The sequence below is a fragment of the Pseudomonas fluorescens genome, from assembly GCF_019212185.1.
In the GTDB taxonomy this organism is placed as follows: Bacteria; Pseudomonadota; Gammaproteobacteria; order Pseudomonadales; family Pseudomonadaceae; genus Aquipseudomonas.
In genome coordinates, this window is record NZ_CP078138.1 from 5,776,823 (window position 1) to 5,833,809 (window position 56,987).

52 protein-coding genes and 1 pseudogene (1 of these 53 cut by a window edge) are annotated in these 56,987 nt (G+C 56.5%); 18 read left to right on the forward strand and 35 right to left on the reverse strand.

The features are described from left to right. The first annotated feature begins 43 nt into the window (after positions 1-43). Positions 44-916, forward strand: coding sequence for a thioredoxin (trxA, locus tag KW062_RS26045; protein WP_105754415.1), 873 nt, complete (start codon positions 44-46; stop codon positions 914-916). A gap of 5 nt (positions 917-921) precedes the next feature. On the opposite strand, the gene KW062_RS26050 is transcribed toward trxA, so the two are convergent. Then, entirely contained in the window at positions 922-1,281 is a 360-nt protein-coding gene (locus tag KW062_RS26050; RefSeq protein WP_027617712.1) for a hypothetical protein, read from the reverse strand. Between the two features lie 134 nt (positions 1,282-1,415). On the opposite strand from KW062_RS26050, the gene KW062_RS26055 reads away from it, so the two are divergent. The 5 genes from KW062_RS26055 to KW062_RS26075 all read left to right on the forward strand — a co-directional run bounded on the left by KW062_RS26055 (position 1,416) and on the right by KW062_RS26075 (position 5,360). Further along, entirely contained in the window at positions 1,416-2,012 is a 597-nt protein-coding gene (locus KW062_RS26055; RefSeq protein ID WP_027617711.1) for a DUF2796 domain-containing protein, read from the forward strand. Between the two features lie 29 nt (positions 2,013-2,041). Further along, positions 2,042-2,752 (forward strand): ABC transporter ATP-binding protein, encoded by a 711-nt coding sequence (locus KW062_RS26060; RefSeq protein ID WP_027617710.1) that lies wholly within the window; start codon positions 2,042-2,044, stop codon positions 2,750-2,752. Between the two features lies 1 nt (position 2,753). After that, the gene (locus KW062_RS26065; RefSeq protein ID WP_027617709.1) at positions 2,754-4,019 is read left to right on the forward strand and encodes an ABC transporter permease; all 1,266 of its coding nucleotides are present in this window, start codon (positions 2,754-2,756) and stop codon (positions 4,017-4,019) included. 11 nt (positions 4,020-4,030) lie between these two features. Next, the gene (locus tag KW062_RS26070) at positions 4,031-4,549 is read left to right on the forward strand and encodes a DUF3299 domain-containing protein (protein ID WP_027617708.1); all 519 of its coding nucleotides are present in this window, start codon (positions 4,031-4,033) and stop codon (positions 4,547-4,549) included. A 112-nt stretch (positions 4,550-4,661) separates the two neighbouring features. After that, a complete protein-coding gene (locus KW062_RS26075; RefSeq protein WP_027617707.1) occupies positions 4,662-5,360 on the forward strand; it encodes an OmpW/AlkL family protein in 699 nt (232 codons plus the stop codon). A 61-nt stretch (positions 5,361-5,421) separates the two neighbouring features. Here the strand turns inward: KW062_RS26075 and KW062_RS26080 are convergent, their stop codons facing one another. Then, entirely contained in the window at positions 5,422-6,351 is a 930-nt protein-coding gene (locus KW062_RS26080; protein WP_105754414.1) for an NAD-dependent epimerase/dehydratase family protein, read from the reverse strand. Further along, entirely contained in the window at positions 6,344-7,228 is an 885-nt protein-coding gene (locus tag KW062_RS26085; RefSeq protein WP_033866061.1) for a sugar nucleotide-binding protein, read from the reverse strand. Before KW062_RS26085 ends, KW062_RS26080 begins: the two co-directional genes overlap by 8 nt. A gap of 213 nt (positions 7,229-7,441) precedes the next feature. On the opposite strand from KW062_RS26085, the gene KW062_RS26090 reads away from it, so the two are divergent. Further along, a complete protein-coding gene (locus tag KW062_RS26090) occupies positions 7,442-11,782 on the forward strand; it encodes a DEAD/DEAH box helicase (RefSeq protein WP_105754413.1) in 4,341 nt (1,446 codons plus the stop codon). Positions 11,783-11,795: 13 nt separating this feature from the next. Here the strand turns inward: KW062_RS26090 and KW062_RS26095 are convergent, their stop codons facing one another. Then, entirely contained in the window at positions 11,796-13,937 is a 2,142-nt protein-coding gene (locus tag KW062_RS26095; RefSeq protein WP_105754412.1) for a mechanosensitive ion channel family protein, read from the reverse strand. Positions 13,938-14,125: 188 nt separating this feature from the next. Between KW062_RS26095 and KW062_RS26100 the strand changes: the two genes are divergently transcribed. The 3 genes from KW062_RS26100 to KW062_RS26110 are packed head-to-tail and all read left to right on the forward strand — an operon-like array spanning position 14,126 to position 17,200. Next, a complete protein-coding gene (locus tag KW062_RS26100; RefSeq protein ID WP_105754411.1) occupies positions 14,126-14,935 on the forward strand; it encodes an endonuclease/exonuclease/phosphatase family protein in 810 nt (269 codons plus the stop codon). Next, positions 14,932-16,239, forward strand: a complete 1,308-nt coding sequence (gene clsB, locus KW062_RS26105; RefSeq protein ID WP_105754410.1) for a cardiolipin synthase ClsB — start codon at positions 14,932-14,934, stop codon at positions 16,237-16,239. The genes KW062_RS26100 and clsB overlap by 4 nt, the downstream gene beginning before the upstream one ends. Continuing rightward, the gene (locus KW062_RS26110; protein ID WP_027617701.1) at positions 16,226-17,200 is read left to right on the forward strand and encodes a lysylphosphatidylglycerol synthase domain-containing protein; all 975 of its coding nucleotides are present in this window, start codon (positions 16,226-16,228) and stop codon (positions 17,198-17,200) included. Before clsB ends, KW062_RS26110 begins: the two co-directional genes overlap by 14 nt. Before the next feature lies 1 nt (position 17,201). Here the strand turns inward: KW062_RS26110 and KW062_RS26115 are convergent, their stop codons facing one another. The 3 genes from KW062_RS26115 to KW062_RS26125 form a co-directional block, all read right to left on the reverse strand. Next, the gene (locus tag KW062_RS26115) at positions 17,202-17,951 is read right to left on the reverse strand and encodes an alpha/beta hydrolase family protein (RefSeq protein ID WP_105754409.1); all 750 of its coding nucleotides are present in this window, start codon (positions 17,949-17,951) and stop codon (positions 17,202-17,204) included. Next, entirely contained in the window at positions 17,941-19,050 is a 1,110-nt protein-coding gene (locus tag KW062_RS26120; protein ID WP_105754408.1) for a DUF3182 family protein, read from the reverse strand. The genes KW062_RS26115 and KW062_RS26120 overlap by 11 nt, the downstream gene beginning before the upstream one ends. Positions 19,051-19,226: 176 nt before the next feature. Beyond that, the gene (locus tag KW062_RS26125) at positions 19,227-20,219 is read right to left on the reverse strand and encodes a GlxA family transcriptional regulator (protein WP_105754407.1); all 993 of its coding nucleotides are present in this window, start codon (positions 20,217-20,219) and stop codon (positions 19,227-19,229) included. Positions 20,220-20,314: 95 nt separating this feature from the next. Between KW062_RS26125 and KW062_RS26130 the strand changes: the two genes are divergently transcribed. Further along, on the forward strand, positions 20,315-20,863 hold the full coding sequence (locus tag KW062_RS26130) for a cysteine hydrolase family protein (RefSeq protein ID WP_105754406.1): 549 nt from the start codon (positions 20,315-20,317) through the stop codon (positions 20,861-20,863). A gap of 480 nt (positions 20,864-21,343) precedes the next feature. Here the strand turns inward: KW062_RS26130 and KW062_RS26135 are convergent, their stop codons facing one another. Beyond that, positions 21,344-21,817 carry an antitoxin Xre/MbcA/ParS toxin-binding domain-containing protein gene (locus tag KW062_RS26135; protein ID WP_105754405.1) on the reverse strand — a complete coding sequence of 158 codons (474 nt, stop codon included), beginning with the start codon at positions 21,815-21,817 and terminating at the stop codon, positions 21,344-21,346. Between the two features lie 501 nt (positions 21,818-22,318). Between KW062_RS26135 and KW062_RS26140 the strand changes: the two genes are divergently transcribed. Further along, complete coding sequence (locus tag KW062_RS26140) at positions 22,319-23,146, forward strand: hypothetical protein (protein WP_105754404.1); 828 nt, start codon at positions 22,319-22,321, stop codon at positions 23,144-23,146. 281 nt (positions 23,147-23,427) lie between these two features. Here KW062_RS26140 and KW062_RS26145 read toward each other — a convergent pair whose 3' ends face one another. Both KW062_RS26145 and KW062_RS26150 read right to left on the reverse strand, forming a co-directional pair. Beyond that, the gene (locus tag KW062_RS26145) at positions 23,428-24,048 is read right to left on the reverse strand and encodes a tyrosine-type recombinase/integrase (RefSeq protein WP_105754403.1); all 621 of its coding nucleotides are present in this window, start codon (positions 24,046-24,048) and stop codon (positions 23,428-23,430) included. Positions 24,049-24,206: 158 nt separating this feature from the next. Continuing rightward, positions 24,207-24,605, reverse strand: coding sequence for a hypothetical protein (locus tag KW062_RS26150; RefSeq protein ID WP_105754402.1), 399 nt, complete (start codon positions 24,603-24,605; stop codon positions 24,207-24,209). A 436-nt stretch (positions 24,606-25,041) separates the two neighbouring features. On the opposite strand from KW062_RS26150, the gene drt3a reads away from it, so the two are divergent. Both drt3a and drt3b read left to right on the forward strand, forming a co-directional pair. After that, positions 25,042-26,388 carry an antiviral reverse transcriptase Drt3a gene (drt3a, locus tag KW062_RS26155; protein ID WP_105754401.1) on the forward strand — a complete coding sequence of 449 codons (1,347 nt, stop codon included), beginning with the start codon at positions 25,042-25,044 and terminating at the stop codon, positions 26,386-26,388. Beyond that, positions 26,381-28,429, forward strand: a complete 2,049-nt coding sequence (gene drt3b / locus KW062_RS26160; protein WP_105754400.1) for an antiviral reverse transcriptase Drt3b — start codon at positions 26,381-26,383, stop codon at positions 28,427-28,429. Before drt3a ends, drt3b begins: the two co-directional genes overlap by 8 nt. A 415-nt stretch (positions 28,430-28,844) precedes the next feature. Here drt3b and KW062_RS26165 read toward each other — a convergent pair whose 3' ends face one another. Beyond that, positions 28,845-30,311, reverse strand: coding sequence for a DUF1254 domain-containing protein (locus KW062_RS26165; RefSeq protein ID WP_177433253.1), 1,467 nt, complete (start codon positions 30,309-30,311; stop codon positions 28,845-28,847). Between the two features lie 358 nt (positions 30,312-30,669). On the opposite strand from KW062_RS26165, the gene KW062_RS26170 reads away from it, so the two are divergent. Further along, positions 30,670-31,674 (forward strand): DUF1214 domain-containing protein, encoded by a 1,005-nt coding sequence (locus KW062_RS26170; RefSeq protein WP_105754465.1) that lies wholly within the window; start codon positions 30,670-30,672, stop codon positions 31,672-31,674. 84 nt (positions 31,675-31,758) lie between these two features. Here KW062_RS26170 and KW062_RS26175 read toward each other — a convergent pair whose 3' ends face one another. From KW062_RS26175 to KW062_RS26185, 3 genes are all read right to left on the reverse strand, one after another. Beyond that, a complete protein-coding gene (locus KW062_RS26175) occupies positions 31,759-32,553 on the reverse strand; it encodes a transporter (RefSeq protein ID WP_256351152.1) in 795 nt (264 codons plus the stop codon). A 50-nt stretch (positions 32,554-32,603) separates the two neighbouring features. Continuing rightward, positions 32,604-33,710 (reverse strand): DUF1254 domain-containing protein, encoded by a 1,107-nt coding sequence (locus KW062_RS26180; RefSeq protein ID WP_105754397.1) that lies wholly within the window; start codon positions 33,708-33,710, stop codon positions 32,604-32,606. 143 nt (positions 33,711-33,853) lie between these two features. Then, positions 33,854-35,359: a DUF1254 domain-containing protein gene (locus KW062_RS26185; protein WP_177433251.1), complete on the reverse strand. Its 1,506-nt coding sequence runs from the start codon at positions 35,357-35,359 to the stop codon at positions 33,854-33,856. 260 nt (positions 35,360-35,619) lie between these two features. Between KW062_RS26185 and KW062_RS26190 the strand changes: the two are divergent. Beyond that, a pseudogene (locus KW062_RS26190) lies at positions 35,620-36,237 on the forward strand (tyrosine-type recombinase/integrase); the annotation flags it as partial. A gap of 513 nt (positions 36,238-36,750) precedes the next feature. Here the strand turns inward: KW062_RS26190 and KW062_RS26195 are convergent. After that, positions 36,751-37,041: a helix-turn-helix domain-containing protein gene (locus KW062_RS26195; RefSeq protein ID WP_105754395.1), complete on the reverse strand. Its 291-nt coding sequence runs from the start codon at positions 37,039-37,041 to the stop codon at positions 36,751-36,753. A gap of 84 nt (positions 37,042-37,125) precedes the next feature. Here KW062_RS26195 and KW062_RS26200 point away from each other — a divergent pair, with 84 nt between their 5' ends. Further along, positions 37,126-37,602 (forward strand): hypothetical protein, encoded by a 477-nt coding sequence (locus KW062_RS26200; RefSeq protein ID WP_105754394.1) that lies wholly within the window; start codon positions 37,126-37,128, stop codon positions 37,600-37,602. A gap of 234 nt (positions 37,603-37,836) precedes the next feature. On the opposite strand, the gene KW062_RS26205 is transcribed toward KW062_RS26200, so the two are convergent. From KW062_RS26205 to KW062_RS26230, 6 genes are all read right to left on the reverse strand, one after another. Continuing rightward, positions 37,837-38,241, reverse strand: coding sequence for a hypothetical protein (locus KW062_RS26205; RefSeq protein WP_105754393.1), 405 nt, complete (start codon positions 38,239-38,241; stop codon positions 37,837-37,839). Continuing rightward, positions 38,241-40,274 carry an integrase gene (locus KW062_RS26210; protein ID WP_105754392.1) on the reverse strand — a complete coding sequence of 678 codons (2,034 nt, stop codon included), beginning with the start codon at positions 40,272-40,274 and terminating at the stop codon, positions 38,241-38,243. Before KW062_RS26210 ends, KW062_RS26205 begins: the two co-directional genes overlap by 1 nt. Continuing rightward, entirely contained in the window at positions 40,267-41,793 is a 1,527-nt protein-coding gene (locus KW062_RS26215; RefSeq protein ID WP_105754391.1) for a site-specific integrase, read from the reverse strand. The genes KW062_RS26210 and KW062_RS26215 overlap by 8 nt, the downstream gene beginning before the upstream one ends. 10 nt (positions 41,794-41,803) lie before the next feature. Next, complete coding sequence (locus KW062_RS26220; RefSeq protein WP_105754390.1) at positions 41,804-43,048, reverse strand: tyrosine-type recombinase/integrase; 1,245 nt, start codon at positions 43,046-43,048, stop codon at positions 41,804-41,806. Positions 43,049-43,207: 159 nt separating this feature from the next. Further along, complete coding sequence (locus KW062_RS26225; protein ID WP_027617696.1) at positions 43,208-43,717, reverse strand: single-stranded DNA-binding protein; 510 nt, start codon at positions 43,715-43,717, stop codon at positions 43,208-43,210. 9 nt (positions 43,718-43,726) lie between these two features. Next, on the reverse strand, positions 43,727-45,124 hold the full coding sequence (locus KW062_RS26230) for an MFS transporter (protein WP_027617695.1): 1,398 nt from the start codon (positions 45,122-45,124) through the stop codon (positions 43,727-43,729). 188 nt (positions 45,125-45,312) lie between these two features. On the opposite strand from KW062_RS26230, the gene uvrA reads away from it, so the two are divergent. Beyond that, positions 45,313-48,147, forward strand: coding sequence for an excinuclease ABC subunit UvrA (uvrA, locus tag KW062_RS26235; protein ID WP_027617694.1), 2,835 nt, complete (start codon positions 45,313-45,315; stop codon positions 48,145-48,147). Positions 48,148-48,212: 65 nt separating this feature from the next. Here the strand turns inward: uvrA and bfr are convergent, their stop codons facing one another. The 14 genes from bfr to rplF all read right to left on the reverse strand — a co-directional run. After that, positions 48,213-48,677, reverse strand: a complete 465-nt coding sequence (bfr, locus tag KW062_RS26240; RefSeq protein WP_027617693.1) for a bacterioferritin — start codon at positions 48,675-48,677, stop codon at positions 48,213-48,215. Between the two features lie 149 nt (positions 48,678-48,826). Then, a complete protein-coding gene (locus KW062_RS26245; protein ID WP_105754389.1) occupies positions 48,827-50,281 on the reverse strand; it encodes a catalase in 1,455 nt (484 codons plus the stop codon). Between the two features lie 222 nt (positions 50,282-50,503). Beyond that, positions 50,504-50,890: a 50S ribosomal protein L17 gene (rplQ, locus tag KW062_RS26250; protein WP_003176402.1), complete on the reverse strand. Its 387-nt coding sequence runs from the start codon at positions 50,888-50,890 to the stop codon at positions 50,504-50,506. 42 nt (positions 50,891-50,932) lie between these two features. After that, complete coding sequence (locus KW062_RS26255; RefSeq protein ID WP_007924176.1) at positions 50,933-51,934, reverse strand: DNA-directed RNA polymerase subunit alpha; 1,002 nt, start codon at positions 51,932-51,934, stop codon at positions 50,933-50,935. Between the two features lie 26 nt (positions 51,935-51,960). Beyond that, positions 51,961-52,581 (reverse strand): 30S ribosomal protein S4, encoded by a 621-nt coding sequence (rpsD, locus tag KW062_RS26260; RefSeq protein WP_027617691.1) that lies wholly within the window; start codon positions 52,579-52,581, stop codon positions 51,961-51,963. An 18-nt stretch (positions 52,582-52,599) separates the two neighbouring features. Next, positions 52,600-52,989 (reverse strand): 30S ribosomal protein S11, encoded by a 390-nt coding sequence (gene rpsK / locus KW062_RS26265; RefSeq protein WP_002555466.1) that lies wholly within the window; start codon positions 52,987-52,989, stop codon positions 52,600-52,602. A gap of 30 nt (positions 52,990-53,019) precedes the next feature. Continuing rightward, positions 53,020-53,376, reverse strand: a complete 357-nt coding sequence (gene rpsM / locus KW062_RS26270) for a 30S ribosomal protein S13 (RefSeq protein ID WP_009045849.1) — start codon at positions 53,374-53,376, stop codon at positions 53,020-53,022. Positions 53,377-53,506: 130 nt separating this feature from the next. Beyond that, positions 53,507-53,623, reverse strand: a complete 117-nt coding sequence (gene rpmJ / locus KW062_RS26275; RefSeq protein WP_002555468.1) for a 50S ribosomal protein L36 — start codon at positions 53,621-53,623, stop codon at positions 53,507-53,509. A 24-nt stretch (positions 53,624-53,647) separates the two neighbouring features. Further along, positions 53,648-54,976, reverse strand: coding sequence for a preprotein translocase subunit SecY (gene secY / locus KW062_RS26280; protein WP_027617690.1), 1,329 nt, complete (start codon positions 54,974-54,976; stop codon positions 53,648-53,650). Continuing rightward, on the reverse strand, positions 54,977-55,414 hold the full coding sequence (gene rplO, locus KW062_RS26285; RefSeq protein WP_003228720.1) for a 50S ribosomal protein L15: 438 nt from the start codon (positions 55,412-55,414) through the stop codon (positions 54,977-54,979). Positions 55,415-55,417: 3 nt separating this feature from the next. After that, positions 55,418-55,594 (reverse strand): 50S ribosomal protein L30, encoded by a 177-nt coding sequence (rpmD, locus tag KW062_RS26290; protein ID WP_003186033.1) that lies wholly within the window; start codon positions 55,592-55,594, stop codon positions 55,418-55,420. A 2-nt stretch (positions 55,595-55,596) separates the two neighbouring features. Further along, the gene (rpsE, locus tag KW062_RS26295) at positions 55,597-56,097 is read right to left on the reverse strand and encodes a 30S ribosomal protein S5 (RefSeq protein ID WP_010566852.1); all 501 of its coding nucleotides are present in this window, start codon (positions 56,095-56,097) and stop codon (positions 55,597-55,599) included. Positions 56,098-56,100: 3 nt separating this feature from the next. Then, a complete protein-coding gene (rplR, locus tag KW062_RS26300) occupies positions 56,101-56,451 on the reverse strand; it encodes a 50S ribosomal protein L18 (protein ID WP_003186037.1) in 351 nt (116 codons plus the stop codon). Positions 56,452-56,461: 10 nt separating this feature from the next. Next, positions 56,462-56,987: the 3' portion of a 50S ribosomal protein L6 gene (gene rplF, locus KW062_RS26305; RefSeq protein WP_025129400.1), read on the reverse strand. Its footprint extends 8 nt past the window's final position; 526 of the gene's 534 nt are visible here — the last part of the coding sequence; its start codon lies beyond the right edge, outside the window — the gene reads right to left on this strand; it ends in the stop codon at positions 56,462-56,464.

Here is a 56,987-nt window from a genome sequence, read left to right on the forward strand (position 1 = left end):
CACGCCGTATAGTTGTTCCATTCACGTTTTTTCGAGATGCCCCATGAGTCAGGACACGCCGTATATCTTCGATGCCACTACTGCTGATTTCGACCAGTCGGTGATCGAGAGTTCATTTCACAAGCCGGTGCTGGTGGATTTCTGGGCCGAGTGGTGTGCGCCATGCAAGGCGCTGATGCCGATGCTGCAAGGCATCGCCGAGAGCTACCAGGGCGAACTGCTGCTGGCCAAGGTCAATTGCGATATCGAGCAGGACATTGTCGCCCGCTTCGGCATTCGCAGCCTGCCGACCGTGGTGCTGTTTAAGGACGGGCAACCGGTGGACGGCTTCGCCGGCGCCCAGCCCGAGTCCGCCGTGCGCGCGCTGCTTGAGCCCCATGTGCAGATGCCACCACCGCCAACCGCCGATCCCTTCACACAAGCCCAGTTGCTGTTTGACGAGAGCCGTTTTGCCGAGGCCGAGGCTGCGCTCAAGGTACTGTTGGGCGAAGACAACACCCATGCTGGCGCGCTGATTCTGTACGCCCGTTGCCTGATCGAGCGCGGTGAGCTGAGCGAAGCCCAGGCCGTGCTGGATGCGGTCAAGAGTGATGAACACAAGGCGGCGCTGGCCGCTGCCAAGGCGCAGATCCAGTTCCTCGGCCAGGCCGCCAATCTGCCGGATGTCGCCGAACTGAAATCGCGTCTGGCGCAGAATCCGCAGGACGACGAAGCGGTCTATCAACTGGCGATCCAGCAGTTGGCCCGCCAGCAATACGACCCGGCGCTGGACTCGCTGCTCAAGCTGTTCATCCGCAACCGCAGCTACAGCGAAGGCCTGCCGCACAAGACCTTGCTGCAGGTGTTCGAACTGCTGGGTAACGATCACCCGCTGGTCACCACTTACCGCCGCAAGCTGTTCGCCGCGTTGTACTAAGACGCCTACTCGGGCGTGATCCAGCGATAGAGCGGCGTATCGGCGCCGCTCAGCACCTTGACGTCGGCACAGTGGCGCAAGCGCACCAGCAAGCGCTTGCCGGCCGACGGGCTGCCGGTCACGCCCTCCAGTTGCTCCAGCAAGTCCGGCCCGCTCAGTTCGCCGGCCTTGCGCAACAACTCCCGGGCAAGCTGCCATTGCCGATCATCCTGACTCGCCGGTTTGACGACCGTGGCTGCGGCAGGCGCTTCGCCATCGACGCGGCTGACCTGTAGCTGCGCGCCCAGTTTTGCCCAATCACCATCATCGAGTTCCAGGGTCAAATCCACCGGCCAGTCGCCGATGCTTCCACGTATGCGCAACATTGGGGTTCCCCTCAGGTTTGTACTGAACATGCTCCCATGCGTCTTGCGCAACGCCAAGCTTGAGTTCAAACTGCCGGACCAAGTGTTATAAGATTACATAACATAATTGTTAATTGACGACTCGGAGTGTTGCCATGCGCCGCCTGCTTCTCGCTTTGCCGTTTGCCCTGCTGCCACTGGCTATCGCCCAGGCCGCTGAAACCCACGATCACGAACACGGCAGCCTCGGTGCTCACGAGCATGGGGTCGGGCGCCTGAACGCCGCACTCGACGGCCAGACCCTGGAACTGGAACTGGAAAGCCCGGCGATGAATCTGGTGGGCTTCGAACATGCCGCCAGCACCCCGGCCGACAAGGCCAAGGTCGCCGCGGTCCGCGCGCAACTGGAACAACCCCTGACGCTGTTCGGCTTGCCCAAGGCGGCCAATTGCGTACTCAGCGAGCAGGAGTTGGAGAGCCCGTTGTTCGGTGACAAACCCGAGGACCATGTGGCCCACGATCACGCAGACGAAGCCAAGGACGCCGACGCCCACGAGCATCACCACGACCACAGCGAGATCCACGCCCACTACCAGTTCACCTGCACCCAACCGGATGCGCTGAAGACCCTGGACCTGGCGCCGCTGTTCAAGACCTTCCCCGCCACGCAAAAAATTCAGCTACAACTGATTGGCCCGAACGGCCAGAAAGGCCTTGAGGTCACGCCCCAGTCAGGCACTCTGAGCTTCTGAATCATCCTTCCCCAGCCGACCGGTTTCCCATGACCCAAGCACTTATCGAACTGACTGACCTGGGCTTCAACTGGCCCGGTCATCCGACGCTGCTGGATATCCCGGCGTTTCGCCTGGAGCCCGGCGAAACCTTGTTCCTGAAAGGCCCCAGTGGCAGTGGCAAGACCACTCTGCTGGGCCTGCTCGGCGGGGTGCAGAAAGCCAATCGTGGCAGCATCCGCTTGCTCGGCCAGGAGCTGAGTGACCTTTCAGCAGGCGCCCGCGATCGCTTTCGGGTCGATCACACCGGCTACATTTTCCAGCAGTTCAATCTGCTGCCGTTTCTTTCCGTCCGCGAGAACGTCGAACTGCCCTGCCATTTCTCGGCGCTGCGTACTCGCCGGGCGATCCAGCGTCACGGCAGTGTCGATGCCGCCGCCGCGACCCTGCTCGCGCACCTCGGGCTCAAGGATCCCGGCATCCTCGCCCGACGCGCCGACTCACTGTCGATTGGCCAACAACAACGGGTCGCCGCCGCCCGCGCCCTGATCGGGCAACCGGAACTGGTGATCGCCGACGAGCCGACCTCGGCTCTCGATTACGACGCCCGCGAAGCGTTTATTCGCCTGCTGTTCGCCGAATGCCGCGAGGCCGGTTCCAGCCTGTTGTTTGTCAGTCATGACCAGAGCCTGGCGCCGCTGTTCGATCGTCACCTGTCGCTGGCCGAACTCAATCGCGCCGCCACGCCCGCAGAGGTCTAAGATGTATTTGCTCCGTCTAGCCATGGCCAGCCTGGCTAATCGCCGTTTTACCGCCCTGCTCACCGCCCTCGCCATCGCCCTGTCAGTGTGCCTGTTGCTGGCTGTGGAACGGGTACGCACCGAAGCCCGCGCCAGTTTCGCCAGCACCATCAGTGGCACCGACCTGATCGTCGGCGCGCGCTCGGGTTCGGTGAATCTGCTGCTGTACTCGGTGTTTCGTATCGGCAATGCCACCAACAACATTCGCTGGGACAGCTTCGAGCACTTTGCCAACAATCCGAAAGTGAAATGGGCGATCCCGATTTCCCTCGGCGACTCCCATCGCGGCTACCGGGTGATGGGCACCACCGACGCTTATTTCCAGCACTACCAGTACGGTCGTCAGCAACACCTGCAACTGGAAAGCGGTCGAGCCTTCGCCAGCGATCCGTTCGAGGTGGTGCTGGGTGCCGAAGTGGCTGACGCCCTGCATTACAAGCTCGGCGACAAACTGGTGCTAGCCCACGGCGTGGCGGTGATCAGCCTGGTCAAGCACGACGACAAACCCTTCACTGTGGTCGGCATCCTCAAACGCACCGGGACCCCGGTCGACCGCACGTTGCATATCAGCCTCGGCGGCATGGAGGCGATCCATATCGACTGGCACAACGGTGCTCCTGCCCGGGGTGACGGCCGGGTCAGTGCCGACCAGGCGCGCAACATGGACCTCACGCCGCAAGCCATTACTGCATTCATGCTCGGTCTCAACAGCAAGATCGCGACCTTTTCGCTGCAGCGCGAGATCAACGAATTCCGTGGCGAACCGATGCTGGCGATTCTCCCGGGGGTGGCCCTGCAGGAGCTCTGGAGCCTGATGGGCACCGCCGAAAAAGCCCTGTTTGTGGTCTCGCTGTTCGTGGTGCTAACCGGCCTGATCGGCATGCTCACGGCGATCCTCACCAGTCTCAACGAACGGCGGCGGGAAATGGCGATCCTGCGTTCGGTCGGTGCCAGGCCCTGGCATATCGCCACGCTGCTGGTGCTGGAAGCCTTTGCCCTGGCGTTGTCCGGAGTGATCGCCGGTCTCGCCCTGCTCTACCTGGGTATTGCCCTGGCGCAAGGTTACGTGCAGTCCAACTACGGATTATTTCTGCCGCTGTCGTGGCCCAGCGAGTATGAATGGACGCTGCTCGGTGGCATCCTGCTGGCCGCGCTGCTGATGGGCAGCGTGCCCGCCTGGCGCGCCTACCGGCAGTCGCTGGCCGATGGTCTGTCGATCCGTTTATGAGGATGTTGAAAATGCCCCGCGCCCTCCTGGCGTTGTTGATGCTGGTCGCTCTGCCACTGTGGGCGGCCGAACCCCGGGACCTGACCTGGTCGGAAATGATCCCGCCGGATGCTCCCACCGAAGTGCCGAACATGAAGCCGCTGCACGACCTGTCGCAGATGAGTGACGCGCTGGCGGCCGAGTCGGCACCGGCGGCCAAGCAGGACTTGCCCAATGCGCCGGTGGTGCAGAGCCTCGACGGCCAGGCCATCCGCCTGCCCGGCTACATCGTGCCGCTGGAGGTCAACGAAGAGGGCCGCACCACCGAGTTTTTGCTGGTGCCGTATTTCGGCGCCTGCATCCACGTGCCGCCACCACCGTCGAACCAGATCGTCCATGTACGCAGTGAACTCGGAGTCAAGCTCGAGGAGTTGTATCAGCCGTACTGGATCGAGGGCGCACTGCAGGTCAAGGCCTCCACCAGCGAACTGGCAGATGCTGGCTACCAGATGGATGCGCAAAAGATCTACGTGTATGAGTTGCCGCAATAGCGCAATAGACGATCTTGATAGCCATCAAGGTTTTCTTTGAGCTGTGTCAATTCGCCATCGGCGGGGCTTCATAAAATGGGACATAAATTTTGAATTGTTCCCTGGAGCCCCCATGCACAAGTCTTTGCTCAGCGCTTCCCTCATTGCACTCGCGCTTGCAGTCCCGTCCGTCCAGGCCCACGAAGCCGGCGACATTATCGTTCGGGCCGGTGCCATCACCGTCAATCCGGATGCTGACAGCTCCAGCGTAAAGGTCGATCGCGGCCCGCTGGCAGGTGCCGACCTGGGCGGCAAGGCGACCATGAGCAGTGACACTCAGTTGGGTCTGAACTTTGCGTACATGATCACCAACAATCTTGCGGTCGAGTTGCTCGCAGCGACCCCGTTCGAGCACGACGTGAAACTCAAGAACACCGCACTGGCTCCGGCCAACGGCAAGCTCGGTACCCTCAAGCACCTGCCGCCGACCCTGAGCCTGGTGTACTACCCACTGGATCACAAATCGGTGTTCCAACCCTATGTCGGTGCAGGCATCAACTACACCTACATCTACGACGAACACGTCGGCAGCCAGGCCAGCGCCGCTGGTTTCGACAACTTCAGCGCGAAGAACTCCTGGGGGATGGCTTGGCAGGTCGGCGCCGACTACATGCTGACCGACAACATCATGATCAACGGCCAGATCCGCTACATCGACATCGACACCACCGCCTATGTCGACAACAACAGCGTCGCACCCGGCACTCGGGCCAAGGTTGACGTCGACGTTGATCCGTTTGTCTACATGATCGGCCTGGGCTACAAGTTCTAAGTCGCATCCGCAAAAAACAAAGGCGCCTCGAAAGGCGCCTTTTTTCATGCTCGGGAAATGCTCAACGCCCCAGTAACCGGGCGAGACCGGCGCGCAGCGGAGTTTGCTCGGGCAGTGTGAAGCGCTGCAGCAGGCGCTGATTGTTGGCCCGTGAATGACGGATATCGCCAGAACGTGCCGGACCGTAGGTAATCGGTGGCAACTCACCGACCACTTCCTTCAAGGCCTCAAGCATTTGTTTCAGGCTGGTGGCCTGGTTCCAGCCGACGTTGACCGCGCCCACTTCCAGCGTCGGCGCTTCGATGGCTTGCACCAGCAGGTCGACCAGATCTTCGACGTAGAGAAAATCCCGGGTCTGCTCGCCATCGCCGAATACGGTGATCGGCAGGCCCTTGACCGCGCGCTCGCTGAAAATGCTGATCACCCCGGAATACGGCGATGACGGATCCTGGCGTGGGCCGAAGATGTTGAAGAAGCGGAAAATCGCCGGCTCCAGACCATGCTGGCGGCGGTAGAAATCCAGGTAATACTCGCCCGCCAGTTTGTCCGAGGCGTAGGGTGTCAGCGGCGCCTTGGCGGTCTCTTCATCAATCGACTCGCCTTCGCCATTGTTGCCATAGATCGCCGCGCTCGAGGCGAACAGCACGCGCTTGACCCCAGCCTGGCGCATCGCTTCGCAGACATTCAGGGTACCGATGAAGTTGCTCTGGTGGGTGCGCACCGGGTCTTCCACCGACGCTTGCACCGAGGCCACGGCCGCCAGGTGCGCCACCGCGCTGCAGCCTTGCATCACCCGCGCCACCAGCGCGGCATCGGCGACGTCGCCTTCGATCAGTTCGATCAGCGGGTTATCCAGAGGCAGGTTGCCCGGCTTGCCGGTCGACAGGTCGTCGAGGATGCGAACCGAATGCCCTTTGGCCAGCAGGCCATCAGCGAGGTGCGAGCCGATGAAACCAGCACCGCCGGTGATTAATACAGGGCCTTTAGCCATGACGATAAAACCTATCCAGTAAGCCCGGGAGCGCGGCACGCCAGGCGCGCGGCTTGATCCCGAAAGTGTGCAGAATTTTCTTGCAGGCCAGCACCGCATGTTGCGGCTCTTCGGCGGCATCCGGACGCGCGGCATGGGCCTGGGCGGTCGGCGCCTCAATGGCCAGCGGGTGCAGGTTGCGGGCCTCGGTGAGAATCGCCTGGCCCAGCGCCAGCGCCGTGGTCGCCTCATGCCCGGCGTAGTGGTAAGTGCCCCACAGCGGCGCGGCGCAATCGAGTTGTTTGAGCACCGAAATGATCACTCGCGCAGCGTCATCCACCGGGGTCGGGTTGCCTCGACGGTCATCGGCCAGCAGCAGCTCTCCGGGCTCTTCGGCACGCGCCAGGAAGCGTCCCAGGGAGCCCTCGGCACTGTCGTCGAGCAACCAACCAAAACGCAGCATCACGTGTTGTGGACAGGTCGCACGCACGCTTTGCTCGATGCGCCACAACGCTTGGCCGCGCAGGCCCAGAGGCACCGGTTCATCTTTTTCGCTGTACGCGGTTGCCCGCGAGCCATCGAACACGCGATAGCTGGAAGGCTGGATCAGCACAATGTTGTGGTGCTGGCATAGTTCGGCCAGGCGTTCCACCGCGCGTTCTTGCCCGGCCAGGCGTGCCTCGGGCACTTGCTCGGCCTGGAACCAGTCGAAGTAGTAGGCGAGATTGATCAACGCGTCCGGACGCGTGTCGTCGAGCAGTTGCGTGAGGCTCGCGGCGTCCCAGCCGTCTTGCGGGGGACGGGGGGCGAGGAAACCGATGTCTTCCTCCGCACCGAGGCGAATCAGCGCCTGCCCAAGGGCATTTCCGCCACCCAGTAACATAAGGCGCATTCGCATAGAGTCAGCAGGCCCAGTCTGTTGGAAACGATGAGTGTAGCGACAGCGCCCACAGGCTATGCCGCTGAGAGATGCCAGAATCGTGACATTTTGCGGGTTTAATACGCAACCGTCACCCGCAAAGTATAGAACGCGCGGGTAACGGCCCAAGTCACGGCAGTTATAAGGCCCTGCCACTTGCAACTTGGCGCGGGCGGTCGCATAACTTGACCCATGAATCTCCCCGCAGCCACGCCGCCCGTGCTCGACGGTTTTCATCCTGCCGTCAGCGCTTGGTTCACCCGCACGTTCCCTTCGGTCACCGCCGCCCAGGCGCGCGCCTGGCCGTTGATTCGCCAGCGCCGCTCGACGCTGATCGCCGCGCCCACCGGCTCCGGAAAAACCCTCACCGCGTTTCTCGCGGTGATCGACGATCTGGTCCGCCAAGGCCTGGCGCTGGGCGGCGAGCTGCCCGACGCCACGCTAGTGGTCTACGTCTCGCCCCTCAAGGCGCTGTCCAACGACATCCAGATCAACCTGCAAAATCCGCTGGCCGGCATCAGTGAACAGTTGCTCTCCCAGGGCTATCCCGAGTTGCGCATCAGCACGGCGGTGCGCACTGGCGATACGCCGCAGAAAGACCGTTCGGCGATGCGCAAAAGCGCGCCGCACATTCTGGTGACCACCCCGGAATCGTTGTACGTGCTGCTCGGCTCCGACTCCGGCCGGCGCATGCTCGCCAGTACGCGGACGGTGATCGTCGACGAAATCCACGCCATCGCCGCGAGCAAGCGCGGCAGCCATCTAGCCCTGAGCCTGGAGCGCTTGCAGGCGCTGTGCGACGAGCCGTTGATGCGCATCGGCCTGTCTGCCACGCAAAAGCCCATTGAAGCGGTATCGCGGTTTCTGGTGGGCGCCGGCCGTCCCTGCGAGATTGTCGACATAGGCCACGCTCGCCCCCGGGACCTCGCCATCGAAGTGCCTCCGGTGCCGTTGTCGGCGGTGATGGCCAATGACGTCTGGGGACTGGTCTACGATCGCATCGCCGTACTCGCCCGCGAACACCGCACCACGCTGATTTTCGTCAACACCCGACGCCTGGCCGAGCGCTTGAGCCGGCACCTCAGCGAGCGTTTGGGCAAGGATGCCGTTGCGGCGCACCATGGCAGCCTGGCCAAGGAGTTTCGCCTGGACGCCGAACAGCGGCTCAAGCGCGGCGAGTTGCAGGTGTTGATCGCCACCGCATCGCTGGAACTGGGAATCGACATTGGTGATGTCGACCTGGTCTGCCAGATTGCCTCACCGCGCTCGATTGCCGGCTTCCTGCAGCGGGTCGGGCGCTCCGGGCACCAGGTTGGCGGCACGCCCAAGGGTCGATTGTTCGCCACCACCCGTGACGACCTGATCGAGTGCGCCGCGCTGCTTGATTGCGTACGTCGCGGCGAACTCGACAACCTGCTGATTCCCGTGGCGCCGCTGGATGTCCTCGCCCAACAAATCATCGCCGAGGTCAGTTGTCAGGAATGGCAAGAGCAGGCGCTGCTCGCCGTCCTGCGGCGCGCTTCACCCTATGCCGCACTGGATGAGGACCACTATCAGGCCCTGCTGAAGATGCTTGCCGAGGGCTACAACGGCCGTCAGGGTATTCGCAGCGCCTACCTGCATCGCGATGCCGTCAGCGGCAATCTGCGTGGCCGGCGCGGTGCCAGGCTGACGGCGGTGACCAGTGGCGGGACCATCCCCGACAATGCCGACTACGCCGTGCTGCTGGAACCTCAAGGGCTGAACATTGGCAGCGTCAACGAAGATTTCGCCGTGGAAAGCATCGCCGGCGACGTGTTTCAGTTGGGCAATACGTCTTACCGAATCCTGCGGGTCGAAACCGGCAAGGTCCGAGTCGAAGACGCCCAGGGCCAGCCGCCGACCATTCCCTTCTGGCTCGGAGAAGCGCCGGGGCGCAGCGCCGAGTTGTCGTTCGCCGTGGCACGCCTGCATGGACAGCTCGACGAACTGCTGGGCGCCAGCCCTGGTGATTGGCAACCGAGCCTGGACTGGCTGACCGACACCCTCGGCCTGGACCTGGCGAGCGCTGAGCAGATCGTTGAATACCTGGCCCCGGCGCGCCTGACGTTGGGTGCCCTGCCGTCTCAGGACACGCTGCTGATGGAACGCTTTTTCGACGAGTCCGGCGGCACCCAATTGATCATCCACACGCCTTTCGGCAGTCGTATCAACCGCGCCTGGGGCCTGGCACTGCGCAAGCGTTTCTGCCGCACCTTTAACTTCGAGTTACAGGCCGCCGCCAGCGAAGACGCGATCGTGTTGTCGTTGTCCACCAGCCACAGCTTCGAGCTCGACGAGATCTGGCGTTACCTGCACAGCAACAGCGCCGAGCAGGTGTTGATCCAGGCGTTGCTGGATGCGCCGCTGTTCGGTGTGCGCTGGCGCTGGAATGCCGGTGTAGCCTTGGCGCTGCCGCGCTACAGCGGCGGGCGCAAGGTGCCGCCGCAAATCCAGCGGATGAAAAGTGAAGACCTGATCGCCAGCGTGTTCCCCGACCAGATCGCCTGCCTGGAAAACCTCGCCGGCGAACGGGAAATTCCCGAGCACCCACTGGTCGAGCAAACCCTCGACGACTGCTTGCACGAAGCAATGGATTGCGAGGGCTGGCTCAAACTTCTAAGACGTATGGAACAGGGTGAGCTGCGCCTGATCAGTCGCGACTTGCCGGCGCCTTCGCCGCTGGCGGCGGAGATCCTCAGCGCCCGCCCCTACACCTTCCTTGACGACGCGCCGCTGGAAGAACGGCGCACCCAGGCGGTGCTTAACCGCCGCTGGAGCGACCCACAATCCACCGATGACCTCGGTGCCCTCGACCCGCAAGCCATCGAGGTGGTCCGCGAAGAAGCCTGGCCGCAACCGACCCGCGTCGATGAAATGCACGAGGCGCTGATGAGCCTCGGCGCCATCTGCGATGCCGAGGCGGCGCTGGACGAGCGCTGGTCAGGATGGCTGCAACAACTCGCCGAATCGGGCCGCGCCAGCCGCGTGCAGATCGCTGCGGACCACGGTCTGTGGCTGGCGCTGGAACGGCTTACCTGCCTGCAGGCAATCTATCCCCAGGCGCCCCTGCAACCACCTCTTATCGCTCTGCCGGGGTTTGACGAAAACTGGGACAGCGACGAGGCCTGTGTCGAGTTGATCCGCGCCCGCCTCAGCGGCTTTGGCCCGCTGGAGGTCAGTGCGATCGGCGACCCGCTTGGCCTGCCCACCACGCGGGTCGAACACACCTTGGCGCAATTGGAGCGTGAGGGCTACGTGCTGCGCGGACGCTTCAGCCCAGGCGCCACCACGGATCAATGGTGCGAGCGGCATTTGCTGGCACGCATTCACCGTTACACCGTGAAGCGCCTGCGCCGGGAAATCGAGCCGGTGGCCTTGCAGGACTTCATGCGTTTTCTCTTCGACTGGCAGCACCTGACCCCGACCACCCAAGGTCAGGGCAGCGCCATATTGCCGGTGATCGTCGCGCAATTCGAAGGCTACCCGGCGGCGGCCTCGGCCTGGGACAGCGACCTGCTGCCCGCGCGACTCAAGGGTTATTCATCCGCCTGGCTGGATGACCTGTGCCGCAGCGGCAAACTGGTCTGGACTCGCTTGAGTGCCCGCCACAAAGCCGCCAGCGTGGCCCTGCGCAGCACGCCGATCCTGCTGTTGCCGCGCGCCCAGGTGCCGCTCTGGAGCAGCCTGACTGAGCAAGCGCAAGTCAGCGAGCTGTCGCCGAAGACGCAAAAGGTTCATCAGGCCCTGAGCCAGCACGGCGCACTGTTTTTTGATGAACTGCTGCATGAGGCCCATCTGCTGCGCAGCGAGCTGGAGATCGCCTTGCAGGAGTTGGTCGGCGCCGGGTTGGTCAATGCCGACAGCTTCGCCGGCCTGCGCGCGCTGATCACCCCGGCGAGCAAACGCCAGACGCGTAGTGCCCGTCGCGGGCGCGGGGCGCTGATTGGCGGGATGGACGATGCCGGGCGTTGGGCGTTGTTGCGCCGCAACAGAACACCGGCACCTGATGCTTCGCCAACGCGTCAACCCAGCGTACCCGCCGACACCCTCGAACACATCGCCATGACCCTGTTGCGGCGCTACGGCGTGGTGTTCTGGCGCTTGCTGGAACGCGAGGCGGAATGGCTGCCGAGCTGGCGTGAATTGCTGCGCACCTTTCATCGCCTGGAGGCCCGTGGCGAGATTCGTGGCGGGCGTTTTGTCAGCGGCCTGGCCGGCGAGCAATTCGCCCTGCCGGAAGCGATTCCCTTGCTGCGCGAAGTGCGACGTCGGCCCCACGATGGTAGCCTGGTGAGTGTCTGTGGCGTCGATCCGCTGAACCTGGTCGGCACCGTGCTTCCGGGCCAGAAAGTCCCTGCCCTGGCAAGCAATCGCCTGGTGTACCGCGATGGCTTGCCGGCCGCGGCGGAGATTGCCGGAGTGCAGCATGTCTGGCTGCAACTGGAACAGCCGCAGAGCCTCGAACTACAGCGCACATTGACCCAATACCGCGTCATCCACGCGGCCGACTAAGCCGTCGGGCAGCTTAGGTGTGCAGCGGCGATTTCGGCATCACCAGCACTGAATCGTCCTTACTGCCGTCGTCCTGCTGCGCAACGTCCTCGGGTTTGTCCGCATGCCGCTCATGCATCAGCACCTGCTGTGGATAAGTCTGCGCGAAATGCACCCACGGGCTGTTATCCACAAGCTTCTTCAGGCACAGGTTGAAGGCGCGATTGACTGCGTACTGACCACCGGACACGGTGCGGAACTGCGCCGTCAGCACCACGCCGTTGAGGTCCATTTTGTCGACCCCGAACACCTCCAGCGGACCTTGCAGGTTGTACTTGAGGAACGGGTCGTCGCTGATCGAGCGCCCCGCTTCGCGGATCAACGCGATGGCTTTGTCGACGTCGGTGTCGTAGGTGAATTGCACCGAGAAGAACGCAAAGGCGAACTGCCGGGACTGGTTGGTGACCGCCTTGATCTGGCCGAACGGCACCGAATGCACAAAACCCTTGCCGTCACGCAGGCGCAGGGTGCGGATGGTCAGCCCCTCGACCGTGCCGGCATGTCCCGAATCGAGCACCACCCAGTCGCCAATCGACAGAGTGTCTTCGATGATGATGAACAGTCCGGTGATCACGTCCTGAACCAACTGCTGCGAACCGAAGCCGATTGCCAGGCCGACCACCCCGGCACCGGCAAGGAACGGCGCGACGTTGATCCCCAGGTTGGCCATGGTGGTAATCGCACAGATCACCACCAGAATGATTTTGATCGCGTTACGCAGCAGCGGCAGGATGGTCTTGATCCGGGTGCTGGGCTGGCGCGCATTGCGCTTGCTGATCTGCGGTTTGAGGGCTTCGCGGATGGCGGTATCGAGCACCACCCAGACCATCCAGGTCACCAGGAAAATCAGGCCGATGCGGCTCAGCGAATCGCTGATGGCACGACCAATGGCGTTGCTGACCGCGAATTCGAACAGCGAAACGCCCCAGATCCGCCCGAGGACATCGATAAACACCACCGCCATGACGATCCGCAACAAGGCATGGGACAGGCTCAGGAAGCGCTCCTTGTAGGCTCCGCCGCGCTGCACCGCCAGCGCCCCTGGGGACTTGAACAGGTGCTGGAGCATGGTGCTGATAAACACCGTGGCAATCAGCAGGATGGTGGTGAACAACGCACAGCGCAGGACTTTCTGATTGTCATCGCCGATACCGATCAGGTTAATCAGCGACACCAGCACCATCAACAGAATCGGCCAGTACCAGACCCCGGAAAATATCCGCAGGGTTTCGCGCAACGCCGGCTGACTGCGTCGTTGGGCCAATGGCAGGATACGGATCAACTGTCCGACCGGGCGACGCAAGCGAATCACCAGCAGACCAAAGATGATCGACGCCGACATGCCGGTGAACACCGCAATACTGTCGGTGAGGTTGTCGCCCAAGCGGTTGGCGATCTGCGGGCTGGTCAACGCATCGCTCAGGGCCACCAGGAAGCCCATCGCGAACAACGGGCGTGGACAATTCTGGCGGATGATCTGCACTGCGCGGCGCTTGTGCCCGACGTTGAACAGCACCACCAGCGACAGCAATAACGAGGCCGCGAAAATCCCGGCGCTGGTGGCGTAAGCCAGGCTCAGTGCCAGCGCCCGACCGGCGGACGGTTGCAGGAAATGGCTGCAATACAGGGTCACCGGTAAGCTGATAAACGCCGGCAAACTGTAGGGCAGCACGTAGCCCAACAGGCCCTGGGCACGCTCACGATTGCGCAACCATCGCGACTGAGCGCAACGCCGCGCAAACAGGCCACCGAGCACCCAGAGTGCGGCGAACACCGCACACCAAGCCGCACTCAGCAGGGCAAAGTCACGGGCCACGCTCCAGCTGGAACGCGGCGATGGCTGATTGACCAGTTGGTCTACCTCATCCGCCGCGCGATCCGCACGCTCGCGCCAGGCCTCGACCAGGTGCTCGTTGATGTCGAGTTTTTCCTGGACGTCATCGATGCTCGAACTGATCGCCCCGAGCAGCCCGCCCTGCACCAGAGGCTCGGCTTTTTCCGCAGCGGCGGGATCCTTGCCGGTCACGGCGGCCACCCCGGGCAAGGCGGCGAGCGATTGAGTGCTGCCGATACCCAGGAGTATCGCCAGGCCTATCGAGGCTTTGAACTGAGACAAGGCGCGTCGCTCCTGTTTCAACGATGACAATGGCTAAAGAAGATCGCAGCCTTTACCCACAAGTTCCAGCGTGAATTTCTCACACCCCCCTAAGCCTGCCGCCGGTAATGCCAGCGAAACTTTCCGCCTTGCCTGACAGTCATCCACTCACAGAGGGGTAGCCCGAGACTAGCAGGCGGGGAGGATCCATGGCGGTGTTTGACAGCAACGGCGAGCAAGCCGGCGCGCCCGAAACGGCGCACGAATGCAGCGCCGCGATTCGTCGTTTTACCGTGCTGACGGTCAATACCCACAAGGGGTTTGCCGCGCTGAACCGACGTTTCATTCTTCCGGAATTGCGCGAAGCGGTGCGCAGCGTGTCCGCCGACCTGGTGTTTTTGCAAGAGGTCCACGGCACCCACGAACACCATCCCCAGCGCTATAGCAATTGGCCGAGCATCCCGCAATACGAGTTCCTCGCCGACAGCCTCTGGCCGCAGTTCGCCTATGGCCGCAACGCGGTGTATCCCGCCGGCGATCACGGCAATGCGCTGCTGTCGAAATTCCAGATCATTCGCCACGACAATCAGGATGTCAGTATTGACGGCCACGAGAGTCGTGGCTTGTTGCACTGCGTGTTGCGCCTGCCGGGCAGCGAGCAACCGCTGCATGCGATTTGCGTGCACCTGGGTCTGCGCCAGGCCCATCGCGACCAACAACTGGCATTGCTGCTGCAGCGCCTCGACGAGCTGCCGGAAGACGCCAGGGTGATTGTCGCCGGCGACTTCAATGACTGGCGCCAACGCGCCGATGGCGTGCTCAAGCCCTGGGGCTTGCGCGAGGTATTTGGCGAGCATCACGGCCAGCCCGCGCGCAGTTTTCCGGCTCGCCTGCCGTTGCTGCGCCTGGACCGCATCTACGTGCGCAATCTCACCGCCCAACGCCCTAAAGTGCTGGCCTCGCGTCCGTGGTCGCACCTTTCCGACCATGTCCCGCTGTCCGTGGAGATCGAACTATGAGCAGCGCACCGCTGGAAAAAAACCGCTTCGAGCCAGCGGCCCCCAGCGCCGAGACACCGGCCATCGAGCGCGCCCTGAGCGACCTCGACTATGGCTGGCACGGCAACAATCGCGTCGAGTTGCTGGAGAACGGCGAAGCCTACTTCCCCAGGGTGTTCGAGGCCATGCGCCAGGCCAGAAGCGAAATCCTGCTGGAGACCTTCATTCTGTTCGACGACAAGGTCGGCAATGAGCTGCAGCAGATTTTGATCGAGGCGGCGCAGCGCGGGGTGCGTGTCACGGTGAGTCTCGATGGATTTGGCTGTGGTGAGCTGCCCCAGGCATTTCTCCTGGCGATGTGCGATGCCGACGTGCACCTGCAAATGTTCGATCCGGCGCCGCGACGCCTGGGTATCCGCACCAACTGGTTCCGCCGCCTGCATCGCAAGATCGTGGTCGTAGACGGTGCCACTGCGTTTATCGGCGGTATCAACTTCAGCGCCGACCACCTGGCCGATTTCGGACCGGAAGCCAAACAGGATTATGCCGTTCAGGTCGAGGGCCCGGCGGTGGTCGACATTCATCATTTCGCCTTGCTGCAAAGTGGCCGTCACTCCCGGGCGCGATATGGCTGGCTGCGCCGCAAGCGCCGACGCACGGAGCTGGCGCTCAACGATCACGATGGCCAGGTGCGGCTGGTTTATCGCGATAACAACGAGCATCCGCGCGACATCGAAGACGTTTATCTGCAGGTGCTGCGCAGCGCTCAACGCCGAGTGATCATTGCCAATGCCTATTTCTTCCCCGGCTACCGCCTGCTGCGCGAAATCCGCAATGCAGCGCGGCGTGGCGTCGACGTGCGGCTGATTCTCCAGGGCCAACCGGACATGCTGGTGGCCAAGCTCGCGGCCCGCCTGACCTACGACTACCTGCAGCAATCCGGGGTGAAGATCTACGAGTACTGCGACCGCCCGCTGCACGGCAAGGTCGCGCTGGTGGATGAGGACTGGAGCACAGTCGGCTCAAGTAATCTCGACCCGCTGAGCCTGTCGCTGAATCTTGAAGCCAACGTGTTGATCCGCGACCGGGCCTTCAATCGCGAGTTGTTCGAGCGCCTCGATGAGCTGAGCAATCACCACTGCAAAGTCATGCCCGCCCCCGAATCGCCCCGTGGTTTGCTGTGGCGCATGACCATCGGCTTCCTGGCGTTCCACTGCCTGCGCCATTTCCCTGCCTGGGCTGGCGGTTTGCCCGCGCACAAACCCCGCCTGCAACCCTTAAAGCCCATGCCGCAGGTGCCTGATGACATCCATGAATCGCTCTGAATCGCAGGCTGCAGCCCATCCACCGTCACGTTGGGCACGCCTGAAAAAACCGCTGACAGCGCTGTTCTTCCTGGTGCTGATCGTGCTCTTCACGATGCTCGCCCGGCGCATCGACTGGAACGAAGTCTTCGACACCCTCGGCGACTTCAAGGTGCGCACGCTGATCATCGCCTCGGCCATTACGCTGCTGAGTTTTCTGACTTACGCCTGCTTCGATCTGATTGGCCGCACCTACATCCGTCAGGACCTGACCTGGCGGCAGATCCTTCCAGTCGGGGTCATCAGCTATGCCTTCAACCTGAATCTCAGCGCCTGGGTTGGCGGCATCGCCATGCGCTACCGCTTGTATTCCCGGCTCGGTGTCAGCAAGGGCAACATTGCCAAGATCCTTGGCCTGAGTCTGGCCACCAATTGGTTTGGCTACATGCTAGTGGCCGGGGCAATTTTCAGCAGCGGCCTGGTGCATATGCCACCGGGCTGGAAACTCAGCAGCACCGCGCTGCAAAGCGTGGGCGTGCTGTTGCTGCTGCTCAGTGCCGGGTATCTGACGGCCTGCCGCTTTTCTAGTCGACGCGAATGGGCCATCCGTGGCGTGGAAATCAACCTGCCATCGCTGCGCATGGCTATATTGCAACTGGCCCTGGGCGCGCTGAACTGGTCGTTGATGGCGGCAGTGATTTTTACCCTGCTTCCCAGCAAACTCGATTACCCATTGGTGCTCGGGGTGTTGCTGATCAGCGCCATCGCCGGCGTCATTACCCATATTCCGGCGGGTCTCGGTGTGCTCGAGGCGGTGTTCGTCGCGCTGCTACAGCACCAGGCATCACGCGGTAGCCTGATCGCGGGGTTGCTGGCGTATCGGGCGATCTACTTTCTGTTGCCGCTGTTGATCACCGTGGTCATGTATCTGGTGGTGGAAGCCAAGGCCAAGGCGCTGCGGATCGAAAAGAAACCGTCCTGACTCACAGAATCCGCAGCCGCTCGCCGACCACCATTTCGGTCACCCAGTCGACCAGGATCGAGGTGTAGGCCTGTTGCGCCACCGGATCGCTCAAGGCGTGATCGGCGCCGTCGATGATGCGGTGAGTCAGCGAGTGCGTCTGCTGGCACGCCGCGCGGTAGCTCATGATGGTGGCGTGGGGTACAAAGCTGTCGGTCTCCGACTCCACCAGCAAGACATCACCGGTGAACTGTGAACAGGCATGCAGCGCCCGATTGCTGTCGGCACGCACCAGCGTACTGCGGTAATCCAGCAGGTCCTGTTTGTCGAGGTCGCGCTTGGGGGTGTGCCATTGCTCGTCGCGATACAGGGCCGGCACGCGCATCGCCAGCCAGCGTACTGGGCGCAACGTGGTGAGGATGGCCGCCAGGTAACCGCCATAGCTGGTCCCCACTACGGCAACCGCAGACGTATCGATCGCCGGGTGCGCGAGCAAGCGGTCGTAGGCCGCCAGCAAGTCCTTGAGATTGTCTTCGCGGGTGACCCGCGCCAGCGGAATCCCGATGTCGCCGGTGTGCCCGCGCAAGTCGAAGGTCAGGCACACGCAGCCCAGCCCGGCGATACCCTTGGCGCGCTCCAGGTCCCGTTCCTGACTCCCGCCCCAACCGTGCACGAACAACACGCCCGGCACCTTGGACTTTGGGCTGAGGAAGGTCGCGCTCATCTGTTCATCGTCGATGTCGATTTGAATGCTTTCGCTTCTAGCCGTCATAAGAGTTGACCGTTACGTATTTGAGAAGAAATTCACTGTTTTCCGCCGGGCCGCGATACACCTCTATCGCACCGGCCGGCAACGGTGAATCGAGATAGGTTTCCACCGAGGACACGCGAATCACCTTCAGCCGGGGGTCGTTGACGAAACATTGCAACGCGGCCACTTCAGCGCTGCTGGCGCCACCCATGCGCCAGGACTGTTCAAGCACTCCACTGCAGCGTTGGCCCTGGGCATCCAGGCCCTGAGCGATGTCGTAATTGCGCCGCGAGGCGTAGAAACCGGGGTATGCCTCGTCCGCGGCGGCGTCAAACACTTGCGCCTGCTCGATGGCCAGGCGCAAGTCTTCAGGCAGATCCAGGCCGAGCAAGTCGTCGTAGTAGCCCCGCACCACCAACAGATCCGAACCGCCGTAGACCTGCTCGCCCTGCCCGTCTTCGGTCAGGTATTGCTGCCCGCAGTAACTGAGCACGGTGTCGCCGAAAAAGCTCTGGCCGACGCTGTGGGTGATGACCTTCTTCAGGTCCTGTTCCAGCACCACGCCGCTGGTGAACTGTTCGGCAATCTCGGGGCGCATGAGCAGTTGCCGGAAGGCATCGAGGTTACGAATCACCTCCTGGCCACGCCCGGCACAGGCGTGAATCGGTTTGAGACGAATCGGCCCCCGCTCCAGTAATTGCTCGGCAGCAGGCAGGGCATCGTCCAGAGAGAACACACTGATCCCCTCCAAAACCACTTTGCGCACCCGTTCGGCGAACAGCGGCGCCCAGCCCTGGGGGGCGATCGCATCGCGGTTCAGCAAACCATGGGTGATCGCTTTGGTGCAGATAAAGTCATGATCGACGTAGCCGCCCCATATGTCCTCCGGGCCGCTGACGCCTAGCTGCCGCGCCGCGGTGCCACCTACCAGAGTCTGAGTCGGTAGCAGATACAGATCGCTGCCGCCGTGCAGTGCCGGGTCGTAACTGCCCGCAAAGGGCAAGTCGAGGATCTGCGCCAGCCAATGGGCCAGCTTCCGGTTAGTCTCTACCTCATGGAGAGGCGCCTGGGGTCGGATCGAATGGGCAACTACGCGTTTGTTGCGGTTTTTCGGGGTCATGCGTCCCCCTTCGCCTGCGCTCGATGGATATAGCTTTGGGAATTGCAGGGATCGGGCCAACACCTCAATGCGTCTGGGGCTAGTACCAGGTAGGCACTACGGCGTTCGGTGCTGGCTCAACGCCTGCCTTATTCTGCACGACTCTCCTCGACTTTCCTGCGTTTTGCACGATGGCACTAACGCGCCACTGCCGCAGGCGACACGCCGAATCGGTTGCGGTAATCGCTGGGGGCCAACCCGGTGATCTTCTTGAAGGTGGCACGGAACGCCCCCGGATCGGCATAGCCGACATTCCAGGCGATGTGATCGATGGTGCTGTTGGTGAACTCGAGCATTTCCCGGGCTTTGCCAACCCGCAGGTGCTGACAGTACTGGGTCGGTTTCAGTCCGGTGGCGGCACGAAAACGCCGCAGGAAGGTGCGCTCCTCCAAACCCGCCTGTTCGGCCATGGCCGTCAATGAAACCTCCACCGCGCCATTGGCTTGCAGCCAGTGCTGGACCCTGAGAATCGCCCCGTCGCCATGACCGAGAATGGGCGCAAAGTTGCTGCCGCACTGGCTCGCACTGTCGCTGTGCTCGACCACCAGGAAGCGCGCGGTGCCAGTCGCGACGGTAGGGCCCAGGAGCCGGTCGACCAAGCGCAAGCCCAGCTCCGACCAGGCCATCAGGCCGGCAGTGGTAATCAGGTCGCCATCATCGACGATAGGCTTCTCGGCATTTAGCCGAACCCTGGGATAACGCTGGGCGAATTGTTTGGCCGAGGTCCAGTGGGTGGTGGCACTGCGTCCGTCAAGCAGACCGCTTTCCGCCAGCAGGATCGAACCCACGCACACCCCGCCCAAGGTCGCGCCGCTGGCGTGTTGCTGGCGTAACCAGTGGATCAGCGCCGGAGATGCCTGGCCCTCGGAAAAACCAGCGATCGACGGCGGAATCAACAGCGCCATCAACCCGCCATCTGGCCCGGGAGCACTGTCGAAGACACGTTGGGGGGCGTGGGCAGCGTCCGCCTGCCAATGACTGACGCGCAGCACCGGCAATTGCGCGCTCAGGTATTCGGCGGCAATGCGATTGGCCACGCCGAACAAGTCAGTCAAGCCATGGACCGCGGCCATTTGCGCGCCGGGATAGATCAGCACGCACATCTCGACGACTGCGCGTTCTGCGCCCATTGTCAGTTTTCCCCTTGTTATTGTCGGTGCGGCCAATTCTCGTTGCGCATGGCAGCCTCGATACTGAGCCCACACACACTGCAGAGGAAACACCCATGGCCAAGCAAGCGCTCATCGTAGTCGATATCCAGAACGACTACTTCCCCCAAGGCAAATGGCCACTGGTGGGTGCCGACGCCGCCGCTGACAACGCCGCCCGCCTGATCCAGGCGTTCCGCGAAGCAGGGGATTCAGTGGTGCATATCCGCCACGAATTCACCTCCGAGGAGGCGCCGTTTTTTACCCCGAACTCCGACGGCGCCAAGCTGCACCCGAAAGTGCTCAACCGTGACAACGAACCGGTGGTGCTCAAACATTTCGTCAACTCGTTCCGCGAAACCGAGCTGAAATCGATCCTCGACGAACAGGACATCAAGGAACTGGTGGTCGTGGGCAGCATGAGCCACATGTGCGTCGACGGCATCACCCGCGCAGCCGCGGATTTCGGCTACAGCGTCACCGTGATCCACGACGCCTGCGCCACCCGTGACCTGGAGTTCAATGGCGTCGCGGTGCCGGCGGCGCAAGTGCATGCAGCGTTCATGGCGTCCTTGGCGTTTGCTTATGCCAGCGTGGTGTCGGCTGATGAGTTTCTCGCTGTCTGAGTCCGCAAATCCATTTTCCCAGGCATAAAAAAACCCGCACTTCATACCGAAGTGCGGGTTTTGCTTTATCAGCTTGCCGCTTGCAGCTCGAAACTTACCGCTGCTTCATATGCGTTATTAATACCATGCATATGAAAAATGGCCATTTGAGCCAATAAAATCTAGCGAATCTAAGAAAAATGTAAAAAAAATCGTAAACTTAATCGCATATTGATTCGTTGAACTTTACGAAAAAGGCGGCGTGATGAGTCATCGAGTCAGCAGATGGGGTTGCTCAGTCAAAAAAATAGAGAGAACTTTTACAAAGGCAAAGCTAAAAATCTTATGCATTATCCAACTTCACCGTAAGCATTGAGGAGGTGCATGTCGATGTTCTGGCATGGGAGGAAGAGCGACCCAACGCGGTCAAAGGCGCATGAGATCTGGATTCGATGCCGCAAGAAGTACAGATCGCCATAACGGTTCCCCCAAGAAACGGATTTATTGATAAAGACCAAGGGCAATCCGATCTAGGTAGTCCTCGACTATCTGAAAGCCTACAGGGTTATCGATAACATCCAGGGGCAGGTCACCTTCCAAATACTTGCAAGGGCGCCCCAGCCATTCATCGGCGAGCTTCTGAGTGCCAAATACCATAATGGCGTGTTCAAGAACCTTGGCGTACTGGAATGCTAAAGCGCTTTGCTGAGAATTGAGCTGAGCGGGTTGATTGGTACTGCCTTGGCGTCGGATAGTTCTTACAGACTTGCCGACAATACGGCTCATGATCGTCTGCTTCGAGTACAAACCCAAGATCGAGAGCATATCCTGCACGTCTTTTAAGGCGAACCCTTTAATAGTGAGCCTGTAGATCATGATATCGCTGAGCTGGTCGGCATCGGCACGGAACAGGTATTCGGTTGGCTTACGTCTGACGGGTGCAGTTTTGACGGTACGGGCTTCGGTGGTAACCATGGTCGTTCCTCCTTGCGCGATGTTTGACGTTAGTATACCGACAAATGTCGCGCTGGAAGGCCTGTGTTCATAGACGTCTGCTCGAATGCTCGGTCCTGGGAAGCGCTATATCTGCTTAATGCGAATTGACTTAGAAGTCTCGCGCCTCGCAAATCACGGTCAATAGAATCAAGCGGCGCTCACTGATACTTCTGCCACTAGAGGCGCGATCAGCCTTCCGACACCGCCAGAAATCGGCCCTAAGCTGCCGGTGGCGACAGGCAGAAATCGGCCATTTCCGGTCAGTCGTGAAGGCTAACCATCGATCCATGCTGCCCATCTTTACGCTGGCCAGCGTCCGCTTTTGCGTAAGCCAAAAAAAGCCTTGAGAGGGGCGGCTTTCTTTGCAAGCGGTGGTTGAGAGACCTTGGCTTGCGCTTCCAGCTGGATACAGTCACTGGAGATAATCATACTCGCGCCAGACAAAAATGATGACATCGGCTCGTAGAGCAAAGGGAAAGCATGAGCAAAGTAACCAAGAAATCAGTCATTGGTGTTTCTATCGCCATGGCCGTCTCCATCTCAGCCATCGTTGCTGGACTTCATTTTCAGAAACAAAACCGATACGCCTACAACGCCGCTGTGGTCGAGAAGCTTACGACCTTGCCGTTTGAGACCAAAGCACTCACTGAAGAGCAAAAGTCCAAGGCGCTAGATGTCAACCAGGTCAAAAACCGCGCTTTGGTAACTGCCGGCCTCGCTCAGAACTATGACTTACCCGAATTCACACGGGAATATGTGCTTCTGCACAATGAAAACAAGGACAGTCCAAAAGATGAGTTCGAAGCACGTCGACGCTCATCAGAAGGCAGGTCTGCTGGCGAAGAGGCCTTCAGGAAATACCGGGCTGAGTTTGGAAAAACCGCGCCTCGATTCCTCACTGCGAGCGCAGTCATCACACTAGGCCGCTATGACTTCAAGGCCCAGGCTTTCAATGTGAGAACACCGCAAGGTCGTGGAGGGCCCTTCCCGGCTGCATTTTTCCGGAATATCAGCGATCCAGGCCTGGTGCGTGGGGCTGGCTCCAGCAGTTTTGAGCGAACAGTCTCCGCAACAAGAGCCTATCAAGTCTCCCTACGCATGTGGGCTGTTCGTGAAAGCGTGGCAAAGGACATCGACACCGAACGCTTCGCAGTCTATGCAAAAAGCTATTTTGATACGTTGTTCTCTACGTCAACGGGAAAGGGGTTGATGCTTTACTGCGTCCAGGTCGATTTGTTTGCAGATCCTGAAATGACAATCCCCCTCGGTTCCCAAGGCTGCAACAGCTTCAACGTCACAAGGCTCTAATTTTCCAACGTATCCAAATCTCAATCATATTGGTCAAAATAGCAGGAGGGTGCAATGAACCCCCTTGCCGGCTGCATGAGCAACTTATGGCGGAGAGAGCACAATTACGCAGTCTCGTTCGCTGACCTTGACTCGGCGTCTCAGTCGGACAGCATCGGCTGCGGGATCGAATCAATGTGGCATAAATTCCTTAACTGTTCGCTGCGTGAATATCTGCCGGTTACGACCGGCCGGTATGGGTCGGACAGCGACGGTCTGGCATCGACCGTCGCAGTGGGTGGTCAGACTTCGGTCTGTTCCGCCAATTCCAGGGCGTCATCGACCTCGATTCCCAGGTATCTGACGGTGCTTTCAAGCTTCGTATGACCGAGCAGGAGTTGGATAGCTCTCAGGTTCTTCGTCCTGCGATAGATCAGTGATGCCTTGGTTCGCCGTAGCGTGTGGGTACCGTACATAGTTGGGTCAAGGCCAATGGCTGTCACCCAGGCTTTGACTATTCGAGCGTATTGCCTGGTGGAGAGATGATCTGAGTCGTGCAACCGGGTCGGAAACAAGAAGTCCTCACTGCGGAGTTGGGCCTGATGCATCCAAGCCTCCAGAACCGTTCGGGTTTGCTCAGTGATTTCAAATTGCACTGAGTGCTGAGTTTTCTGCTGCATCACCATGGCCCGTGACGACACATGTTCCCCATGGGCTATGTCTCGTACTCGCAGCTTGGTTAAGTCGCAGGCACGCAGTTTGCTGTCGATGGCTAGGTTGAAGAGAGCCAGATCCCGTGTCTTCTCCGCAAGCTGGAGCCTGACCCGGATGGCCCAAATATCTCTGACTCGGAGCGGGGTTTTCTGCCCGACAAGCTTTCCCTTGTTCCAAGGCTGATGGCTGCATGTAGCAATAGTGTTCATGGTTTGTCCTCCACGTTGAGGGAGGACAAGGATGGATCAGTCACACAGCGTGGGGGGCGCTATCCGACCCGAAGCCGCCCTTCGTGAAGGGCGGAGATCGGCCAAAAGCAAACCTGTAGGAATCATCCAATACGGCGTCAAGAAGTTTCAGTGAAGGATCAGCCGCAGACTTCGCGCAAAGGAATTCTTCCCTTTAGTTCAAGCCAATAAGCCCCCTTAAAAAGTACGATATCTCCACTCGTGAAGACTTCATTTCTATTAAAAGTCTGAACGGCGCGTGGTGCCGCACCGCTGTCAACCGCTTGGCACATGATCAGATAACAAGCAGCGCCCGCTTGAACCAACTTCACATGACGCAAGCGCTCATCAGCCCCTAGGTCATGAGAAGGTGGGGTTTCTTCAGAAATCCAGATGAATCGTTTCTCTTCAATTTTCTGCGTTCCATCCTGCCAGACACGCATAAAAACAGTTCCGTCTGACGCCCTGACACTTCCCCACGACCAGCGCACGTTGTTAAGTGGAGCACCAAGTTTTTCGAACATTTCGGCTTGACTCATTTTCAGCATCCTTAGAATTCACGATCAGAGTGCACAACAGCCGTTCGCGCGTCCTAACATTTTAAAAACTCAAAAAATTTCCGAATTGGATTGCATCATCTTGTTCGCTAGTACCTTGAATAGCTGAGAGGAGTCGGCTTCTGCCGTCCCGAATTTTAGCTTTCGGCGCAGAACCCCCCCCAAATATGACGGTGGCGACGGGCAGAGATCGGCCCAAAGCGCCCCCATCGGATGACTTGAAAGTCAGAAGACTCTTCAACCAATTGCGGATTCGTTGGAGATTTTGCATTGGGAGGGTGTGCAGCTGAAACGAGCATTGCCCAGCCAAATCTGTCTTTAGACCGGTACCGCGACTCGCAAATCGGGTACAGTCCCATAGTGAGCATATCGAAATAGCTACTTAACAAGAATAAATTATGGAAGGGTCATATTGTCTATGGATCAGTCTTTCTCAATAAAGAATCTTAATGATCTGCTCAAAGGTGATAGAGAGAAGGGTGGAGATCTTGAAGAACGGTATATTCCTGCTGCCTTCGATATAAGAGTAAAACTCTACGAATTGAACAAACTTAGATCATTTTCGAAGTACCGATTCCGCACTGGGAAAATTACGCCAGCGCTCTATGAGAAGCGTATATCACGCCTGGCGCTGGTTATAGACAAGCGCAAAATGCAGCACGGCCGCTTAATTGATCTTGAGCTTGAGAGAGTCTCTAAGATAATTAGTGGAAAAGAATTCAGAATAAATGTAGCTCTACTACCAGCTCTCGTTGGCGGGAAAAAAGTTTACGGAGTCGGGAATAGTTTAGATCAAGTTCTCGCGATTAGATTTGTTCAGAGAACACTGAAGGTTCTTTATGAGATCCGCATGCCGTCACGCGATATACTAGTTAGTCAAATAAAGTCATTGGCTTTAGATGGCGTACCGAAATACATAATAAGGTCGGACGTCGAGTCGTTTTATGAGTCTGTCAGACACAAGGAATTGCTTGATGGAATTCACCAGGCCCCGGAGCTATCGGTACTGATTAAAAGAATTTTAACGAGACTAATGAAAGATTATGTCGTCGTTTCTGGGGACGAAAACGGATTGCCCCGCGGCATAGGAATAAGTGCATACCTATCTGAGATATATCTGTCGAGTATTGACGCTGAAATTAGACGGCAAGATGATTTATTTTATTACGCCAGATATGTTGATGACATGGTTCTTATGTACGCCCCTCAGCGAAAGGAACTCGCAGCGAAATATTTAGAGACTCTCAGTGAAATACTTCGTGGAAAGGGGCTAAAATTTAACGATAAAACGAAAACCATTGATTTGCTCGATGAGTTCAAAGGTAAATTTGATTACCTTGGATATACATTTGACGTATCTAGTAGCTCTTCCGGTGTGCAACTGAGTCAAAGAAAAATTAATAAATATAGATCGCGCATCGATAAGGCTTTCTCAGATTACAACTCAAAGTTCACATTCATTCCGGAGAAGTCTGAAGAGGAATTGATACTCAGGTGTCTTTTTTTAACCGGTAATATGCGCTTGTTTAATAGGAAAAGCAACGCCTTCATCGGTGTCTACTTTAGTAACAAATATATAACTGATGCCAGCCAGCTTTCCGGGCTAGATCACTATTTTCGCAACAAACTAAAAAGCGTAGCTAGTCCATCATTGGTTAGAAAGCTCTCGAAACTATCTTTTGAAAAAGGTTTCAAGGAAAAATTATTTAGAAACTTTGATTCCAAGGAGCTTTCAGAGCTTTCGCGAGGTTGGAAGCATGTCTAGAAAAAAAGCATTATCTATAAATTTTCCTGTAGAGCGGGTGGTGTTGTCTGATGTGCTTCCATATGAAGTTCCGATAGTCTTTTCGAATAGGTACTTTTATAGATTCCTATGTGAGCACGATGTTAAATTTAACGGAAATAGAATTTCATGGAGGTATCGCGATGACGTGCTGGACCATCTTGTAAAAATGGCTTTAGGTGTTCAGTCAACTAAGGTTGTTAAACATATTGCCGACAATGACAGATCTGTATCCTTAATTGACCTAGACAAATCAGACCTTGTTCATACCGTTCCTTTCGTCTTCTCGACTACGCATAAACAGGATCAGTTGCGCCAGTTGTCGCTAATGCATCCTAAGGGTCAGTTACTGGTGGTAGACTTCTACGACCAATTTAAAGATCTGATGATATATTACACTGGTCGAAGTGAATTCAGTCTGCGATCACCAAGACGAGTTGCTGGGTGCACTTATATTGACTTTCGCTCGCAAATTGAGCGACAGGATAAATCTGATACTTTGGTAGAAGTAGATGGCGAAAACTATGAGAACTTGAAGTCTTTTTTCGTATATGAGCGCTTCAGTAATGTTTTCAAGTTTTACGAGTCGAGAGAACATCTCCTAAGCGAACGTGATTTCCGAAATCTTACGAAATTCGACGTTTCAGGATGTTTTGATAGCATATATACTCACTCGTTAGCATGGGCGATATACGGAAAAGATTTTGCCAAGCAGAATCTTAAAACTATATTAGGGTCATTTGCGGGCAAATTTGACTCATTGATGCAAAGGTTGAACCATAACGAAACTAACGGAATACTAATCGGCCCTGAGGTTTCAAGAATTTTTGCTGAAATAATCCTCCAGGCAGTTGATATTGATATTGCAGGTAAATTGCTTGAAAAGGGATATGTACATAACACGGATTTCAAAATTTATCGCTACGTAGATGATTACTTTGTCTTCTATAATAGTGACGAAGTTTGCCATCAAATAAAAATGACACTTCAGGAAAGCTTAAAGCTATATAAGCTATCATTGAACAAGGGAAAGGAGGAAACTCTAGGTCGCCCTATAATCACGCCGATATCTATCGCAAAAAAGCGTATCTCAGATCTTTTTGATCGTGCACTAGTCTATGAAATCGCTTCAGAAGTGAAGGATGGAGAAACCTTGCCACGGGGGCAAATTTATATTGGCAGATCTTCGCTTATAACGGACTTTAAGTCCATTCTTGCAACCTCTGGCGTTAACTACGGCGAAATTCTCAATTACTCCCTTTCAGTCGTCGAACGCAAAATAGGCTCTTTGATTGATTCTTATAAAAAAATAGAGAAAGTCAGCGGTACCGATAAGAGTTTTTCAAAGTCAATGGAAGCTCTTCTAGGTTTTGTGTTTTTTATCTATGCGGTATCGCCAAAAGTCAACACAACCATTAAGCTTTGTCGAATATGTCAGCGCGTTCTTTCTTTCTATAAGGTAGAGCCCATAGGGTTAAGCTATGAGGCATTGATCTCGCAAGTGATATACGAAAGATGCCGAAGTGTTATGGATCATAATTCAGATGGCAAAAGTGCGAAAATTGAGGTTATGTATCTTCTGGTTTTAATGCGCCAACTTGGTAAAAACTACCGTATAGATGAAAAAGTGCTTGGCTATAGCTTCGGCTTTGAACTTTTAGATGGTCATTATCAAGCGAAATCTAGTCTGAATTATTTCTCCATAGTGACTCTTCTTTTTTATATAGAGAACAAATCTCGTTATTCATTACTAAGAAGCGCTTTGGAAAAACATATACTGGAGAGATTCAGGCTGAAGCAGGACTCGTTGGTCGGTGACTCTGAAATGATTCATTTAGCGTTAGATCTTACCGCATGCCCCTTCGTGAGTAACGAGACCAAGATCAGGATTTTACAGTTATACGGCTTGCCTGCAAACTACCTGCTGAGAATTCAAAAGTATAGCGAGTATTGGTTCACCAAATGGGGAGAATTCGATTTTTCTAAAGAGCTAGACGCTAAGGTTAGTCAGGAAGTATATTGAGCAGGATGCATCACGCACATAGAAGACCGTTTGCGGTCGCACACACCAGCATCATGGCCCGGTTGTTCTATGCACGAAAACCTTGCCTCGTTGAATCCTCGTGAGTTCTGCGGTCTTGACTCCTTCACTTTCCTCATAGCTTTAGGCCTACCAGGGGAGTGAAGGAAGCTCGATTACTTCTGCATTTCAATGCGCTATGGATCGCTGCATAGCTTTATAACGCTTTGAATATTTAGATAAAAGTCCTCTGTAGCATAATTCTAATCGCCAGTTACGCGTCGCCCGCAGTCATGCCGAATGGCTGCATTTGGCCGTTTGCTGCCCGTTGCGATAGGCAGCGACCGGCCAAAAGCAGTCATTTGGCATGAGCCAGAATCTTGCTATTGACCGGCTTTCGGCCGCTAGCGAGCCAGCATCATTTGACTTTCTTGATGACCGGCGGCTTCCAACTACCATCGAGGATGGCCTGCTCACCCCAATACGCTCGGATGTACAAAGAGATGTTCTCTTTTGGCGAAGGCAGCCAGTTGGTTTCCTTGTCCTTGCCCGGCGATGTTGGTCCCACGTACAGCGTCAGCGAACCATCGGCATTGTGCTTCAGATCCTTGTTCTTGGTGCCCAGGGAGTAACGCTTGAGCGGGTTGTCGCTAAACAAGTGATGCTGGTTGTAGAGCGTCAGTGACCAGAAGCCCTGAACCGGTGGCTCTTGCCCTTTGGCGAAGGTGACTTCATAGCCATGACTACCATTGAGTTGAGCACCGGCCCCATCAAGATCACTGTAAAAATATTGAGTTTCATTGGGTCGGTTGTCGAACATGTTCGACTTGGCCGTGCCGGTGCGATTGTAATAGTCCACACCCCACTGGGCGTTGTTGGCGGATCGGTTCCAGCCATTGCCGGCCGGACGACCGTTATATTTCCACTGGAAGAACGGTTTGATCACCTCCTGCTCAGCTTGCTTGGCTACCTCAACGATTGCTTGCTTGATGGCAGGGTCCTTGGCTGCGGCATCCATCAACTGCCGAAATTGAGCGTAGAGTGATTCTTCACCGGGTAGCGGTGGAACCATTTTCAGTATTTGCGGGAACTCATCAAAGAACTTCTCGGGGATCACCCATTTGGTTTCACCGGCACTGGCAGAGGATGCATTCGGATTAGGGATGATGGGCGATTGCTTCCAGTCAACGGTTTTCATTTTCCCGTCAAAATCGCTGAGGGGGTAAAAGACAATCTGGTTGAGACTCTCCTGAATAGCCTTGCGATCTTCGGGCGTGCTGTCCATGAACACCCGTGGTATGACGTTGGCCAACGCCGTGGGACTGCGGATGATGCCTTCGACGCCTTCAGGTTTCTCACCCTTCCAATTGGGCCCGACCAATAGATAAAACCCGGGTTTGGTTTTGTAAGGCTTACCCACTTCGCCAAACTGGTCGGTACGCTGGTCGTACAGGGCATAGACCCAGAAGCGATCACCGAAATCCGGCACCTGCGCAATGACCGGTTGCTCGTCCAGCGAGAAAAAGCCCAAGCCATAGGTCACATCCTGGTTTGGACAAGTGACGAAGGTCTCTGACGGCAGAATGTAATCATGCAACATCGAGACGTGGCCGAAGGGTGCCACCGGTAGAATCCCACCCAGCAGACCTGGCTTGGGCGCCTTGGTGATGGTCTGACTGCGGTTGAGCATGTTCACCATTGGCCAACCCCACACATATGCCATACGCGCAATGGTCTTGGCGTACTCGATGTGCATGGTCACATCGCTTGTCGGCTGCGTAAGGCTCGCAGGACTGACTTGAGCTTGCTCCTCAGCGTGGAGCGAAGGCGCACAGAAGGCCAGAACGGCCATGGCTGATGTAAGGGTTTTTAAAGCGTGTGTCATCGTCGACTTCCTCGCATGGTTTGACATCTGCGGCGTAGAGTCGAATTGATGGGCTGGTGTGAAAGTCTTGTGTAGCGGACACCCAGCATCCGTGCTCCCCGACCGACGCCTAGGAGTCTAGATGGCAGGTGTCATATGGCAAGAATGGCTTCTGGTCGATAGTTGGACAGTTTCAGAACTGCCCGTTTAGCTTTCGGCATGCCCCGCATCATCTCTTTTCTCGACTACGCTTCGGGCTGGAGGTTAATCGTACTTTCCTTCACGCGATCTCGATTACCTGGTCGACACTCTCGTCAGGTTCGCAACTACTTCTTAATTGCAGTCGATGGGAAATAAAGGAATAGAACCAATGATAAGCATGAGAAAGATTTTGCTCTGTATTACCCTCTTGGGAACAGCCACTGCACACGCCGGACAGCAGGTGACGCCTGACAACTACGCCCGCGCCGAAGTGGACGAATCCTATAAAAATATCGTCAAAGATGTGGGGTCGAACGCCTTTCGCCACGATAGGGCGGTTATGCCCTTGGACAAGCAGCCTGCGGTCACCATGAACCGTGACACGGTGTATTCATTTGGTGTGTTTTACGTGCCCGAGGGCACAACCATCACCTTACCGAAATCAGCTGACAATCGTTATCAGTCGGCGATGATCATGCAGAACGACGACTTCACCGATCAGGTTTTTTATGCGCCGGGGACTTTCGAGATCAAGTCGAAAACCGAGTTTGCGGCGGTGGTCATGCGTACGCAGATCAATCCTAACGATCCTGGCGACACCCAAAACGTCAAAACACTTCAGGATGGCATCAAGGTCAATTGGCCAAAAGGCACGGTGCCCAAGGAATACAAAATCGTCGACTGGGACGAAGCCAGCCGTATGAAACTGCGTTCCGAGTATCAAAAAGAAGCCGCCAAGTTGACGAATTTCAACGACACCTCAGGCGCTCGTGGGGTCATCAAGCCGGAAATGCTTCGACTCAGTGCGTCAGTTGCACTTGGGCTTTTGCCGGCGAAAGATGCCGTGTACCTCTACCGTGATTACGGTTTGAGTGGCGACAAATGCTACAAAGCGACCTATGCCAAACCCGAGATTCTGGAGGGCGGGTTCTTTTCCTTCACGATGTATGGGGCCGATAAATACCTGAAAAGCGAAGACTCCAACCTGAACAATCGCGCCATGCACTTCAATGAAGACGGCACCTTCACCGTGCACTACGGCCCGAAAGAGAAGTGCGGGCAGGTTGCGAATTGGCTGCCTACACCGGGCGATAACTGGTACCTCGGCATGCGCATCTATCGCCCTGGCGAAGGTGTTATCAGCGGCAAATACACCATACCGGAACCAACTGCCGTCAATTAGGCGGTTCACTTCAGCGCTGAGATTCTGCAAACCCTTAAACAAGCTTTGGCCAGCGGGCGGGACACCAGCTGGCCAAAGTGTTTTTCAGCGTGGGAATAGCATGGTGATGGCGAAACGAAAACCCCAACCTTGTGGACCATCGTCAGGGCTGTCGAGCCAATAGCGCGGCCCCGCTTGCACTGTCAGTGGCTGGCCGCCAATTTTCAGCAATTGAGTCACCGTCAGGTTGACCGGCACCGACCATTCGCGTGATTGCCAGTTGTAAGTTGATTCAGTGTTCACCCCCCACGTGGTCAACGTGCTGGTGGTATAGGAGAGGAAGGGTTGCAGGAAGGTCTGGTTGACCTTGTCCTTGTCATCCGGCGGACTGCCGTCCAAGCCCCAGATATGATTGGCCAGAATACCGTGCGTCCAGCCGTTTTCCTGCTTCAAGGCAACGGCGGTCGGACCAATCCCCCACTGTTCGTTACCGAGTAACTCGTCGCTGCCGGTGGGAATCAAAATCGCCGGGCCCACTCCGAGTATCCATCCACTGTCAGTGGGCTGTTTGGGCGAAAAGAAAAAACTCTGGGTGATGTCGCCGACACCGGATTTGTCCGCCGCGCCATTGGCTGCCAAACCGTGCTGGTCGATGACCGGCAGGATGGTACGGGAGATAAGATTCCAGTCATCATTTAATGAAAACGGCAGCACCGGTTGAATATTGGTGACGCTGTGCATGCCGTCACCGGTCGGGCCTATCTTCTGATCCCAGTTGTACTGCACCGGCAGGCTGTACATGGCCGCGACCGGATTAAGCGCTTTCTTGGCCAGCTCTGCCGAGTCCTCTGCCTGAGCCCCCGGCATGAACCCCAGGATTGCGACGAGCGTCGCCCCCATACTCCAACATGGTTTATCCATCCCCATACTTCGCCCCTATTGGTCAATGATCACTGGCTGACAGGCTTTGGCTCCGGCAGTTTGTACTCGTTGTTCTGAACCGACTTGTCGGGCATATAGACCCGGAACGCGAGTGTCCAATTGTCCGTGGGTGCGGTCAGCAAGTTCGCTGCATCCTTGCCGCAGCTTTGCGGGCTGCCAAAGTGCAGGGTGAAGGTCTTGCCATCCTTGTTGGGCACGATCTCGTGGTTCGAAAGGCTGGAGCCCTCCTCTGTGTGCAGGTAAAGATCATTCCCGTAAATCGTCATCGAATAGAACCCCAACTGCGGGTTGGCCATGCCAGGCACGGGGTAATTCGCGGTGTAGCAGGTGTCTTTCTTGACCTTGTACGACTTGAACGAATACCAGGCATGCTGGTCGGGCAATAGCCCGGTCGCCACGGCCACACCGACGTTGATGTCATCCTGCGGGATCGAGCCGCGAGCCCCCATGGTTTTGCTCACGCCACGGGTGTCGGCGACTTTCACGTAGTGCGCTTTCACCTGCTTCAGTTGCTCCTGGTTCCAGTCAATGGCCTTGAACGCTTTGGGTGTGTAACCCGCAGGGAAGCTGACCTTGTACTGATCCTGGATGGCATTGGCCTTCGCCACGTCGGCTGGATCATTCGGGTTCACCTGAGTACGGATATTGACCACAACAAAATTGGTGACTGTTTTCGGGTCGATGGTGTATTCACCCTCGCCGTAGTAGACGTTGTCGGTAACGTGGTCGTGCTGCATGACGTGCACGGAGGTGTAACGGCCATCGCCCTTGGGCACATGGATGGTGGCGCCGTGAGACGCATCGATGATGGCGAAGGAATACAGCGTATCGCGATTCATCAGCACGGCTGGCTGCTTGTCGAGTTCCATGGGTTTGCGGTGGTTATAGAACTTGTTGGTCGCGCCGAGCTTCACCTCATTCTGCATGGACTCATCTAGCGTGGCGAAAGCGAAATTTTCTGGGGTAACAGCAACGTTCTTTTCGTTGACCAGCGTCGACTCCAATTTTCGGGCTGCATCCAAGGTAAGGAGGGGTGTTTTATCCTCGGCCTGTGCAGCATGGATACTCGTTGCCAATAGACTCAACAGGACAGTAGTGGGTGCCAGTAACTTCATCGCAATCGCTCCTTGCAAAAATTAAAGTACAGCTTGTCAGTGATTCAGCAGTGCCTCCGGTTGATGGGAGGTCTGATGCCATTCGGCAGAAGCGGTCATCCGACACGCCGCTGCCACCATCGATGGGCCCGATTTTTTGTTCATTACTTCACTTTGACGACATCGTCAGGCTTCCAAGTTTGGTCGTAGAACGCGTCTTCCGCGCCATACAGGCGCAAGGCGACCAAGAAATTGCGACCGGGGATGGTCTGGATGAACGCGGAGTCCGCGACATCAGCAGGTTTGTCCGGCCCGAACCAGATTTCGATGGAACCGTCCGACTGCTTGGGAATGTCGTAATAACCGTTGGTGGAGGGCATCAGTTGCTTGGTCTGCGGCATGGTGCCGTCGGTGATGTTGTACGCCGTAACAGCCCAGAACAACGCTGCCGGAGCATTCGGCGGCAGACGCAGCTTGTAGGTGCCGCCACCTTCGAGATATTTCCCGTCCTTGTCGCGAGCGGTGAACGGATACTTGGAACCGGCGCCAGTGGTGTGCATCACCATTGCCGGTGCCGATGAATAGGCAAACTGGAAGAAGTTAGCGCGCTGACTCACGTCCAGGTAACTTTCTTGCATCCACTCCGCCGTGCCACCCGCCCAGGTGTTCTCGTACTGGCGATCCGCATAGTAGAGATTACGTTTGTCCTCGCGCCCCAACTGGCGGTTAGCCAGGATCATTCGAGGCGCCATCTCGACCGCCTTCTTCAGCAGGGCCTGTTGCTGCTCGGTGGGTTTGAACGGCTCACCCTTGATGATTCCGATGGACGCCAGCACCCCGCGCAGTTCCGGGTCAATTGCCTCTACCGGTTCGTAGTCGACAAACGCCTTCAACTTGGTCCAATACTCATTGTCCGTTGGATACATCATATTCAACGCCTTGCCACTGGCGTCAGGGAACTCCATGGGCTTGACGTCCTTCTCCGTCGCCCACAGTGGGTAGACTCGCGTAGTTTCCGCAGAATTAACCGCCGGCGCCGGGTCAGGCTTGCCGTCGCCCTTGGCCATCACGGTGCGGAAGAACAAGAACACGTTATAAGTACGCGACTTGACAACGAAATAGCTGGCCGGCACCGGCCCGGTGTAGTCCGGTGGCAAAATCAGATACAGGCCGCCTCGCGCGCGGTCTGGCCCCACGGCACCGACATCGGTGAGCGTACGCTGAAAGAAGTCGGTGAACATGCCGATGACGTTAGGTGGCGCCTTGACTACCAGCGGCCCGGTTTTCTTCAGATCCAGATAGCTCATGGAATAGATCACGTCCGCATTGGGCGTCGGCACCATGGCGCGTGAATCCATACGCTGCTTCCAGATTGGCAGCACGTTGTAGCCGCTTCCGAACGCTTTCTCCGATCCGTCACGCAAGCCAATGACATTGAGTGCCGGCAGCATGGTCATGTAGGCGTGAATCGCGCGCTGGTAGTACAACTCGTCACGCAGGGACTCGGCCTCCTTCGGATCGAGCCAGTTGCCATTATTGAGCTGTTTGAGCAGTGGAGAAGCAGGTGCCTGTTCCTCCGCACTGATCATCGGGGTGAAGCACAGCGCGACGACCAGCGTCGAGGCGGTCAACATCATTGTGACTGAAAGCTTTTTTAACGCGTGAGTCATCTTCGATGTCCTTGCATGGAAGCGTTTTCAATCGAAGCGTCGGATTGCTGCGGGGCCCTCTAGAGGCTTTGCTTCAGCATCCGTGCTCCCCATTTATGTGTTCAGGAGTCTAGATGCTGAGTGCCATATGACAAGGAAGGTCGATTGGAACGTCCGCTAAGGGTCGATTTATGCCTTTGCAGGCAGCTATGCGGCTGATAGCCACCACCAGCCATTGCGACCGATCCACCCTTGTCTTCCCTTAACGTGGAGGACGAGCCATGAACACTGCTGCTAGATACCGCCATCAGCCTTGGAACAAGGGAAAGCTTGTCGGTCAGAAAGCCCCGCTCCGCGTCAGAGATATCTGGACTATCCGAATAAGACTTCAGCTTGCTGAGAAGACGCGTGATTTGGCGCTCTTCAATCTGGCCATCGATAGCAAGCTGCGTGCCTGTGACTTAACTAAATTGCGGTTCCGAGACATTGCCCATGGGGAGCATGTGTCGTCACGGGCCATCGTGATGCAGCAGAAAACTCAACACCCAGTGCAATTTGAAATCACTGAACAGACCCGAACGGTTCTGGAAGCGTGGATGCGCCAGGCGCGTCTCCGCAGTGAGGATTTCTTGTTTCCGAGCCGCTTGCACGCTTCGGAGCATTTATCCACCAGGCAATACGCTCGAATAGTCAAAGCGTGGGTGACAACCATCGGCCTTGACCCAACCATGTATGGCACTCACACGCTACGGAGAACCAAGGCTTCGTTGATTTATCGCAGGACGAAGAACTTGAGAGCGGTCCAACTCCTGCTTGGTCATACAAAGCTTGAAAGCACTGTCAGGTACTTGGGAATCGAAGTCGATGATGCCTTGGAAATGGCGGAGCAGACGGAGGTGTGTTCATTCACAGCGACGGTCGTGCCAGACCGTCGCTATCCGTCCCTCTATCAGTCAATTGTGTCTAAAAGTCAGGGGGCCATTCAAATTAGAGAGCAGTCCTGGCCCACACCGAGCATGCAAAACCGTTGGAAAATCTAAACCTTTATAGCTCACAGCCATCACAATGCTCCTAGAGCGGACTGGATAGTGGCTTCTACGCTACCGTGAAAATTGTCATCTCGAACTATCTATTTTGTAAAAGTGCATCGGACGAACCTCGGCGGTGCTAATCCTCGCGAGGCACTGATAGGTAGACCGCCTCTGGTAGTCAGTCATCTGCCGCGCGAAACGAACGCCTTCAGGTGGTCGATTTCTACCATTGGGTAAAAAACTCCAATGGATCGACGATGCCTCCCATCACGAGCGGAAAGTCAGCCAAAACTGTCAAAAACTCAGTCGTTGCTTGGAACGCCCTGAAAAAATCATACAAAAAAAGATGCATTTAAGGCTCATTACCGAAACAGAGGCCATCTAGCCCTTGCCGCGCAATTCAATGGAGCTCAACTCCTCCAGCACGCGAGCCATAATCTCATCTGTGGACTCCTTTGCTCCATCAGCCTTAATGCAGCAATAAACAAATAATGTCGAGGGATGCACCCCAAGCGAAGACGCTAGATCATGGATTTTTTCAAGGCTCGGCGATTTTATGCCGCGCTCTAGATCGCTAACGAAGGGCTGGCTTGGACCCAAGGCCTCTTGGGATAGGCCTTTACTGAGTCGGATGTCGCGAACCGCTAATCCGAATGCCTTTTTCAGTTCCATTTACCGTGCTCGCAAAAGGAACGATAAAGCCTTTACAAAGAATAAAGCGCTATACTCTATTGAGTATTATGAGGAAATGACCTGATGTTCAGAACACCAATCGCCGCAGAGGAACCCATGTTTGGTCGCCTATTTGGCGATGATTACCGAGTGTGGAAATACGTGGAGCTCACGCTTGCACATGTTTGGTTTTATGTGAGTACTGTGGAGAGAGCCCAGACCATTGAGGTAAAAAGTATTCTGATGATCGACAGTGTTACGCTGTTAAACGACCTGCTATCAGCGTCCCACGCTGGGCGCTACGTGGAAAGCATTCACCTCGTTACGCCAAGCCGATTGAATGAGAGTGGCGATTGGCGTATGGAGCGATTGTTTCAGATAGAGCATCTGAGCGATGAAGGCTCGGAGGCCTATCTCTATAAAGTGCAAAACAATATTACCTACGTAGACGGCGATCGCAGCTTGACGGTCAATGAGAACACTCAACGCAGGGAGATTTTCATCGAGCGCCTGGAACAGGCACCTGAATCTAGAACAAAGCAGAAAGAGCCGTTATTTTAAATTATGCGCCACTCTACCTGACGTGCCAGCAATGACCTGACACCCCGGCTTCAAAAACGCGCGTCAGCCGATACTCATTGCCCTATCCGCTGCCGTTTGCCTCGCAATAACTCCTCATACCCTAGGCTGACGCAAAGTTGCTAACAGCCGCGCCTGGTAGATGGCGTAATGCCTGCAGACCTCTGCCGAGCATTTGTGTTCCTGTGACATGACTACGGGGCCCCTAGACCTAGCTTAGCTCTCTGAAGAACCTCTCCGGGCTCTCGGGAGTGGTGCTGCCAATTGTTGCTCCGTCAAACCGTGGCAATAGGCGTTGTATTGCCAGACAACGAACTGCTCCAATAACCCCTCGTTTTCATTGCGTAGCCGGGCATTTTCTTCCTCCAGGCGCTTGATACGTTGTGCTGCCAGAGAGAGAGAGACGGGGACTTTGGCTCCAACACTCAGGTCGCGCCTGCCTTTTTTATGCTGAAATGCTTCTTGGATTTTTAGGTGAGCACTTAAAGTTTGGCGCGTGGGTCGCGTGCCAATCAGCGGCGGCATCGAATCACACAACGCTTCCCACGTGAGACGCCCCTCCCAACCGTCCAACGCGTGAAGGATTTTTTCGATATCGACTTTCGTCAGATGTTTTGCCATCACCGCTCCTGAGCAAGTGATTTAGTTTCTAAAGCAACGCCTTCAGACAGCTTAGGCTGAGAACTTGTCGCTGATAGTTCACGTTTTAGTGGACTGAACTCTTGATCATTTCTCAACCGTACGAGCGCCCCCGCCTCGAGATCATCCGCCTGTAGCAGCGAGATCAGTTGGTTAGCCCGATCTAAGGTTTTTTGCTGATGGACTGTCCAGCGGTCCGCGCCGTAATAGCCCTCTCCCAATGCCTGTTCCGCCTGGGCGAGTTGCAAGGCAATCGCGTCGCGCTGCAATGTCAGTCGAGCCAGCTTTTCATCATCACCTTTAACGCACACCTGCTCACCACAGTTCAAACAGTCCCTGTGCTTCTGACAAGGCAGCATCGAGTAATCATGTACACAAAATCCGAACTCGGTGACGTGTGCCATCACATCGCCGATGGCGCCTAGGTCCGCCAATGTCACCGGCGCATGAGCGGCAATTTTTCCTAGCGGACCCGCCAAAGCCGTGAGCGCAGGAAAGTTGTTTATTTTTTCCAGATGCTCGTCATCGGTCATGTGGTTATAGGTGTTGTTCTGAGATACGTTTGCACGTCCTGACCAGCGCGCTATGTCGAACTGACCCAAGTCACCACGCTGTGCGGTGGTATTCAAAAAGTGACGCACTTGGTGGGTGGTCAAACTGACGCGACTGCCGTCCGGATTTTTATAGCCATTTCGATCCCATACGGTCTGCATCTCTCGGGTGCCGCTGGTGATGGACAACGCACTGCTGATGCTACTGCTGCCCGGCCCCCAGATGATAATCGGCGACACGCCTCGCTGATGATGCAGTTCATTTGCCCGCATACAGAACAAGCTGTCAGACCACTTGAGCTGCAACTGTTTATTTTTCCAGGGGAAATCTTTGGGTAACCGCGAGCGCGCATATCGATTGAGAATGGCCAAGGTTACTTCGTCCAAAGTAATGCTATTTTCGTGAAGAAAACTCGCTATGGGATTAGCTAAATTTTTGAGAAATGCTCGTGCGAAGCAAGGGAGCCCACGATACTTGACGCCCAACGCATCGCAGACCTGCGTAACAGTCAAGGGCGTATTGTCATCCACCGCAGGACAAGCCGCATGCCGATAAAATTGGTCGGGGTGATCTTCATACCACTTAGCCACGCGTCGACCTTCATCCGTCAACTCTTTGAGTCGCTCAACCGCCTTTGCTGTCACATCCTTAAACACAGTGGGAATCCACTTCACCGCAGGTCCAAAACCTTTACCTGAATAAAAACGCAGCCCCAACTTCGGCGAACCATACCGATCTTTTTCTGAATGCAAACAATCAAGTGGGAGATCGTGAACTTCAGAAATCCGTGCGGGTGCGCTCATCAACAGCGCAAATAGCGACACCACGTACTTATCGGCTAAATTTTGCGGATTATTGGAAAACATCTCTGCCATGTAGTTTAAAACATGCTCGGGTGGCATTTTATCTTGACTGGCTTTCTTTCCCTCGCGATCGGTTCTGCCTCCCCCTTTGGGTCCCGGAATCGAGCACTTCCAATGAAACGCTCTGCTTACCAACTTGTGCTCGAGCAAAAACTTAACGAACCGGTTCAGCTCTGAACTGGCCATGTTTCCACTAAATGGGTAACACTCACGCGCCACCGCTGCAGCGTGATCCAGTACCACCGGATCCACTAGAGATATATCGGCAACTTTCTTAATTTTCAGCAAAGCCGGCTCGATACAGCGAATAGGGACAATACTCCTGGCAGGATCCCGCGCGCTCGGATTGTGTGCTTTACGATATGTAACATAGGCCTTCGCAAAAGGAATAATGTCCGAATTCAGCAGGTCTGCAGCACTTACTTTCCGCGGGTTGACTCCAGCCTTGGTGAAGCCCACTACCCCGGTCCAAAAATTACTGTCCCAATTCACCTCTGGCCCAAACACGTCGAGGCCCTCCCGGCATCGAGTGATAAACTCTTGGACATTCGCCTTGGCGTTGGTATCGGAACCGGGCGTAAATTTGAATATCTTAGCCATTCGAACTCGCCTTCTTCACTCGCGTGCAGCGCTGGACCACTTCCGTTACCGCAAGAATCAGTCGGTCATTGGCCGAGGCGACTTTGACGTCCTGCGTGACGCCCCACACTCGATCACTGCTGGCAAGAAGTTCGGTCAGTACCTCTTCATGGGGCCCATCCAGCCATGGCTGGAAGTGCGTGCAGGTGTAACAGGCGATAGGCGCTAATGCTCCACAAAAGCCATAGCTGCCACACGTCCCAACATTCACCCGCCCATTGGTGATGCGGCTGCCGGGATCGTCTCCTCGAACGGCCTCCCGCTCCGATGTCACCAAAACACCCTGAAAGGCCTGAGCCAACGGCGCCAGTTGTTGAGCCACCGCTTTATCAATACGCTCCACAATGTCAGACAGACTTCTTATGTAACAGCCAGAACTTTGCAAAGTAGAGTGATCCAGTACCTCTGCCACGATGGCAATGCCGTAACCTTGATGGGCCAGGTTAGTCCCGAGCGTATACCTAAAACGGCGCGACCTCAGATCCAGAGGCTTCCCCGTCCTTTCGGAGAATATGCTGCACTTTTCCGAAAAACCGGTCAAAGCAGCATTACATATGCTAACGGTCGCGTGGACATAATCGAACTGCAAGAGATCAAACAAATCTTTCTCGGTTGTCTGACACGAGACGGCTGAAAAATCAGGAAAAAGCGGAAGCTCTTGGATAAGAGAGTCCGATAGAGGAAACTCAACGAGCGAATGCAACTTTTTTACAGTCTCAACTACCTGCAATTGCAATATCAGCCATAGATCTTCATCGATGGCGTAGCTTCTAAATGTGGAGCGCCACAGAGCATGGCGCTGCTTAGCGCGTGGAAAATTTATTTCATAACCGGCGATGCCATTTACTGTGGTTGCCCGCACGTCCTTGATCTTTAGGGCGACTATTTGGATCGAACGCCGCCCCGTGTGGAGTAACGTGAGGATCAAAGCGACTGTCTCCAACCCCAAACGACGCGTTGAATAACACGTGATAACACCATCAAGCACGCCCTGCATTTCAATGTCCGTCAACGGACCGTTCTGACTGTCCATCTGCAGGACTGCGCGCCCAATCTCATTTCCTTTTAACACCCAAGCCTGTAACGTCCTAATGAACTCCTCATTTATCCCTGGGTGACCTTGCATATACCAGGTAACAAAAAAACCTCTCAGTGAACCCAGATAATGCTCTGTCGATACATTCAGATTAGCGCGGTATGCGATCAGCGTGTCTGTATCCAAGCGACCTTTGGTAAACACAAAAAACATTTTCGCCCGATAAGCCATGTTGCGAGTATGTGAAGATGAATTATTTACCGCATAATAATGCAAAGTTTTCAGAAATGAGCACCTTAGCTCTTCGGATAAATCGTCAACCCACTCTAGTTCGATCTTAGTATTTTTATTAAGGCGCCAAGTACGGTCAGCTTTAGAGAACTCCCATCCGTCGCGAGACCGAGATATCGGCTGAGCATTGATTTTCTGATCCGCATTGTGCATTGGACAACTCCTACTGACGTTTAAGCGCCCGTTGAAACTCCAATGCCGCCTTGGCTGCCTTTTCTTTGGTATGACGCTTATTGTACGTAATAGCGGTGCCGGAGGTTTCGGACCAGCCCATCAGATAAGCCCGCGCCTTCTGCTCCTGTTCAGGCGTCATATTGCCTGCAGCGTCCGTAACACACGAAAAATCATAGTTCCACGTATGCCTGAACGCATGGGCATGAATGGCTGCGAAATCATGGGCCATGCCTTGAACGGTGGCCATCAGCTTGCCAAAACTGCTGTTCGACATCGGACTGCCCTGAGTTGGACCGGCTTTGTGGGTGACCAGCAAATAGGGGTGCTTTCTTGCCAGACGAAAGCTCGCCCTGAATCGAAAAATATAGTCACTTAGTGCTTTTTGCAGCACGTCGTTGATCGGAATTTTCCGTGGTTTAGTCTTAACCAGCGGCTGGTGCCGACGGCTGTCGAGTGGGCTGTCCGGGCGTCGGACAATGCTGAGCGTGGACCTACCGAAATCCACGTCCTCCACCCTCAAGCTCAGCAGTTCCCCGCGCCTGATGCCCAGATAGCGGAGCAAGGTGACGATCAGATGATTACGCTGCTGAACCCCATTATCAGCAAAAGGGTTTTTGGGATGGCCAAATCGAAGGCGCTCGAGTACCTCATCTACGACCTTTTGGTCCAGGCCCTTCTCATCCCGGTCCACTGCCGTCAACTGAGAAGATTTCGGTCTGTAGGCGTTGATCCGCTCGACCATTTCGCTCACCGCACCGTCAGCAAGAAGGCTGGTCCGCCCAACACGCAAAGTCTCGGCCAGGAAGCCTAAGTATTTTGAGATCGTGCTCAGCCGCGAAAACTGAGTCTGAGCGGAGACATTATTAACGCTGCGTGTAACGGCTCGTCCTGCATTGAGCCTGAGTCGGACTACCTTGACGGTCGTACGTGGGCGCTCCTCGCTTAACAGGCGCGCACTGAAACCCACCAGGGACGTAATGTCTTCAAGTCGGAATAGATTGCCTGCCGAAAACGACGCTTCGAGATTGATGCCTCGCACCGCCTGCCAGGCATACAGGACTTTGAGTGCGGTCAGTGACGCCTGCACAGTCGACACGGAGAAACCACAGGCGCGGATCTGGGTGGTGATAAACAGAGAGGGGTAATACAGGGGAATACCGGTCTGCGCATTCACCAACAATTTGTGCCGCTCGCCTTGGCGGAACTGAACGTGCCTGATCGCCAATAAGCTCATGAGGATAGCCCCCCAAGAAAACTTTACGTTTCTCAAGGTAGTGCATAAATTCGAAACGAGCCAAATTAGATTAAAAATCTTTACAATGGAAAATCATCAGAAAAGCCCCTAAATAGGGGCTTTCAAGGAAAAACCTTACATCTTCCTCTCAGGTGTTCGTCAGAACGGAATATCGTCATCGAAGCTGTCGAAATCCGGAGCCGGTTGCGGTGCAGCCTGTTGCGGGGCTGGACGCTGTGGCTGCTGTTGCGGAGCAGGACGCGGAGCCTGCTGGCGCGGAGCGGATTGCTGGTAGTTGTTGCCGCCTTGCTGCTGGTCACCCTGTGGACGGCCGCCCAACAGTTGCATGGTGCCTTGCATGTCGACCACGATTTCAGTGGTGTAGCGCTTGATGCCGTCTTTTTCCCACTCGCGGGTTTGCAGCTTGCCTTCGATGTACACCTGCGAACCTTTGCGCAGGTATTCGCCAGCAATTTCCGCAACCTTGCCGAACATCGATACGCGGTGCCATTCGGTCTTTTCGACTTTCTGGCCTGTCTGCTTGTCGGTCCACTGTTCGCTGGTCGCCAGACTCAGGTTGGTCACGGCGTTACCGTTAGGCAAGTAGCGAACTTCGGGATCCTGGCCGCAAGTGCCGACCAATATGACTTTGTTAACCCCACGGGCCATAACGTTCTCCTAGGCTTCGCACGCTGCCGAGGCCGGGTCGTTGACCAGGCGCTCGAGGGTGGTGCGATCCAATAGTTCGGTGTCCAATTTGATGTAAATGGCCGCTTCATCAGCAACCACGATGGCATCGGTTACCCCAACGACGGCCAGCAGGCGCTCAACCAGACCCGCTTCGCGGATCGCTTCAGGCGATAACGGCAAGCGCAGGCTCGTCACATAGGGAGGTTCACGCATGGTAACAGCAAAGGCCAACCAGAGGGCAGCCAGACCTGCGCATCCGAGGAACACAACCGACAGACCGCCATGCTGGAACATCCAGCCGCCCATGATCCCGCCCAGTGCCGAACCGAGGAACTGACTGGTGGAGTACACCCCCATCGCCGTGCCCTTGCCGCCTGCCGGTGAAACCTTGCTGATCAGCGACGGCAGTGAAGCTTCCAGCAGATTGAACGCAGTAAAGAACACCACCGTACCAATCACCAGAGCTCGCAGGCTGTCGCCGAACTGCCAGAAGAATAGCTCAGTGAGCATCAGCGTCGCGACGGCACCGAGCAAAACTCGTTTCATTTTGCGTTTCTTCTCGCCGTAGATAATGAACGGGATCATGGCGAAGAACGAAATCAGCAGCGCAGTGAGGTAAACCCACCAGTGCTGCTCCTTGGGCAAGCCGGCCTTTTCGACCAGCGCCAACGGCAAGGCGACAAAACTCGACATCAACATCGCATGTAACACAAAAATGCCGAGGTCCAGGCGCAACAGGTCGGGATGTTTAAGCGTTGGCATCAGAGCCTGACGGGCGACGCCGGATTCACGATGCTGCAGCGGACCGGTGGAGCGCGGCACCATGAACATCACAATGACGATCCCCAGCAGCGCCATGCCGCCGGTCGCCAGGAACAACCCTGACAAGCCGAAGGCGCGGGTCAGCAATGGGCCGACCACCATCGCCACAGCAAACGAGAGGCCAATGGTCATTCCGATCATGGCCATGGCTTTCGTACGGTGCTGCTCGCGAGTCAGATCGGAGAGCAAGGCCATGACCGCGGCGGAAATCGCCCCGGCGCCCTGCAGGATCCGGCCGGCGATCACGCCCCAGATCGAGTCGGCATTCGCTGCCAGCACGCTGCCCAGGGCGAAGACAATCAACCCCAGGTAAATGACCGGGCGCCGACCAATGCGATCGGAAATGATCCCGAAGGGAATCTGGAACACCGCCTGGGTCAGGCCATAGGCGCCAATGGCCAGGCCAATCAGCGCCGGAGTCGCGCCAGCCAGGTCCATGCCATAGGTCGCCAATACCGGCAACACCATGAACATGCCGAGCATTCGGAAAGCGAACACCAGGGCCAGACCGCTTGCTGCGCGGGTCTCGCTACCACTCATGCGTTCGCTGTGGGGATCGTGCATGGAATTACCTCATGTGAACCGGCGGCGATTCTATCAGTCCCATCGATTGACGGGGTATAGGGCGACGCTTTGACGCGCAAGGATGACAAACTCTTCATTGAAGGCCGAATAACCCGCATTTGATAGTGTGCATCCATCCAGTATTTGGCCTTATACTCCTACGTTTACGCCCGCCGAGCGAGGCCACCTTGGACAAGATCCTGATTCGTGGGGCTCGAACCCACAACCTGAAGAATATCGACCTGACCCTGCCACGGGACAAGCTGATCGTCATCACCGGCTTGTCCGGGTCCGGCAAGTCTTCCCTGGCCTTCGATACCTTGTATGCGGAAGGTCAACGTCGCTATGTCGAGTCGCTGTCGGCCTACGCCCGGCAGTTTCTGTCGATGATGGAAAAGCCTGACGTCGACACCATCGAAGGCCTGTCACCGGCCATTTCCATCGAGCAGAAGTCGACCTCACACAACCCGCGCTCCACGGTCGGTACCATCACCGAAATCTACGACTACCTGCGCTTGCTTTACGCTCGCGTGGGTATTCCCCGTTGCCCGGATCACGACATCCCGCTGGAAGCCCAGACCGTCAGTCAGATGGTCGACCTGGTGCTGGCCCAGCCCGAGGGCAGCAAGTTGATGCTGCTGGCGCCGGTGATTCGCGAACGCAAGGGCGAACATCTGTCGGTCTTTGAAGAGCTGCGGGCCCAGGGCTTTGTCCGCGCACGGATCAACGGCAAGCTGTATGAGCTGGATGAAGCACCGAAGCTGGATAAACAGAAGAAGCATACGATTGATGTGGTGGTCGACCGCTTCAAGGTGCGTGACGACCTGCAACAACGTTTGGCCGAATCGTTCGAGACCGCGTTGAAATTGGCCGATGGCATCGCCCTGGTTGCGCCAATGGATGACGAGCCGGGCGAAGAACTGATCTTCTCCGCGCGTTTCGCCTGCCCGATCTGCGGTCACGCCATCAGCGAACTGGAACCCAAGCTGTTCTCATTCAACAACCCGGCCGGTGCCTGCCCGACCTGTGATGGGTTGGGGGTGAAACAGTTTTTCGATATCAAACGCCTGGTCAACGGCGAACTGACCCTGGCCGAGGGCGCGATTCGCGGCTGGGACCGGCGCAACGTCTATTACTTCCAGATGCTTGGCTCACTGGCCAGCCATTATGGATTCAGCCTGGAAGTACCGTTCAACCAGTTGCCGGCCGACCAGCAGAAAATAATCCTGCACGGCAGCGGCACGCAGAACGTCGACTTCAAATACCTGAACGACCGTGGCGATATCGTGAAACGCTCGCATCCGTTCGAAGGCATCGTGCCGAATCTGGACCGCCGCTACCGCGAGACCGAGTCGGCCTCGGTGCGCGAAGAGCTAGCCAAGTTCCTCAGCACCCAGCCGTGCCCTGACTGCCGTGGCACTCGCCTGCGTCGGGAGGCGCGGCATGTGTGGGTCGGCGAAAAAACCCTGCCGGCAGTGACCAACCTGCCGATTGGCGATGCGTCCGATTACTTCGGCACGCTGAAGCTCACCGGCCGGCGTGGCGAAATCGCCGACAAGATCCTCAAGGAAATCCGCGAGCGCCTGCAGTTTCTGGTCAATGTCGGCCTTGACTACCTGTCGCTGGATCGCAGTGCCGACACCCTGTCCGGTGGCGAGGCACAGCGGATTCGCCTGGCGAGTCAGATCGGCGCGGGCCTGGTCGGGGTGTTGTACATCCTCGACGAGCCCTCCATTGGCTTGCACCAACGCGACAACGACCGGTTGCTGGGCACCCTCAAACACCTGCGAGACATCGGCAACACGGTGATCGTGGTCGAGCACGACGAAGACGCCATTCGCCTGGCCGATTACGTGGTGGACATCGGGCCAGGTGCCGGCGTGCATGGCGGTCACATTGTTGCCGAAGGCACGCCGGCCGAGGTCATGAGTCATCCGGAATCGCTGACCGGTAAATACCTGTCGGGCCGGGTGAAGATCGAAGTACCCGCCAAGCGCACGCCACGCAACAAGAAGCTGTCGCTGTCGCTCAAGGGCGCTCGGGGCAACAACCTGCGCAACGTCGACCTGGAGATTCCAATCGGTCTGCTGACCTGTGTGACAGGTGTCTCCGGCTCAGGCAAGTCGACGCTGATCAACAACACCCTGTTCCCCCTGAGCGCCACTGCGCTCAATGGCGCAACCACCCTGGAAGCCGCCGCCCACGACAGCATCAAGGGTCTTGAGCACCTGGACAAAGTGGTCGATATCGACCAGAGCCCGATTGGCCGTACACCGCGCTCCAACCCGGCGACCTACACCGGATTGTTCACCCCGATTCGCGAACTGTTCGCCGGCGTGCCAGAGTCCCGCTCACGGGGCTATGGTCCGGGGCGTTTCTCGTTCAACGTCAAGGGCGGGCGCTGTGAGGCCTGTCAGGGCGACGGCCTGATCAAGGTGGAAATGCACTTCCTGCCGGATATCTACGTGCCGTGCGACGTGTGCAAGAGCAAGCGCTACAACCGCGAGACTCTTGAGATCAAATACAAGGGCAAGAGCATTCATGAAACCCTGGAGATGACCATCGAGGAGGCGCGGGTGTTCTTCGACGCCGTTCCGGCGCTGGCACGCAAGCTCCAGACGTTAATGGATGTAGGCCTGTCGTACATCAAGCTGGGACAATCGGCGACCACTTTGTCGGGCGGTGAAGCACAACGGGTCAAACTGTCCCGCGAGCTGTCCAAGCGTGATACCGGCAAGACCCTGTACATCCTCGATGAGCCGACCACCGGGCTGCATTTTGCGGATATCCAGCAATTGCTCGACGTCTTGCACCGCCTGCGCGACCACGGCAACACCGTGGTGGTGATCGAGCACAATCTGGACGTGATCAAGACCGCTGACTGGCTGGTGGACCTGGGACCGGAGGGTGGCTCCAAGGGTGGCCAGATCATCGCCGTCGGTACGCCGGAAGAAGTCGCCGAGATGAAACAGTCTCATACCGGCTACTACCTCAAGCCACTGCTGGAACGTGACCGGGCCTGAGTCCGAGCCATGAAAAAGCCCCGGACACGGATGAAGTGACCGGGGCTTTTTTGTACAAGGATGTATCAGGCGTGGGATTGCAGGTAGTTCTCGAGACCGATCAACTTGATCAGGCCCAACTGCTTTTCCAGCCAGTAAGTGTGATCTTCTTCGGTGTCGTTGAGTTGAACCCGCAGCATCTCGCGACTGACGTAATCCTTGTGCTGTTCGCACAGTTCAATGCCCTTGCACAGCGCGGCGCGCACCTTGTATTCCAGGCGCAGGTCGGCGGCGAGCATGTCAGGCACTGTGGTGCCAACATCGAGATCATCCGGACGCATGCGAGGCGTACCCTCGAGCATGAGGATGCGACGCATCAGTGCATCGGCGTGCCCCGCCTCTTCTTCCATTTCGTGATTGATGCGTTCGTAGAGCTTGGTGAAACCCCAGTCCTCATACATCCGCGAATGCACGAAATATTGATCACGCGCGGCCAGTTCGCCGGTGAGCAATGTGTTGAGGTAATCGATAACGTCTGGGTGGCCTTGCATCGCCCTACATCTCCCTGCTTGAAAGTCTGTAGTTTGAACCACAGCGACCGTTTGGTCACTCGATTCACGCGATAAAAGTGAAGATATTCTGAGAAAAGCGGTTTAAATAACGCAAAAACCGCCCAGATGAGGGCGGTTCTGCTTCTCGTTTAGACTTCGTTAAGCTCTACACCCAACGCCTTTGCAATTGCTTCTCCATACGCCGGATCAGCCCTGAAAAAATGCTGCAGTTGACGGTCAACCACGTCACCCGTAACACCAGCCATGGCGCCTGCAATGTTGCTGACCAGCAGTGCTTTCTGCGCATCGTTCATCAATCGGAACAGTGCGCCGGCATGGCTGTAGTAATCCGAGTCTTCGCGGTGATCGTAACGATCAGCCGCTCCAGACAAGGTCAACGCCGGCTCGGCATAGTGAGGCGCCTGCTTTGGCGAGTTTACGTAGCTGTTCGGCTCATAGTTGGGCGCAGCACCGCCGTTACTGCCGAAAGCCATGGACCCGTCACGCTGGTAGCTGTTGACCGGACTGCGCGGCGCATTCACCGGCAATTGCTGATGGTTGGTACCGACCCGATAACGATGGGCGTCCGAGTAAGCAAAAACCCGACCTTGGAGCATACGGTCTGGTGACAACCCCACACCCGGCACCATATTGCTGGGCCCAAAGGCGGCCTGTTCAACTTCGGCGAAGTAGTTTTGCGGGTTGCGGTTTAACTCCAGTTCTCCGACCTCGATCAGGGGAAACTCTTTCTGCGACCAGGTTTTGGTCACGTCGAACGGATTTTCGTAGTGAGTTGCCGCCTGCGCTTCGCTCATGATCTGGATGCAAACGCGCCATTTCGGGAACTCACCACGCTCGATCGCATTGAACAGGTCACGCTGTGCGTAATCGGGATCAGTGCCTGCCAGGCGTGCAGCCTCTGCGGGCGCCAGATTCTTGATGCCTTGCAGGGTTTTGTAATGCCACTTGACCCAGTGACGCTCACCTGTAGCGCTGATCAGGCTGTAAGTATGGCTGCCGAAACCATGCATATGGCGGTAGCCATCCGGAATGCCGCGATCGGAGAACAGAATCGTCACCTGGTGTAGCGCTTCAGGGGAATGGGACCAGAAGTCCCACATTGCCTGGGCACTTTTCAGGTTGCTCTGCGGCAAACGTTTCTGGGTGTGGATAAAGTCCGGGAATTTCAGCGGGTCACGGATGAAAAACACGGGCGTGTTGTTCCCAACAATGTCCCAGTTGCCTTCCTCGGTGTAGAACTTCAAGGCAAAGCCGCGAGGATCACGCTCGGTATCGGCCGAGCCGCGCTCCCCGCCGACGGTGGAAAATCGCAGGAAGGTCGGCGTTTGTTTGCCAACCGACTCAAAGAGTTTCGCGCTGGTGTACTGGGTGATGTCCCGGGTCACGGTAAAGGTACCGTAAGCGCCCGAGCCCTTGGCATGGACACGACGCTCGGGAATGTTTTCACGATTGAAGTGAGCGAGCTTCTCAATCAGGTGGAAGTCGTCGAGAAGCAGCGGACCACGCGGGCCTGCAGAGCGGGAGTTCTGATTGTCAGCGACGGGAGCGCCACTGGCGGTGGTCAGCGTTATGTTTTGGCTCATGCGCATTCTTCCTCTTCAGTCCTGGAAACTGCCGGCTAATCGGCTGAGAGGGAGTATTGACCATGAACATGACACCATCAAATTCATTAATTGATCAGGATCAATAGAAAATAACTAATAGATGAGCTGTATGGATAGCGTAACAACTCGCAAAGGGATCACGTTTTTTATGGCCACAAAAAACCGGGCGCTAGGCCCGGTTCTTTGTTTCAGACTGACGTCTTACTCGGCGGATACAGCTTCGCCAGCAGTAGCACGATCAACCAACTCGACGTACGCCATAGGCGCGTTGTCGCCAGCGCGGAAACCGCACTTGAGGATGCGCAGGTAGCCACCCTCACGGGTAGCGTAACGCTTGCCCAGGTCGTTGAAGAGCTTACCAACGATAGCTTTCGAACGAGTACGGTCGAAAGCCAGACGGCGGTTAGCCAGGCTGTCTGTCTTGGCCAGAGTGATCAGCGGCTCGGCAACGCGGCGCAGTTCTTTGGCTTTTGGCAGAGTAGTTTTGATCAGCTCGTGCTCGAACAGCGACACCGCCATGTTTTGGAACATGGCCTTGCGGTGCGAGCTGGTGCGGCTCAGGTGACGACCACTTTTACGATGACGCATGGTTCATTCCTTACCAAACACAACGTTCGGTGATTACGACGATCAGGCAGTCGCCTTGTCGTCCTTCTTAAGACTTGCAGGCGGCCAGTTGTCGAGGCGCATGCCGAGGGACAGACCGCGGGAGGCCAGAACGTCCTTGATTTCAGTCAAGGATTTCTTGCCCAGGTTCGGAGTCTTCAACAGTTCTACTTCGGTACGCTGAATCAGGTCGCCGATGTAGTAAATGTTTTCCGCCTTAAGGCAGTTAGCCGAACGTACAGTCAGTTCCAGATCGTCAACCGGGCGAAGCAGGATCGGATCGATCTCGTCTTCCTGCTCGATTACCACTGGCTCGCTGTCACCTTTGAGGTCGACGAACGCAGCCAACTGCTGTTGCAGAATGGTTGCAGCACGACGGATAGCCTCTTCAGGATCCAGGGTACCGTTGGTTTCCAGATCAATAACCAGCTTGTCCAGGTTAGTACGCTGCTCGACACGGGCGTTTTCCACCACGTATGCGATACGGCGAACCGGGCTGAACGAAGAGTCTAGCTGCAAGCGACCAATGCTGCGGCTTTCGTCTTCATCGCTCTGACGCGAGTCGGCCGGTTCATAACCACGACCACGAGCTACAACGAGCTTCATGTTCAGGGCGCCGTTAGACGCCAGGTTAGCGATTACGTGATCGGGATTAACGATCTCGACATCATGATCCAGCTGAATATCGGCAGCGGTAACCACCCCCGAACCCTTCTTCGACAAGGTCAGCGTAACTTCGTCACGACCGTGCAGCTTGATGGCCAGACCTTTAAGGTTCAACAGGATTTCAATTACGTCTTCCTGTACACCTTCGATGGCGCTGTACTCGTGGAGCACACCGTCAATCTCGGCCTCGACTACTGCGCAGCCGGGCATTGAGGACAACAGGATGCGGCGCAGCGCGTTGCCCAGGGTGTGGCCAAAACCACGCTCGAGAGGCTCGAGAGTGATCTTGGCGCGGGTTGGACTGACAACCTGCACGTCGATGTGACGGGGTGTCAGGAACTCATTTACCGAAATCTGCATGGATGCACCTATTTTCTAGCCCTTACTTACTTGGAGTAGAGCTCGACAATCAGGCTTTCGTTGATGTCGGCGGACAGATCACTGCGAGCAGGAACGTTCTTGAAAACGCCCGACTTCTTCTCAGCATCTACCTCTACCCATTCTACGCGACCACGTTGGGTGCACAGTTCGAGAGCCTGGCCAATGCGAAGCTGATTCTTTGCTTTCTCGCGAACTGCAACCACGTCACCAGCACGAACCTGGAAGGACGGGACGTTTACGGTCTGACCGTTAACGCTGATGGACTTGTGCGATACCAGCTGACGGGATTCGGCACGAGTCGAACCAAAGCCCATACGGTATACAACGTTGTCCAGACGGCATTCCAGCAGTTGCAGCAGGTTCTCACCGGTTGCGCCTTTTTTGCTGGCAGCAGCTTTGTAGTAGCCGCTGAACTGACGCTCGAGAACGCCATAGATACGACGAACCTTCTGCTTCTCACGCAGTTGGGTGCCGTAGTCGGACTGGCGACCGCGGCGTTGGCCGTGGATACCAGGTGCAGCTTCAATGTTGCACTTCGATTCGATCGCGCGCACGCCGCTCTTCAGGAAGAGATCGGTGCCTTCGCGACGAGCGAGTTTGCATTTTGGACCAATGTAACGAGCCATTCTTTACGATCTCCTGGATTACACGCGGCGCTTCTTCGGCGGACGGCACCCGTTGTGCGGGATTGGCGTCACGTCGGTGATGCTGGCGATCTTGTAGCCACAGCCGTTCAAAGCACGAACTGCGGATTCACGACCTGGACCTGGGCCCTTGACGTTAACGTCGAGGTTTTTCAGGCCGTATTCCAGCGCAGCTTGACCAGCACGTTCAGCAGCTACTTGAGCAGCGAACGGGGTGGACTTGCGGGAACCGCGGAAACCCGAACCACCGGAGGTAGCCCAAGAAAGAGCGTTACCTTGACGGTCGGTGATGGTCACGATGGTGTTGTTAAAAGAAGCATGGATGTGGGCGATGCCATCAACCACTGTCTTTTTAACTTTTTTACGAGGACGAGCAGCAGGTTTTGCCATGATTAAATTCCTGTCGATTCGCTGGGGCGATTACTTGCGGATCGGCTTACGCGGACCTTTACGGGTACGCGCGTTGGTCTTGGTACGCTGACCGCGTACTGGCAGACCACGACGATGACGCAGACCGCGATAGCAACCGAGGTCCATCAAGCGCTTGATTTTCATGTTGATTTCGCGACGCAGGTCACCTTCAGTGGTGAACTTCGCCACTTCGCCACGCAGCTGTTCAATTTGCTCGTCGCTCAGATCCTTGATCTTTGCGGCTGGGTTTACCCCAGTCTCTGCACAGATTTTCTGTGCAGTTGTGCGACCAACACCATAGATGTAGGTCAGCGAGATAACAGTATGCTTGTTATCTGGAATGTTGACGCCTGCAATACGGGCCATTCAGTGGGACTCCAATTGACAGCTACCTACGCCCCGGAAGCCAAGAAATAGGGCGCGAGATAATATCGCTGTAATAACAAATAATCAACCCAGCAGCGCACTAGCTGCTGGGCTTGAAGCACAATCACACTCAGCCTTGGCGCTGTTTGTGACGCGGTTCCGCGCTGCAAATTACTCGAACAACACCTTCGCGGCGAATAATCTTGCAGTTACGGCACAGCTTTTTCACCGATGCACGAACTTTCATCACCAACTCCTCGAACCTTATGGGTCAGCGCAGCATGCCGCTGCCGTAACCCTTCAGGTTGGCTTTCTTCATCAGGGATTCGTACTGGTGCGAAACGAGGTGCGATTGTACTTGGGACATGAAGTCCATCACAACCACGACGACGATCAGCAACGAGGTCCCGCCAAGGTAGAACGGAACGTTTGCTGCAACCACCAGGAACTGGGGCAACAGGCAGACGGCCGTCATATAGAGAGCACCGAACATGGTCAAGCGAGTCAAAACGCCATCAATATAGCGTGCAGACTGCTCACCTGGACGGATGCCCGGAATAAAGGCACCGGACTTCTTCAGGTTTTCCGCTACGTCTTTCGGATTGAACATCAACGCCGTATAGAAGAAGCAGAAGAAAATAATCCCTGCACTAAACAGCAGAATATTCAACGGCTGACCAGGAGCGATCGACTGCGAGATGTCCTGCAACCAGCCCAAACCTTCAGACTGACCAAACCAGGCACCCAACGAAGCCGGAAACAGCAAAATGCTGCTTGCGAAAATAGCCGGAATAACACCGGCCATGTTCACCTTCAGCGGCAAGTGGCTAGTCTGCGCAGCAAAAACCTTGCGGCCCTGCTGACGCTTGGCGTAGTGAACAGCGATACGACGCTGACCACGCTCAATGAACACCACAAAACCGATAATCGCTACTGCCAGCAAACCGATGGCAACCAGGGCGAAGATGTTGATATCACCCTGACGCGCAGACTCGAAAGACTGCCCGATTGCTCTCGGAAGACCGGCGACGATACCCGAAAAAATCAACATCGAGATACCGTTGCCAACACCACGCTCAGTAATCTGCTCACCCAGCCACATCATGAACATTGCGCCAGCCACAAAAGTGGTTACCGCAACGAAATGGAAGCCAAAGTCACCAGTGAACGCAACGCCCTGCCCCGCCAGACCAATGGACATGCCAATAGCCTGGACGAGAGCGAGGACGACAGTGCCGTAGCGGGTGTACTGGCTGATCTTGCGACGGCCAGCTTCACCTTCCTTCTTCAACTGCTCCAGCTGCGGGCTGACGGCTGTCATCAGTTGCATGATGATCGATGCCGAAATGTACGGCATGATCCCCAGCGCAAAGATACTCATCCGCTCCAGCGCGCCGCCGGAAAACATGTTGAACAAGCTAAGAATGGTCCCCTCATTCTGTCGAAACAGGTCCGCGAGTCGGTCCGGGTTGATACCTGGAACCGGGATGTGTGCGCCTATTCGGTAGACGATAATCGCCAGGAACAGAAAACGCAGACGAGCCCAAAGTTCAGACATACCGCCTTTGCCGAGCGCAGAGAGAGCACCTTGCTTAGCCATTTATTCCTCGAACTTGCCGCCAGCTGCTTCGATAGCCGCACGCGCACCTTTGGTGGCGCCGATTCCCTTGCCGATAGTCACAGCGCGAGTCACTTCACCGGACAGCATGATTTTCACACGCTGAACGTTGACGTTGATCACGTTGGCATCTTTCAGGGACTGCACGGTGACGATGTCGCCTTCCACTTTAGCCAGCTCGGACAGACGCACTTCTGCGCGGTCCATGGCTTTCAGAGAAACGAAACCGAACTTCGGCAGGCGACGATGCAGCGGCTGTTGACCGCCTTCAAAGCCTGGAGCGATGGTGCCACCGGAGCGGGAGGTCTGACCTTTGTGACCACGGCCACCAGTCTTACCCAAACCGCTACCGATACCACGGCCCGGACGATGCTTTTCGCGACGGGAACCCGGCGCTGGACTCAGATCATTGAGTTTCATCGATTAACCCTCGACACGCAGCATGTAGTAGGCCTTGTTGATCATCCCGCGATTCTCGGGAGTATCCAGGACTTCTACAGTGTGACCGATGCGACGCAGACCCAGACCCTTAACGCACAGTTTGTGGTTAGGGATGCGGCCGGTCATGCTTTTGATCAGCGTTACTTTTACGGTAGCCATGATCAGAAGATCTCCTGGACGCTTTTGCCACGCTTGGCGGCAATGGATTCAGGGGATTGCATAGCTTTCAAACCTTTGAAAGTGGCGTGAACCACGTTTACCGGGTTAGTCGAGCCGTAGCACTTGGCCAGAACGTTCTGAACGCCAGCAACTTCGAGGACAGCACGCATAGCGCCGCCAGCGATGATACCGGTACCTTCAGAAGCAGGCTGCATGTACACCTTCGAAGCGCCGTGAGCGGACTTCATTGCGTACTGCAGGGTGGTGCCGTTCAGATCAACCTGGATCATGTTGCGGCGAGCAGCTTCCATTGCCTTCTGGATCGCAGCAGGCACTTCACGCGACTTGCCACGGCCGAAGCCAACACGCCCTTTACCATCACCCACCACGGTCAACGCGGTGAAAGTGAAGATACGGCCGCCTTTAACGGTTTTGGCTACGCGGTTAACTTGAACCAGCTTCTCGATGTAGCCTTCGTCGCGCTTTTGGTCGTTATTTGACATAACTTAGAACTCCAGCCCAGCTTCACGAGCAGCATCAGCCAGCGCCTTGACGCGGCCGTGGTACTTGAAGCCAGAGCGGTCGAAAGCCACCTGCGAGACGCCAGCGGCTTTAGCACGCGTAGCGACCAGCTGGCCAACCTTAGTGGCCGCGTCGATGTTGCCGGTGGCACCATCACGCAGTTCTTTATCCAAAGTCGAGGCACTTGCCAGGACTTTGTTGCCGTCGGCCGAAATGACCTGGGCGTAGATGTGCTGCGACGAGCGGAACACGCAGAGACGCACGACTTCGAGTTCGTGCATTTTCAGGCGTGCTTTGCGAGCGCGACGCAGTCGAGTAACTTTTTTGTCGGTCATTTGCTATGCCCTACTTCTTCTTGGCTTCTTTACGACGGACGACTTCGTCCGCGTAGCGCACACCTTTGCCTTTGTACGGCTCTGGTGGACGGAAGTCGCGGATCTCGGCGGCCACTTGACCTACCAGCTGCTTGTCGATGCCCTTGATCAGGATATCGGTCTGGCTAGGAGTCTCAGCGGTGATGCCTTCCGGCAGTTCATAATCCACTGGGTGCGAGAAGCCAAGAGCCAGGTTCAGCACTGTGCCTTTTGCTTGCGCTTTGTAACCAACACCGACCAGCTGGAGCTTGCGCTCGAAGCCTTGGCTTACGCCTTGGACCATGTTGTTTACCAACGCACGAGTGGTACCGGCCATTGCGCGAGTTTGTTGATCGCCATTGCGAGCAGCGAAACGCAGCTCACCAGCTTCTTCAACGATCTCAACGGACGAATGGACGTTCAGTTCGAGAGTGCCCTTGGCACCCTTCACCGAAAGCTGTTGGCCTGCGAATTTTACTTCGACACCGGCTGGCAGCTTAACGGGGTTCTTAGCGACG

What these genes read in the sequence shown, in the direction of transcription:
- trxA (WP_105754415.1), top strand. Translation starts at nt 44, where the DNA reads ATGAGTCAGGACACGCCGTATATCTTCGATGCCACTACTGCTGATTTC.
- KW062_RS26050 (WP_027617712.1), bottom strand. Translation starts at nt 1,281, where the DNA reads ATGTTGCGCATACGTGGAAGCATCGGCGACTGGCCGGTGGATTTGACC.
- KW062_RS26055 (WP_027617711.1), top strand. Translation starts at nt 1,416, where the DNA reads ATGCGCCGCCTGCTTCTCGCTTTGCCGTTTGCCCTGCTGCCACTGGCT.
- KW062_RS26060 (WP_027617710.1), top strand. Translation starts at nt 2,042, where the DNA reads ATGACCCAAGCACTTATCGAACTGACTGACCTGGGCTTCAACTGGCCC.
- KW062_RS26065 (WP_027617709.1), top strand. Translation starts at nt 2,754, where the DNA reads ATGTATTTGCTCCGTCTAGCCATGGCCAGCCTGGCTAATCGCCGTTTT.
- KW062_RS26070 (WP_027617708.1), top strand. Translation starts at nt 4,031, where the DNA reads ATGCCCCGCGCCCTCCTGGCGTTGTTGATGCTGGTCGCTCTGCCACTG.
- KW062_RS26075 (WP_027617707.1), top strand. Translation starts at nt 4,662, where the DNA reads ATGCACAAGTCTTTGCTCAGCGCTTCCCTCATTGCACTCGCGCTTGCA.
- KW062_RS26080 (WP_105754414.1), bottom strand. Translation starts at nt 6,351, where the DNA reads ATGGCTAAAGGCCCTGTATTAATCACCGGCGGTGCTGGTTTCATCGGC.
- KW062_RS26085 (WP_033866061.1), bottom strand. Translation starts at nt 7,228, where the DNA reads ATGCGAATGCGCCTTATGTTACTGGGTGGCGGAAATGCCCTTGGGCAG.
- KW062_RS26090 (WP_105754413.1), top strand. Translation starts at nt 7,442, where the DNA reads ATGAATCTCCCCGCAGCCACGCCGCCCGTGCTCGACGGTTTTCATCCT.
- KW062_RS26100 (WP_105754411.1), top strand. Translation starts at nt 14,126, where the DNA reads ATGGCGGTGTTTGACAGCAACGGCGAGCAAGCCGGCGCGCCCGAAACG.
- clsB (WP_105754410.1), top strand. Translation starts at nt 14,932, where the DNA reads ATGAGCAGCGCACCGCTGGAAAAAAACCGCTTCGAGCCAGCGGCCCCC.
- KW062_RS26110 (WP_027617701.1), top strand. Translation starts at nt 16,226, where the DNA reads ATGAATCGCTCTGAATCGCAGGCTGCAGCCCATCCACCGTCACGTTGG.
- KW062_RS26115 (WP_105754409.1), bottom strand. Translation starts at nt 17,951, where the DNA reads ATGACGGCTAGAAGCGAAAGCATTCAAATCGACATCGACGATGAACAG.
- KW062_RS26120 (WP_105754408.1), bottom strand. Translation starts at nt 19,050, where the DNA reads ATGACCCCGAAAAACCGCAACAAACGCGTAGTTGCCCATTCGATCCGA.
- KW062_RS26125 (WP_105754407.1), bottom strand. Translation starts at nt 20,219, where the DNA reads ATGGGCGCAGAACGCGCAGTCGTCGAGATGTGCGTGCTGATCTATCCC.
- KW062_RS26130 (WP_105754406.1), top strand. Translation starts at nt 20,315, where the DNA reads ATGGCCAAGCAAGCGCTCATCGTAGTCGATATCCAGAACGACTACTTC.
- KW062_RS26135 (WP_105754405.1), bottom strand. Translation starts at nt 21,817, where the DNA reads ATGGTTACCACCGAAGCCCGTACCGTCAAAACTGCACCCGTCAGACGT.
- KW062_RS26140 (WP_105754404.1), top strand. Translation starts at nt 22,319, where the DNA reads ATGAGCAAAGTAACCAAGAAATCAGTCATTGGTGTTTCTATCGCCATG.
- KW062_RS26145 (WP_105754403.1), bottom strand. Translation starts at nt 24,048, where the DNA reads ATGAACACTATTGCTACATGCAGCCATCAGCCTTGGAACAAGGGAAAG.
- KW062_RS26150 (WP_105754402.1), bottom strand. Translation starts at nt 24,605, where the DNA reads ATGAGTCAAGCCGAAATGTTCGAAAAACTTGGTGCTCCACTTAACAAC.
- drt3a (WP_105754401.1), top strand. Translation starts at nt 25,042, where the DNA reads ATGGATCAGTCTTTCTCAATAAAGAATCTTAATGATCTGCTCAAAGGT.
- drt3b (WP_105754400.1), top strand. Translation starts at nt 26,381, where the DNA reads ATGTCTAGAAAAAAAGCATTATCTATAAATTTTCCTGTAGAGCGGGTG.
- KW062_RS26165 (WP_177433253.1), bottom strand. Translation starts at nt 30,311, where the DNA reads ATGACACACGCTTTAAAAACCCTTACATCAGCCATGGCCGTTCTGGCC.
- KW062_RS26170 (WP_105754465.1), top strand. Translation starts at nt 30,670, where the DNA reads ATGAGAAAGATTTTGCTCTGTATTACCCTCTTGGGAACAGCCACTGCA.
- KW062_RS26175 (WP_256351152.1), bottom strand. Translation starts at nt 32,553, where the DNA reads ATGGGGGCGACGCTCGTCGCAATCCTGGGGTTCATGCCGGGGGCTCAG.
- KW062_RS26180 (WP_105754397.1), bottom strand. Translation starts at nt 33,710, where the DNA reads ATGAAGTTACTGGCACCCACTACTGTCCTGTTGAGTCTATTGGCAACG.
- KW062_RS26185 (WP_177433251.1), bottom strand. Translation starts at nt 35,359, where the DNA reads ATGACTCACGCGTTAAAAAAGCTTTCAGTCACAATGATGTTGACCGCC.
- KW062_RS26195 (WP_105754395.1), bottom strand. Translation starts at nt 37,041, where the DNA reads ATGGAACTGAAAAAGGCATTCGGATTAGCGGTTCGCGACATCCGACTC.
- KW062_RS26200 (WP_105754394.1), top strand. Translation starts at nt 37,126, where the DNA reads ATGTTCAGAACACCAATCGCCGCAGAGGAACCCATGTTTGGTCGCCTA.
- KW062_RS26205 (WP_105754393.1), bottom strand. Translation starts at nt 38,241, where the DNA reads ATGGCAAAACATCTGACGAAAGTCGATATCGAAAAAATCCTTCACGCG.
- KW062_RS26210 (WP_105754392.1), bottom strand. Translation starts at nt 40,274, where the DNA reads ATGGCTAAGATATTCAAATTTACGCCCGGTTCCGATACCAACGCCAAG.
- KW062_RS26215 (WP_105754391.1), bottom strand. Translation starts at nt 41,793, where the DNA reads ATGCACAATGCGGATCAGAAAATCAATGCTCAGCCGATATCTCGGTCT.
- KW062_RS26220 (WP_105754390.1), bottom strand. Translation starts at nt 43,048, where the DNA reads ATGAGCTTATTGGCGATCAGGCACGTTCAGTTCCGCCAAGGCGAGCGG.
- KW062_RS26225 (WP_027617696.1), bottom strand. Translation starts at nt 43,717, where the DNA reads ATGGCCCGTGGGGTTAACAAAGTCATATTGGTCGGCACTTGCGGCCAG.
- KW062_RS26230 (WP_027617695.1), bottom strand. Translation starts at nt 45,124, where the DNA reads ATGCACGATCCCCACAGCGAACGCATGAGTGGTAGCGAGACCCGCGCA.
- bfr (WP_027617693.1), bottom strand. Translation starts at nt 48,677, where the DNA reads ATGCAAGGCCACCCAGACGTTATCGATTACCTCAACACATTGCTCACC.
- KW062_RS26245 (WP_105754389.1), bottom strand. Translation starts at nt 50,281, where the DNA reads ATGAGCCAAAACATAACGCTGACCACCGCCAGTGGCGCTCCCGTCGCT.
- rplQ (WP_003176402.1), bottom strand. Translation starts at nt 50,890, where the DNA reads ATGCGTCATCGTAAAAGTGGTCGTCACCTGAGCCGCACCAGCTCGCAC.
- KW062_RS26255 (WP_007924176.1), bottom strand. Translation starts at nt 51,934, where the DNA reads ATGCAGATTTCGGTAAATGAGTTCCTGACACCCCGTCACATCGACGTG.
- rpsD (WP_027617691.1), bottom strand. Translation starts at nt 52,581, where the DNA reads ATGGCTCGTTACATTGGTCCAAAATGCAAACTCGCTCGTCGCGAAGGC.
- rpsK (WP_002555466.1), bottom strand. Translation starts at nt 52,989, where the DNA reads ATGGCAAAACCTGCTGCTCGTCCTCGTAAAAAAGTTAAAAAGACAGTG.
- rpsM (WP_009045849.1), bottom strand. Translation starts at nt 53,376, where the DNA reads ATGGCCCGTATTGCAGGCGTCAACATTCCAGATAACAAGCATACTGTT.
- rpmJ (WP_002555468.1), bottom strand. Translation starts at nt 53,623, where the DNA reads ATGAAAGTTCGTGCATCGGTGAAAAAGCTGTGCCGTAACTGCAAGATT.
- secY (WP_027617690.1), bottom strand. Translation starts at nt 54,976, where the DNA reads ATGGCTAAGCAAGGTGCTCTCTCTGCGCTCGGCAAAGGCGGTATGTCT.
- rplO (WP_003228720.1), bottom strand. Translation starts at nt 55,414, where the DNA reads ATGAAACTCAATGATCTGAGTCCAGCGCCGGGTTCCCGTCGCGAAAAG.
- rpmD (WP_003186033.1), bottom strand. Translation starts at nt 55,594, where the DNA reads ATGGCTACCGTAAAAGTAACGCTGATCAAAAGCATGACCGGCCGCATC.
- rpsE (WP_010566852.1), bottom strand. Translation starts at nt 56,097, where the DNA reads ATGTCAAATAACGACCAAAAGCGCGACGAAGGCTACATCGAGAAGCTG.
- rplR (WP_003186037.1), bottom strand. Translation starts at nt 56,451, where the DNA reads ATGACCGACAAAAAAGTTACTCGACTGCGTCGCGCTCGCAAAGCACGC.